The organism is Alkalihalobacillus bogoriensis ATCC BAA-922, assembly GCF_000621445.1.
GTDB classification, from domain to species: Bacteria; Bacillota; Bacilli; order Bacillales; family Bacillaceae_F; genus Bacillus_AO; species Bacillus_AO bogoriense.
On record NZ_JHYI01000013.1, the window covers coordinates 57,672 to 115,342 of the forward strand.

The 57,671-nt window shown below is 36.9% G+C and carries 63 protein-coding genes (2 of these 63 cut by a window edge); 24 read left to right on the forward strand and 39 right to left on the reverse strand.

Going from position 1 to position 57,671, the window contains the following annotated elements:
* The 9 genes from hemE to T323_RS26120 all read right to left on the reverse strand — a co-directional run.
* Positions 1–173, reverse strand: the beginning of a protein-coding gene (hemE, locus tag T323_RS0106065) for a uroporphyrinogen decarboxylase (protein ID WP_026672474.1). Its footprint begins 862 nt before the window's first position; 173 of the gene's 1,035 nt are visible here — the first part of the coding sequence; the start codon lies at positions 171–173; its stop codon lies beyond the left edge, outside the window.
* A gap of 1,179 nt (positions 174–1,352) precedes the next feature.
* Positions 1,353–3,491 (reverse strand): transglycosylase domain-containing protein, encoded by a 2,139-nt coding sequence (locus tag T323_RS0106075; RefSeq protein WP_026672476.1) that lies wholly within the window; start codon positions 3,489–3,491, stop codon positions 1,353–1,355.
* 101 nt (positions 3,492–3,592) lie between these two features.
* Entirely contained in the window at positions 3,593–4,846 is a 1,254-nt protein-coding gene (locus T323_RS26110) for an MFS transporter (protein ID WP_051556402.1), read from the reverse strand.
* A 1,291-nt stretch (positions 4,847–6,137) separates the two neighbouring features.
* Complete coding sequence (locus T323_RS0106090; protein ID WP_026672478.1) at positions 6,138–6,770, reverse strand: response regulator transcription factor; 633 nt, start codon at positions 6,768–6,770, stop codon at positions 6,138–6,140.
* Positions 6,763–7,833 carry a sensor histidine kinase gene (locus T323_RS0106095; RefSeq protein ID WP_026672479.1) on the reverse strand — a complete coding sequence of 357 codons (1,071 nt, stop codon included), beginning with the start codon at positions 7,831–7,833 and terminating at the stop codon, positions 6,763–6,765. Before T323_RS0106095 ends, T323_RS0106090 begins: the two co-directional genes overlap by 8 nt.
* Position 7,834: 1 nt before the next feature.
* The gene (gene liaF / locus T323_RS26115; protein WP_051556403.1) at positions 7,835–8,656 is read right to left on the reverse strand and encodes a cell wall-active antibiotics response protein LiaF; all 822 of its coding nucleotides are present in this window, start codon (positions 8,654–8,656) and stop codon (positions 7,835–7,837) included.
* Between the two features lie 33 nt (positions 8,657–8,689).
* The gene (locus tag T323_RS0106105) at positions 8,690–9,547 is read right to left on the reverse strand and encodes a DUF4097 family beta strand repeat-containing protein (RefSeq protein WP_026672480.1); all 858 of its coding nucleotides are present in this window, start codon (positions 9,545–9,547) and stop codon (positions 8,690–8,692) included.
* 130 nt (positions 9,548–9,677) lie between these two features.
* Positions 9,678–10,334, reverse strand: a complete 657-nt coding sequence (locus T323_RS0106110) for a PspA/IM30 family protein (protein WP_026672481.1) — start codon at positions 10,332–10,334, stop codon at positions 9,678–9,680.
* Between the two features lie 12 nt (positions 10,335–10,346).
* Positions 10,347–10,763 carry a LiaF transmembrane domain-containing protein gene (locus T323_RS26120; RefSeq protein ID WP_051556404.1) on the reverse strand — a complete coding sequence of 139 codons (417 nt, stop codon included), beginning with the start codon at positions 10,761–10,763 and terminating at the stop codon, positions 10,347–10,349.
* Positions 10,764–10,999: 236 nt separating this feature from the next.
* Here T323_RS26120 and T323_RS0106120 point away from each other — a divergent pair, with 236 nt between their 5' ends.
* Together T323_RS0106120 and T323_RS0106125 are read left to right on the forward strand one after the other, a co-directional pair.
* Positions 11,000–11,716: a cytochrome c biogenesis CcdA family protein gene (locus T323_RS0106120; protein WP_026672482.1), complete on the forward strand. Its 717-nt coding sequence runs from the start codon at positions 11,000–11,002 to the stop codon at positions 11,714–11,716.
* 90 nt (positions 11,717–11,806) lie between these two features.
* Positions 11,807–12,940, forward strand: a complete 1,134-nt coding sequence (locus T323_RS0106125; RefSeq protein ID WP_051556415.1) for a M20 family metallopeptidase — start codon at positions 11,807–11,809, stop codon at positions 12,938–12,940.
* A 291-nt stretch (positions 12,941–13,231) separates the two neighbouring features.
* Here T323_RS0106125 and thiH read toward each other — a convergent pair whose 3' ends face one another.
* The 4 genes from thiH to T323_RS0106145 all read right to left on the reverse strand — a co-directional run bounded on the left by thiH (position 13,232) and on the right by T323_RS0106145 (position 17,456).
* The gene (thiH, locus tag T323_RS0106130) at positions 13,232–14,341 is read right to left on the reverse strand and encodes a 2-iminoacetate synthase ThiH (RefSeq protein ID WP_026672484.1); all 1,110 of its coding nucleotides are present in this window, start codon (positions 14,339–14,341) and stop codon (positions 13,232–13,234) included.
* 7 nt (positions 14,342–14,348) lie between these two features.
* A complete protein-coding gene (locus T323_RS0106135) occupies positions 14,349–15,128 on the reverse strand; it encodes a thiazole synthase (protein WP_026672485.1) in 780 nt (259 codons plus the stop codon).
* A gap of 249 nt (positions 15,129–15,377) precedes the next feature.
* Entirely contained in the window at positions 15,378–16,799 is a 1,422-nt protein-coding gene (locus tag T323_RS26125; RefSeq protein ID WP_051556405.1) for a glycoside hydrolase family 18 protein, read from the reverse strand.
* 342 nt (positions 16,800–17,141) lie between these two features.
* Positions 17,142–17,456: a hypothetical protein gene (locus T323_RS0106145; RefSeq protein ID WP_026672486.1), complete on the reverse strand. Its 315-nt coding sequence runs from the start codon at positions 17,454–17,456 to the stop codon at positions 17,142–17,144.
* Positions 17,457–17,618: 162 nt separating this feature from the next.
* On the opposite strand from T323_RS0106145, the gene T323_RS0106150 reads away from it, so the two are divergent.
* Positions 17,619–18,848: an MFS transporter gene (locus T323_RS0106150; protein WP_051556406.1), complete on the forward strand. Its 1,230-nt coding sequence runs from the start codon at positions 17,619–17,621 to the stop codon at positions 18,846–18,848.
* Positions 18,849–18,888: 40 nt separating this feature from the next.
* Here T323_RS0106150 and T323_RS0106155 read toward each other — a convergent pair whose 3' ends face one another.
* The 4 genes from T323_RS0106155 to T323_RS0106170 all read right to left on the reverse strand — a co-directional run bounded on the left by T323_RS0106155 (position 18,889) and on the right by T323_RS0106170 (position 23,555).
* On the reverse strand, positions 18,889–19,635 hold the full coding sequence (locus T323_RS0106155; protein WP_308417644.1) for an EcsC family protein: 747 nt from the start codon (positions 19,633–19,635) through the stop codon (positions 18,889–18,891).
* Between the two features lie 5 nt (positions 19,636–19,640).
* Positions 19,641–20,864: an ABC transporter permease gene (locus T323_RS0106160; protein WP_026672489.1), complete on the reverse strand. Its 1,224-nt coding sequence runs from the start codon at positions 20,862–20,864 to the stop codon at positions 19,641–19,643.
* Complete coding sequence (locus tag T323_RS0106165; RefSeq protein ID WP_026672490.1) at positions 20,861–21,604, reverse strand: ABC transporter ATP-binding protein; 744 nt, start codon at positions 21,602–21,604, stop codon at positions 20,861–20,863. Before T323_RS0106165 ends, T323_RS0106160 begins: the two co-directional genes overlap by 4 nt.
* Positions 21,605–21,971: 367 nt before the next feature.
* Complete coding sequence (locus T323_RS0106170; protein WP_026672491.1) at positions 21,972–23,555, reverse strand: long-chain-fatty-acid--CoA ligase; 1,584 nt, start codon at positions 23,553–23,555, stop codon at positions 21,972–21,974.
* A gap of 172 nt (positions 23,556–23,727) precedes the next feature.
* On the opposite strand from T323_RS0106170, the gene T323_RS0106175 reads away from it, so the two are divergent.
* On the forward strand, positions 23,728–24,159 hold the full coding sequence (locus tag T323_RS0106175) for an HIT family protein (RefSeq protein ID WP_026672492.1): 432 nt from the start codon (positions 23,728–23,730) through the stop codon (positions 24,157–24,159).
* A 109-nt stretch (positions 24,160–24,268) separates the two neighbouring features.
* On the forward strand, positions 24,269–25,354 hold the full coding sequence (serC, locus tag T323_RS0106180; RefSeq protein ID WP_026672493.1) for a 3-phosphoserine/phosphohydroxythreonine transaminase: 1,086 nt from the start codon (positions 24,269–24,271) through the stop codon (positions 25,352–25,354).
* Positions 25,355–25,453: 99 nt separating this feature from the next.
* Here the strand turns inward: serC and T323_RS0106185 are convergent, their stop codons facing one another.
* Positions 25,454–25,642, reverse strand: a complete 189-nt coding sequence (locus T323_RS0106185) for a hypothetical protein (protein WP_026672494.1) — start codon at positions 25,640–25,642, stop codon at positions 25,454–25,456.
* Positions 25,643–25,737: 95 nt separating this feature from the next.
* Here T323_RS0106185 and T323_RS0106190 point away from each other — a divergent pair, with 95 nt between their 5' ends.
* The 3 genes from T323_RS0106190 (at position 25,738) to T323_RS0106200 (ending at position 27,471) form a co-directional block, all read left to right on the forward strand.
* Positions 25,738–26,079 (forward strand): YtxH domain-containing protein, encoded by a 342-nt coding sequence (locus tag T323_RS0106190; protein ID WP_026672495.1) that lies wholly within the window; start codon positions 25,738–25,740, stop codon positions 26,077–26,079.
* Between the two features lie 119 nt (positions 26,080–26,198).
* Positions 26,199–26,771 (forward strand): HTH-type transcriptional regulator Hpr, encoded by a 573-nt coding sequence (locus T323_RS0106195; RefSeq protein WP_026672496.1) that lies wholly within the window; start codon positions 26,199–26,201, stop codon positions 26,769–26,771.
* Between the two features lie 154 nt (positions 26,772–26,925).
* Complete coding sequence (locus tag T323_RS0106200) at positions 26,926–27,471, forward strand: DUF3267 domain-containing protein (protein ID WP_026672497.1); 546 nt, start codon at positions 26,926–26,928, stop codon at positions 27,469–27,471.
* Between the two features lie 27 nt (positions 27,472–27,498).
* On the opposite strand, the gene T323_RS0106205 is transcribed toward T323_RS0106200, so the two are convergent.
* Complete coding sequence (locus T323_RS0106205) at positions 27,499–28,086, reverse strand: YpmS family protein (RefSeq protein ID WP_026672498.1); 588 nt, start codon at positions 28,084–28,086, stop codon at positions 27,499–27,501.
* Positions 28,087–28,235: 149 nt separating this feature from the next.
* On the opposite strand from T323_RS0106205, the gene T323_RS0106210 reads away from it, so the two are divergent.
* Entirely contained in the window at positions 28,236–28,415 is a 180-nt protein-coding gene (locus tag T323_RS0106210; RefSeq protein WP_026672499.1) for a hypothetical protein, read from the forward strand.
* A gap of 56 nt (positions 28,416–28,471) precedes the next feature.
* Here the strand turns inward: T323_RS0106210 and T323_RS0106215 are convergent, their stop codons facing one another.
* Positions 28,472–28,564 (reverse strand): YjcZ family sporulation protein, encoded by a 93-nt coding sequence (locus T323_RS0106215; protein ID WP_026672500.1) that lies wholly within the window; start codon positions 28,562–28,564, stop codon positions 28,472–28,474.
* Between the two features lie 52 nt (positions 28,565–28,616).
* A complete protein-coding gene (locus T323_RS26130) occupies positions 28,617–28,700 on the reverse strand; it encodes a YjcZ family sporulation protein (RefSeq protein WP_035177889.1) in 84 nt (27 codons plus the stop codon).
* A 178-nt stretch (positions 28,701–28,878) separates the two neighbouring features.
* Here T323_RS26130 and T323_RS0106225 point away from each other — a divergent pair, with 178 nt between their 5' ends.
* Together T323_RS0106225 and T323_RS28310 are read left to right on the forward strand one after the other, a co-directional pair.
* A complete protein-coding gene (locus T323_RS0106225; protein ID WP_026672501.1) occupies positions 28,879–29,748 on the forward strand; it encodes a peptidylprolyl isomerase in 870 nt (289 codons plus the stop codon).
* A gap of 141 nt (positions 29,749–29,889) precedes the next feature.
* Complete coding sequence (locus T323_RS28310) at positions 29,890–29,991, forward strand: YjcZ family sporulation protein (protein WP_156942404.1); 102 nt, start codon at positions 29,890–29,892, stop codon at positions 29,989–29,991.
* A gap of 55 nt (positions 29,992–30,046) precedes the next feature.
* Here the strand turns inward: T323_RS28310 and T323_RS0106235 are convergent, their stop codons facing one another.
* The 7 genes from T323_RS0106235 to T323_RS0106265 all read right to left on the reverse strand — a co-directional run bounded on the left by T323_RS0106235 (position 30,047) and on the right by T323_RS0106265 (position 38,237).
* A complete protein-coding gene (locus T323_RS0106235; protein WP_245613694.1) occupies positions 30,047–30,328 on the reverse strand; it encodes a sporulation YhaL family protein in 282 nt (93 codons plus the stop codon).
* 107 nt (positions 30,329–30,435) lie between these two features.
* The gene (locus tag T323_RS0106240; protein ID WP_026672504.1) at positions 30,436–30,663 is read right to left on the reverse strand and encodes a YozQ family protein; all 228 of its coding nucleotides are present in this window, start codon (positions 30,661–30,663) and stop codon (positions 30,436–30,438) included.
* 147 nt (positions 30,664–30,810) lie between these two features.
* Positions 30,811–31,779 (reverse strand): 3'-5' exoribonuclease YhaM, encoded by a 969-nt coding sequence (gene yhaM / locus T323_RS0106245; RefSeq protein WP_026672505.1) that lies wholly within the window; start codon positions 31,777–31,779, stop codon positions 30,811–30,813.
* 85 nt (positions 31,780–31,864) lie between these two features.
* A complete protein-coding gene (locus tag T323_RS0106250) occupies positions 31,865–33,229 on the reverse strand; it encodes a sensor histidine kinase (RefSeq protein WP_026672506.1) in 1,365 nt (454 codons plus the stop codon).
* Positions 33,226–33,909 (reverse strand): response regulator transcription factor, encoded by a 684-nt coding sequence (locus T323_RS0106255; RefSeq protein WP_026672507.1) that lies wholly within the window; start codon positions 33,907–33,909, stop codon positions 33,226–33,228. Before T323_RS0106255 ends, T323_RS0106250 begins: the two co-directional genes overlap by 4 nt.
* A gap of 180 nt (positions 33,910–34,089) precedes the next feature.
* The gene (locus T323_RS0106260; protein ID WP_026672508.1) at positions 34,090–37,008 is read right to left on the reverse strand and encodes an ATP-binding protein; all 2,919 of its coding nucleotides are present in this window, start codon (positions 37,006–37,008) and stop codon (positions 34,090–34,092) included.
* The gene (locus T323_RS0106265; RefSeq protein WP_026672509.1) at positions 37,005–38,237 is read right to left on the reverse strand and encodes a metallophosphoesterase family protein; all 1,233 of its coding nucleotides are present in this window, start codon (positions 38,235–38,237) and stop codon (positions 37,005–37,007) included. The genes T323_RS0106260 and T323_RS0106265 overlap by 4 nt, the downstream gene beginning before the upstream one ends.
* A gap of 277 nt (positions 38,238–38,514) precedes the next feature.
* Between T323_RS0106265 and T323_RS26135 the strand changes: the two genes are divergently transcribed.
* Positions 38,515–38,910, forward strand: coding sequence for a hypothetical protein (locus T323_RS26135; RefSeq protein WP_035177893.1), 396 nt, complete (start codon positions 38,515–38,517; stop codon positions 38,908–38,910).
* A 114-nt stretch (positions 38,911–39,024) separates the two neighbouring features.
* On the opposite strand, the gene T323_RS0106275 is transcribed toward T323_RS26135, so the two are convergent.
* The 3 genes from T323_RS0106275 to T323_RS0106285 form a co-directional block, all read right to left on the reverse strand.
* Entirely contained in the window at positions 39,025–39,405 is a 381-nt protein-coding gene (locus T323_RS0106275) for a hypothetical protein (protein ID WP_026672510.1), read from the reverse strand.
* Between the two features lie 113 nt (positions 39,406–39,518).
* Complete coding sequence (gene yidC, locus T323_RS0106280) at positions 39,519–40,226, reverse strand: membrane protein insertase YidC (protein ID WP_051556417.1); 708 nt, start codon at positions 40,224–40,226, stop codon at positions 39,519–39,521.
* A 75-nt stretch (positions 40,227–40,301) separates the two neighbouring features.
* A complete protein-coding gene (locus T323_RS0106285) occupies positions 40,302–40,574 on the reverse strand; it encodes a hypothetical protein (protein WP_026672512.1) in 273 nt (90 codons plus the stop codon).
* A 157-nt stretch (positions 40,575–40,731) separates the two neighbouring features.
* Here T323_RS0106285 and T323_RS0106290 point away from each other — a divergent pair, with 157 nt between their 5' ends.
* Positions 40,732–40,914 (forward strand): YhzD family protein, encoded by a 183-nt coding sequence (locus tag T323_RS0106290; RefSeq protein WP_026672513.1) that lies wholly within the window; start codon positions 40,732–40,734, stop codon positions 40,912–40,914.
* Between the two features lie 438 nt (positions 40,915–41,352).
* On the opposite strand, the gene T323_RS0106295 is transcribed toward T323_RS0106290, so the two are convergent.
* The 3 genes from T323_RS0106295 to T323_RS0106305 form a co-directional block, all read right to left on the reverse strand.
* Positions 41,353–42,195: an HAD family hydrolase gene (locus T323_RS0106295; RefSeq protein ID WP_026672514.1), complete on the reverse strand. Its 843-nt coding sequence runs from the start codon at positions 42,193–42,195 to the stop codon at positions 41,353–41,355.
* A 114-nt stretch (positions 42,196–42,309) separates the two neighbouring features.
* Complete coding sequence (locus tag T323_RS0106300; RefSeq protein ID WP_026672515.1) at positions 42,310–42,657, reverse strand: YlbF/YmcA family competence regulator; 348 nt, start codon at positions 42,655–42,657, stop codon at positions 42,310–42,312.
* 71 nt (positions 42,658–42,728) lie between these two features.
* Complete coding sequence (locus T323_RS0106305) at positions 42,729–43,865, reverse strand: DUF445 domain-containing protein (protein ID WP_026672516.1); 1,137 nt, start codon at positions 43,863–43,865, stop codon at positions 42,729–42,731.
* Positions 43,866–44,031: 166 nt separating this feature from the next.
* On the opposite strand from T323_RS0106305, the gene T323_RS0106310 reads away from it, so the two are divergent.
* The 6 genes from T323_RS0106310 (at position 44,032) to T323_RS0106335 (ending at position 49,833) form a co-directional block, all read left to right on the forward strand.
* Positions 44,032–45,432: a YheC/YheD family endospore coat-associated protein gene (locus tag T323_RS0106310; protein ID WP_026672517.1), complete on the forward strand. Its 1,401-nt coding sequence runs from the start codon at positions 44,032–44,034 to the stop codon at positions 45,430–45,432.
* Positions 45,429–46,481 carry a YheC/YheD family protein gene (locus T323_RS0106315; RefSeq protein WP_026672518.1) on the forward strand — a complete coding sequence of 351 codons (1,053 nt, stop codon included), beginning with the start codon at positions 45,429–45,431 and terminating at the stop codon, positions 46,479–46,481. Before T323_RS0106310 ends, T323_RS0106315 begins: the two co-directional genes overlap by 4 nt.
* A gap of 6 nt (positions 46,482–46,487) precedes the next feature.
* The gene (locus T323_RS0106320) at positions 46,488–47,867 is read left to right on the forward strand and encodes a YheC/YheD family endospore coat-associated protein (RefSeq protein WP_156942405.1); all 1,380 of its coding nucleotides are present in this window, start codon (positions 46,488–46,490) and stop codon (positions 47,865–47,867) included.
* Entirely contained in the window at positions 47,864–49,051 is a 1,188-nt protein-coding gene (locus tag T323_RS0106325; RefSeq protein ID WP_026672520.1) for a YheC/YheD family endospore coat-associated protein, read from the forward strand. Before T323_RS0106320 ends, T323_RS0106325 begins: the two co-directional genes overlap by 4 nt.
* A gap of 5 nt (positions 49,052–49,056) precedes the next feature.
* Positions 49,057–49,545: a hypothetical protein gene (locus T323_RS0106330; protein WP_026672521.1), complete on the forward strand. Its 489-nt coding sequence runs from the start codon at positions 49,057–49,059 to the stop codon at positions 49,543–49,545.
* 72 nt (positions 49,546–49,617) lie between these two features.
* Entirely contained in the window at positions 49,618–49,833 is a 216-nt protein-coding gene (locus tag T323_RS0106335) for a YheE family protein (protein ID WP_026672522.1), read from the forward strand.
* 215 nt (positions 49,834–50,048) lie between these two features.
* Here the strand turns inward: T323_RS0106335 and T323_RS0106340 are convergent, their stop codons facing one another.
* Positions 50,049–50,702, reverse strand: a complete 654-nt coding sequence (locus tag T323_RS0106340; RefSeq protein WP_026672523.1) for a peroxiredoxin — start codon at positions 50,700–50,702, stop codon at positions 50,049–50,051.
* 126 nt (positions 50,703–50,828) lie between these two features.
* Between T323_RS0106340 and T323_RS0106345 the strand changes: the two genes are divergently transcribed.
* From T323_RS0106345 to T323_RS0106355, 3 genes are all read left to right on the forward strand, one after another.
* The gene (locus tag T323_RS0106345; RefSeq protein ID WP_026672524.1) at positions 50,829–51,017 is read left to right on the forward strand and encodes a hypothetical protein; all 189 of its coding nucleotides are present in this window, start codon (positions 50,829–50,831) and stop codon (positions 51,015–51,017) included.
* A gap of 122 nt (positions 51,018–51,139) precedes the next feature.
* Positions 51,140–52,042: a PucR family transcriptional regulator gene (locus T323_RS0106350; protein WP_026672525.1), complete on the forward strand. Its 903-nt coding sequence runs from the start codon at positions 51,140–51,142 to the stop codon at positions 52,040–52,042.
* A 115-nt stretch (positions 52,043–52,157) separates the two neighbouring features.
* Positions 52,158–53,255: an ABC transporter ATP-binding protein gene (locus T323_RS0106355; RefSeq protein WP_026672526.1), complete on the forward strand. Its 1,098-nt coding sequence runs from the start codon at positions 52,158–52,160 to the stop codon at positions 53,253–53,255.
* 50 nt (positions 53,256–53,305) lie between these two features.
* Here T323_RS0106355 and T323_RS0106360 read toward each other — a convergent pair whose 3' ends face one another.
* Positions 53,306–53,560, reverse strand: coding sequence for a hypothetical protein (locus T323_RS0106360; protein WP_035177902.1), 255 nt, complete (start codon positions 53,558–53,560; stop codon positions 53,306–53,308).
* A 105-nt stretch (positions 53,561–53,665) separates the two neighbouring features.
* A complete protein-coding gene (locus tag T323_RS0106365; protein WP_026672528.1) occupies positions 53,666–53,875 on the reverse strand; it encodes an alpha/beta-type small acid-soluble spore protein in 210 nt (69 codons plus the stop codon).
* 136 nt (positions 53,876–54,011) lie between these two features.
* Here T323_RS0106365 and T323_RS0106370 point away from each other — a divergent pair, with 136 nt between their 5' ends.
* Together T323_RS0106370 and T323_RS0106375 are read left to right on the forward strand one after the other, a co-directional pair.
* Positions 54,012–54,635, forward strand: coding sequence for an NAD(P)-dependent oxidoreductase (locus T323_RS0106370; RefSeq protein ID WP_026672529.1), 624 nt, complete (start codon positions 54,012–54,014; stop codon positions 54,633–54,635).
* A gap of 244 nt (positions 54,636–54,879) precedes the next feature.
* Positions 54,880–56,256: a sodium-dependent transporter gene (locus T323_RS0106375; protein WP_026672530.1), complete on the forward strand. Its 1,377-nt coding sequence runs from the start codon at positions 54,880–54,882 to the stop codon at positions 56,254–56,256.
* A gap of 52 nt (positions 56,257–56,308) precedes the next feature.
* Here T323_RS0106375 and T323_RS26140 read toward each other — a convergent pair whose 3' ends face one another.
* Both T323_RS26140 and T323_RS0106385 read right to left on the reverse strand, forming a co-directional pair.
* Positions 56,309–57,421, reverse strand: a complete 1,113-nt coding sequence (locus tag T323_RS26140) for an ATP-binding protein (RefSeq protein ID WP_035177905.1) — start codon at positions 57,419–57,421, stop codon at positions 56,309–56,311.
* 72 nt (positions 57,422–57,493) lie between these two features.
* A protein-coding gene (locus T323_RS0106385; protein ID WP_026672531.1) for a (S)-benzoin forming benzil reductase crosses the window boundary here: on the reverse strand, positions 57,494–57,671 show its final stretch. It continues 578 nt past the right edge of the window; only the last 178 of its 756 coding nucleotides appear in the window; the start codon falls outside the window, past its right edge; the stop codon is at positions 57,494–57,496.

Consider the following 57,671-nt stretch of genomic DNA (forward strand, 5'->3'; position numbering starts at 1 on the left):
ACATAAGCACAAAGCTCAGGTTGATGTGTAATTTCAAACAACGAGTATTTTTCTTTAATTTCTCTATACTCTGGTTGCGACCTTCCAGCTTGCCTCATATACCATACTGGTACATGACTTGTTTCTTCTTTTCGACAAGCTTTTAAAAAATTATCATTAAATGGTTGATTCATTATTACACCCCTTCTACGTACATTGCAATCTGTTTACTATTGTAATCGAATCGAACTAAAAAATCATTTTTCTACTCTTTCTTACTATAAATATCTCGACTACATATGTATAGCTTAGCCAATAAACTGTCATAAAATCGCTAAAATCTTAAGAACTGGAATGCTTTTTTCTTGATCTTTTAATGTAAATTGGTTCTAGTAAGAAAAACGCGGCAGCGTCTTTTCGTATCAAGCGAAGTGCGGAGCCCTACTCGCTTTTGACAGTGAACCCCAAGTGCTCTTCTTGGGGTAAAACGCGCAGGTGCGTAGCCTTCGCTCTTCTAGAATAAGCTTTCAAAGCTTCAGCGCTAGACCAACATTTTTATTCTCCCTCATTTAGTTTTTCTCATTTTTGCGGTCAGAGCAGCCGTTATTTGTGAACATGATACGGGTTTCCGTTTTTTAGCGGCCACAGGAGCGCTTATTCACGCAAAAGCCACTCTATTCCTAGCGATATATTATGATTAACGTCTCCTGTGTCCTCCAACGTTCCAAAACGCTAGCAATGTTCACAGATAACGGTTTTCATGGCCGCTTACTTCCCATAAACAATCGCTAACGGATAAACCCGCCCAAGTGTTGAAGGATTCACTTGGGGCTTTTCTTGCTTGTCTCATACTACTCCAAGTCCCTCATTCATTCTAAGAATGTATTAGAGCAATGTTATAAACAAGTCGACTATTTTAAAATTTCCTTATAGAATAAGCTCTCAAAGCTTCATTGCTATAGCAAATTTTTTTCCTTCCCCCTCTTACGAGAAAGAACCAAAAGGTATAGGGCGACATTTTAGGTCGGGAGACGCTCGTTGCTCGCCATTCAGAAGTACACTGAATGGCTTTAAGAGCGGGCAACGGCTTTCCCCCTCTTACGAGAAAGAACCAAAAGGTATAGGGCGACATTTTGGGTCGGGAGACGCTCGTTGCTCGCCATTCAGAAGTACACTGAATGGCTTTAAGAGCGGGCAACGGCTTTCCCCCTCTTACGAGAAAGAACCAAAAGGTATAGGGCGACATTTTGGGTCGGGAGACGCTCGTTGCTCGCCATTCAGAAGTACACTGAATGGCTTTAAGAGCGGGCAACGGCTTTCCCCCTCTTACGAGAAAGAACCAAAAGGTATAGGGCGACCTTTTGGTTCTTTCTCTAAAACCCGAATTTTCTCCAGGAGATGGTGATTTGGTTTGAGGGGTCACCTTCTCGTTCGGTTTGAGGGTTGTATGGGACGACGATATAGTCTGGGATCGAGAATGGGTTGATTGAGCCGATTGTTACTTCTCCAACGCCAGTAACGGTTGTGACAAGCTCTGTTTCTTCTTTTGTCACTTCATATACATTGTATTGTAGTCTCTCATCACTTGATGGGGTCCATTGGAGTTGGACACCGACAAAGCCACTTCCTCTAAATGTAAGGGCTCCTTCAAGGTCATCTATCGAAACAAAATGGATTGGGTCGTCTAAGTCTTGTAATCCATCTGGCATAGAAAAGGTATAACTTTTTCTTGTATCATCTACAGAATCAATGACATCTTTAAACAGTGCCGTCGGATAAGAACTTCCTCCTCGTAAATACGTTGTTGGAGTTGTCGCATCATACCCCATCCAAACCGCACCTACGACATTTTCTGTATATCCGACAAACCACGCATCGCGTATGCCACCATCCACTTCATCATATGTTGTCGTTCCTGTCTTTCCGGCAACGGCTTGACTTGTGCTTCCGTTTTGTCCTGTTCCTGATGTGACGACTGATTCTAGCATTTTTGTCATATACCATGCTGTTTGTTTTGAAAAGACAGATGTTTCTTCATGGACCGCTCGTCCCACTAATTCTCCATTTGCATCATATATTTCCTCGATAAAGTAAGGGTCAACGACTTTCCCTTCTTTTGCAAAAGCTCGGTATGCTTTTGTTAGTTGTAGAGGGCTGACCCCCTCTGTTAATCCTCCTAAAGCAACCGCTAAACCATCATCTTTTATACCAACACCTAATTGTTCTAAATAAGAATGGCTATGTTTCACACCAAGTTCATTAAGTAACCATACAGTTGGTGCATTTAATGAATGCGTGACAGCATCATACATCGTTACCTCACCTTGATATTCACGGTTGGCATTTCTTGGCGTATATCCATCATATTCAATTAATTCATCTTTTAATATCGAATAAGGATTCAGCTGTTCTTCGAGTGCAGGTCCAAATACAGCAAGTGGTTTAAATGCTGATCCTGGCTGTCGTTTCGCATGGACACGATTTAACCCTTTTGCTACATAATCCCGACCACCTTGTACAGCGAGAACTCCTCCACTATCGACATCCATCATCACAACCGCACTTTGCGCATCTTCATTGCCATTTGGAAAGTATTGATTTTGCCGTATCAGCTCAAACGAAGCTTCTTGTAACTGTTTGTCCATTGGTACAATAATCGAATACCCACCAGCAAACACTTCTTCATTTGACAAGTGATAGCGTTGTTCCGCCTCGTCTAACACCATATCAATATACGTTAAGAAAGCTTCATTTTTACTAACGCGATTCACATTTAACGCAACAGTTTTCCCTTGGAGTCTTACAACTTCCTCAGCGGTTAAATAGCCTCGATTATGCATGACATTTAATACAACATCACGTCGTTGCTGACTTTTTTCAATATCATTAATTGGAGATAGGGTATTTGGAGCTTTTGGTAAACCAGCTAGTAACGCCCCTTCCTCGACTGTAAGCTCACTTACATCTTTATTAAAATATAATGTCGATGCCGCTTGAATACCGTAGGCACCATGACCAAAATAAATCCGATTTAAATACATTTCTAGCAATTCATCTTTGCTATAACGACGTTCTAAATTCATCGCAATAATAACTTCCTTTGTTTTCCGTAGCCATGTTTTATCATGCGTTAAAAACGTATTTTTCGCCAGTTGTTGTGTAATCGTACTTCCGCCTTCTACTTTAGCACCTGCTAAAATATCACGGTACAACGCACGACCAATCGCGCGAAAATCAATGCCTTGATGTTCATAAAATCTCGCATCTTCTATCGCAACAAACGCATCTTGCACATGTTCTGGAATATCATGAATGGAAGCTACTTCACGATTTTCAATAAAAAGTTTCGCTAGTTCTTCCCCATCTTCACTCATAATTTTTGTCGTTGAATTCATGACAAGCATTTTATCGTCAATGACATAGTCGCCAGAAAAAAGAATGGTTAAATATAAAGTTAAGCTAAAAAACATTCCAGCAAGAATGGTTGTCCCTACTAGCAGTTTTTTCTTCATTGTCAAGGAAACCACTCCTTCTTTTTTAGTCTTAGTTTTATTATAGTATAGTTTTCTCTCCCCTACAAAATGTCACGAAAAGTTTGTAGAATTGTATCGATTTATGCACTGTTGTCTTGGAGTCTTTTTTCATTTTTATTATAAATATATAATCCCCATCCGCTTGCAATCATAAGCATCATCAACCAGGCTATTGCGTAAACACTCGGAATTCCAGCACCAAACTCGAGTAATATATAAACAATAAGAGGACCAAGAGATGCCCCCGTATCCAAAAAGATCGTGTACCATGTAATGACCCGATGTTGATTATAAGTTTTCGCAATATCTGTTGTTATCGCATCAACTAACGTTGTAAGTGCAGTCGAACAAACCATTGTCAGCACCACAATAAATACAAAAACAAAAAATGGTGTGTGAAGGGGAATGAGAATAAAGCCAAGGGACCCGAATACTAGAAAACTAATAAACAGTGGAAACCGCCCATATTTTCCGTCTGACCATTTTCCGACTTTCACAGCTAAAAATGGTTCCCACACCCAGCGTATTCCTTGCAAAACACCTGAGACAGCAGCAACACCAATACTCACACCAAACAAAAAGACTTCCTCTGTAAAATGTTCAAACATAACTAGACTGATTGTAGAAGCGAACAGTCCTTGAATGATAAACGCTAGTAGCATTCCACTCGTAATAGCCAATAAAACAGGTTTTGTAACAATTGAATTCTCAATTTGCTTCATTTCTATTACCGACTCCGCGTTTTCTCGTTGTTTTACAGGAATGTATATTAGCGTAAGAGGTATACTGACGATCATCACACTAGCAAACAATAGCGCTGTAAAAGATAAACTAGTCAAACTCACACAAATTCCTCCGACTACCATTCCTCCTAAGCTTCCTAAACGGTATAAACCATTGTACCTCCCCATTAATTCACCACGGTTTTCGTTTGTTGCCGTGTCAAGAATCAAGAAAAAACCACCAAGGCGAAAGAATGACCAAGCAAGTCCCCACACAATACGTAACAAAATCCAATACAATAATCCTTGAAATACTCCATATCCAACTGTTGTTACAATCGCTAACACAACAGAAATTAAAAAACCTGTTCGTAGTTGGATACGAGCATATATAAAACTAACGAATGGGTTTAGCGGAATGCGGACTAGACGATTTAGAGATAAAATTAGCCCAACTTCCCACATCGATTGCAATCCGACATCACGGAAGTAAATCGGTAATGCCACATATAACATCGAATCCGCTAGTAAACAAATCGCTGTTACTAAAGCGCAAACATCAATCGATTTATTATTTTTTATTATCATGTTCTGTTTTTTTTGTTTTATCATGAGTGAGCTCCTCTACATCAACATCCTTTTATTTTAAAAAATAGATGTAAAAATTCTGTTACACCATGATAAAAAAACGTTTTGATTGTTTCGGACATCTATTCCGCTGTTCTCGAAAATACTCCCTTATTTCTAATCGTATCGGACATGTGTTCCGTTATTTTCCAATTTTTCAGCGATTTTCTCCTATTTTTTGCCCACTAGCGGAACATTTGTCCGAAAATAATCTATAACTAGCCAAAAGCAAATTAAAGGAACAGATGTCCGCTAAGGTTTTTGACAAACAAAAAAACTACTCGACTCATAACGGGTTCAGTTTTGGGAGAGAAAACAACAAATAGCATTAGAAACGGCGTACGAATTAGCAATGAGTTTGTACGCTTATTTTTTATTGCCACAACAATGATTGGTTAGAATTAGCCCTGAAATTAGCAACCCTTTTATCAAGAACCCATAAACTTATGTCCTAATACCATTTCATATGCTAAATGATGTGCGGTTGCTTTATTAATAATTCAGTGCGCATTAAACTTTGTGGAAATTATGGGATTTAATGTTAAGATAAGAATAAGGACATTCCTTGGTCAACGGGGAGTTTACTTTAACAAGATAGCCACAATGAAATTGAAATAGTGGTTTGACTAACAGAGCTTTTATGGTTTTATGGGGAGTTGTTTAAATGCTAGAGGTTGTAAAGAACAATGAACTAATTTTCATAATTATATATTGTCTAATCATATTGTGGATTAACTTAAGCTTCATAAAGGATTTTAAATATTTAAAAAAAGGATTAAATGAAATTTCTTCTGAAAATGAATTAGATATTAATCCAAATTCCATATCTTTAATGTTATTTAATTTCATGTTTATTTTTTTCCGCAGATGGATGATTTATATTCTTGCAGTATTAATCACTGAGAACATATTCGTGCTGATTCTTACAGTTGTATTATTTGTAATAAGTTTATACGATAGCTTGTTTAATTACAGTTTAGAAAAGATAAAAAAATCGAACGTTGGATTTTACTTGGCGGTTTTGGACACGATATTCATTTTCATTTTTGTCATTTATCTTTTTGTTGTTTAAACTATTCTTCTTTTACTAACGGAGCGTTTATTCAAACAAGGAAAAAAAAATGAGTAAAAAACGCACAGATAAATCCTGTGCGTTTTTTGTATGCTAAATGGCGTGTTATTGCTTTGAGATTTTAATGTTAAATTTAACACGATTTATTTAAGCTGTGAACTTACGGCTTCCCTCCCAGAACCCGTTTACTCGACTCAGCAGGTTTTATTTCACCAATCCATGACGGTGTGCGTATATGGCAATTTGTGTACGATCTTCTACACATAATTTAGCTAATATGTTACTAACATGTGTTTTAACTGTTTTGATACCGATAAACAGTTCATCGGCAATTTCTTGATTTGTTTTCCCATTTCCGACTAAGCAAAGAACTTCTAGCTCCCTAGGTGTTAATTCTTCATGCGGATTTCTTACGGTCTGTTGTCTCATTCTTTGCATCATTTTGTTTGTCACTTTTGCTTCAACAATCGCCTCGCCTGCATGAGCGGAACGAATCGCTTCAGCAATTTCATTTGCCCTTGATGTTTTTAATAAATAACTAAAAGCACCTGCTTCGATGACAGGATATACTTTTTCATCATCGATAAAACTCGTTAAGACGATGACTTTCACATCAGGCAACTTGGCCGTTACTTGTTTTGTTGCTTCAATGCCATCCATTTTTTCCATGACTAAATCCATTAAAATGACATCTGGCTTTTTATCAACGGCCATTTGGACACCTTCCAAACCATTGGAAGCTTCACCGACGATATCGATATCCTCTTCTGTCGATAAATACGTACTTAAGCCCATCCGTACCATCTCGTGGTCATCGACAAGCAACACTTTAATCATGTTTTTTCTCCTCCTTGACCGCATGAACTAACGGGACTTTTGCTTCGACTTGTGTTCCTTTTCCAGGAACAGAGATGATTTCAAGCACCCCACCTATTTCGTTTACTCGCTCTTTCATCATTTGTAAGCCGTATGAAGAGCTTTTTTGGGTTGCCGTATCAAATCCAATTCCATTATCGATAATTTTTAACCGCAGCTGTCCACGCATTTCACGTAACTGTAATTCAATTCGCTCTGCTTTAGCATGTCGTAATATATTTGAAACCGCTTCTTGAACTAAACGAAACATATGGTCCTCAATTCCTTTTGGAATGTTCGATAACGGTTCTATTTTCCATTCTATTGATTGACGATGTTTATGCTTTAACTCTTGCAATAAATCTTCTATTCCTGTTTTTAAATTTTTCCCTTCAAGATGCGCAGGTCGTAAGTGTAGCAATAACGCTCTCATTTCAGATTGAGCGGTTTGCGCCATTTTTTCAATCGCTTCGATTTGTGAAAACACTTTACCTTTATTTTTCTCTAATGTATGTGGCAGGGCAGCAGTCATCATGGAAATCGCAAATAATTGTTGACTTACCGCATCATGTAAATCTCTGGCTAAACGTTGACGTTCTTCTCCAATTGCCGTTTGTTTAATCGTTTCCTGCCATTCAGCTCGTTCTGTCGATAATCGCTGCAACGAACCGATTTGTTCTTCTACTCTACTTATCATTTCATTTAATTGACTACTAATTAAACCAACTTCATCTTCACCTAAAGTCGGAAAACGATAGGAAAAATTCCCTCTCTCAATTTGAACTGTTCCATGTAAGAGAACATCTAAACGTTTTTTTAATTTATTTCCTAACACATATCCATAAATGGCACCAACGAGTATACAAATAATTGGTAGGATGATTAGCATCGGAATGCCTACAATTCTCTTATCAAACACTAACGCAAACCCTAACTCTTGCCCAAAGGTAAGAATAAAGACAAAGAAAATCCCGGTTAATATGCTAATTGATATGGAATTACGAATAAGTTGCCACTGAATACTAACTAGTTTGCTTTTTCTCATATTAGACATACCTCACGTCGATATCACCAATGAATAGAGAAAGAATGATTTTCACTCGGCGTTGTGCTTGTTTATATCCTTTTGTTGTGACTGATAAGTTTCGGTTAAAGCCACTTTGGTTGTTTTCAAAAACATCTAACTCTCCAATAGACACCATCGCTTGTACAGTGACATCTAAATCATCGGGAATGTAAATATCAATATCTCCAATCCACCCTTGAACAACAACGACCGTTTCTCCCTCAGGAATAATAGCTTTTGATAAGTCTACTTTTATATCACCAATGCCGTTTCGAATCGTCATATCTTGAAGTTCAAACCGACTTAATAAATGCAAATCACCAATCAACGTACTGCGAAATGTTGGTGACGTAAATGTTTTTTTCTTATCGCTTTCTTCTCTGTCATGATTGCTTTCTTCTCTTTGTACACGAGTTTTTTCTTTTATTGTTTCGATTTGCTCGTCAATTTCGATTTCTAGGTCTCGTTCAAAATCGGTTTCTTCAGAATGATATGGCGACTGTTGTTCTTTTTGTGGTCCAACTAACAATCGATAGCCAAAATAAATAAACACAGACGCGATCATAATCCCAGCAATATTAATTCTGAAAACATTTTCAAAAAGGGCGATAATCCCGATAACAACGAAAATTACACTTAACACTTTATGTCCTTTTGAATGAAAATAAAGTCCAAGAAAAAGAAAAATGAGGGGACCAATAAAACTTCCGATATGAATGTTAACATTGAGTGTATTTAATAACGCAATGACACCAATACCGATAATTAAAATTCCAAGAAAGCCTTTTCGTGAAAGTTGCATGTCGCCCCTCCTTTCGCTCGTCCTTTTTCACGTTTACTCAATGTTAATGTCTCCGACTGACGTTGAAACCTTAACTGTATACTTTGCATCATTTACTGTTCCTTGCACTTTTCTTGTGCTCGAACGATCTGATGTTATCGGGAATCCAATTGAAATATCACCAACAGATGAAGAAGCATCTAATTCAAACGAAGGAGAAGGAATGTTGATTTTAATATCTCCTGCACTTCCTTTAAAATCAATGTTATGGTTTTCATCCTTAAAATTTACGATTAAGTCCCCTGCAGTATTTTTGCCTGTAATTGCACCTACAAAATTATCAAGGCGAAAGTCCCCAGCACTTCCTTGTAATGTAGTTTCCACTGTTTCGAGATCTTTCATTTTTACATCGCCTGCTGTGCTTGCTGCCGTTACATAATCAATTTTTCCGCTAATATTGTCAATATCGCCTGCTGTGGTTTTAACAAATAACTCTTTTAATTCAATCGGTTCCTCTAACACAATACTACCCACTGTTGTTGTTACACTTAGTTTATCTTCATATTCCTTTGGAATGAAAATATCAACAGTTTTCATACTTCTTCCAAACGTAATCCACTGTTTTTCTTCCGATACTTTAATGATTAAAGTTGATCCTTTTTCTTTCGCTTCCACTTTGTACTCATCATCTCTGCTACTGTTGACATTGATAGTTAGACCATCTGCCTCAACTGGGGTAATCGTAATATCTGACACCGTACTTTCGACCTTAATTTCATTCATTTTTGAGACATCATAGTCTAAGATTTCTTCTGATGCTGTTGTCGTTTGACTTGAAAATGAAATACCTAATGCTGATATACCTATAATAATCCCAATGACAACAAGAATCACACCAAATATCCTTCTCATGGAGGTTGCCTCCTCATCTTTTCACTTCCACCATTTTACTATAAGTTTCTAAAACCGAATATGTTTTTCTTAAAAATTATTAAGAGAAAAAGAGAATAGGAAACAAACAGATTGTCTCCTATTTACTCTATTACGACTGTGACGAAAATTTCTCCTTTAATTGCGAATATTCACTTTCAATATCGTCAGAGTAGACAGCTGCTTTGTTATCGTCAAACATGTCATGCATGTTTTGAGTTGCTTTTGTTCTCACTTCCATTTCTAGGATTCTTTCTTCCATTCGAGCAAAGCCTTGTTGAGCTCTTTCATTACTTAACTGCGTCATTTGTGTTTGCAGCGTTTCTTTTGTTTTTACCGCATTAGCCCTTGCTACTAAAGCCATCTTTTTATCTCTCATTTCCACGAACTTTTCTTTCATCGCGACTAATTGCTCTTTTAGTTCTGCAAGTTGTTCATCGTTTTGTTCCTCAAGCTGTTTGTATTGTTCACTTTTTTCTTGATAGTATTTTTTTGATACTAGCGCTTTTTTCGCTAATTCTTCTTCCCCAGCTTTTATCGCTAATTCTGCTTGTTTTGTTCGTTTTTCAACTTGCTGTACTGCTTCTTCGTATTGTTTACGGAACCCTTCGCCAAGGACCAATTGTTTCGTAACTGCTTTTTCAGCTTTTTTAATTTCAGCTTCACTATCTCTTAAATATTGATTTAACATGACAATAGGGTTTTCTATTTGATCCAGTCCTTCATGAATTGTAGCCACCGTTAAATCGCGAATTCTTCTAAATACCATTGTAATTCCTCCTTAATTATGTTTTTCAATAAATTTTTTCCACTCATGTTCAAAAGCATCATCTGTAGCCATGCTCTCAAAACTCGGTTCCATCACTTCTTCTTTTGCTACTTTCTGATTTTGTATCCCTTTATCTTCACGCACTAACGAGTACCCGAAGTAGATAATAACCGCTGCGATAAGAATTCCTCCTATCATATGTGCTTTCCCAATTAAAAGTAGGATTCCAAAGATTAAAATGATGGTGCCCATAACTTTCGAGCCATTCGTCTTTGCGTGCTTTCTTTTTGAGAACCCCCATAATATAAACAAACCTGCAATGAGTAATCCGATTACTCCACCTAGATGAATTCCTAATGTACTTAAGAAGAGGTTTGCTCCTATTACGATTAATATTGCTCCAAATACAACTTTCCCTGTCCAGTTCATGTTATCGCCTCCTTTTTCTTAACTTACCTTTATTGTAAACATCGAGCTAACAATCGATAACGAACATGAGAATGGTTTTAGTCTCCGTCTCGAGGATGATTTAAAATCCGTTTTAAGACCTCAAATGTGATTATTTCCTGAAAAATACTCATTTGATTCGCTAAACGGACATGTTATTCGGTATAATACGCATAGAGTAACTACAAGAGAGTTCACTACGACAAGGAGGTTGTCATATGGGAGAAGTTACGATTTGGTTAGCCTTTTTAGCAGGCGTTGTTTCGTTTTTATCCCCTTGTGTTTTCCCGCTTGTTCCTGCGTACTTAGCGCAATTAACAGGTTCAACGGTTTCCAATAATCAAATCCAAGCAAACCGAGGGATTATCCTTTCAAGAAGTGTCGGGTTTATCATCGGGTTTACGATTGTCTTTTTATTACTCGGTGCTACATCGACTTTTATCGGTCAGTTTTTTGCTGAAAATCGGAAATTAGTCGAACAAGTCGGCGGTATTATTATTACGGTGTTTGGGTTACAAATGGCTGGGGTCATTTCAATTCAAACATTACTACGCGAAAAGAAAATTTCTCATTCACCGAAAAAATCTGGAAGCTTCCTTGGTTCAGTGTTATTAGGCTTTTTATTTGCAACAGGCTGGTCACCATGTATCGGGCTCGTTCTCACGGCGATACTTACTTTATCTAGCACTGCTGAAACGATGTTTCTTGGCATGTCATTGTTATTCATTTATTCAATGGGGTTAGGACTTCCATTTTTATTAGTCGCCCTCATTTGGTCGCGTTCCTTAAATAAAATGAAAAAAATCAATCGGCATCTTCCTACCATTCAAAAGGCGAGTGGGTATATAATGGTTGTATTAGGGATTTTGTTATTCACCGGTCAATTTTTTGTCATTTCAGCTTATTTATCACGGTTTATTCCTTTTGGCCTTTAAATGACATACCGCTAAATAATTTATAAAAAGAGGTGGAAGCTTTTGCTTGAACAAAAACTAGACCAACAGCTTGATGAATTTTATCCAACGATGGTGAAAATGAGACGTCATCTTCATCAACATCCAGAGTTGTCATTCCAGGAAGTAGAAACACCCGCTTACATCGCTAAATTTCATAAAGAATTAGGCAATGATGTCCGTACTGGTGTAGGTGGACGTGGCGTTGTAGCAAAAATGGTTGGTGGAAAGCCTGGAAAAACAGTCGCTCTTCGGGCAGACTTCGATGCTCTACCGATTCAAGATGAAAAAGATGTAGAATATAAATCAAAAATTGATGGCGTTATGCATGCGTGTGGTCATGATGGCCATACTTCCAGTTTACTCGGATTAGCAAAAGCTTTACGTGAAATAAAAGAAGAAATCAGTGGGACCATCGTATTCATTCATCAACATGCTGAAGAATATGCCCCTGGTGGAGCGATTGAAATGATTAAAGATGGTTGTTTAGATGGCGTCGATTATGTGTTTGGAACGCATTTGTGGGCAACAGAACCACTAGGAAAACTTCAATACCGGACAGGACCTGTTATGGCGGCTGCTGACCGTTTTCACATTGAAGTGCAAGGCCAAGGTGGTCATGGTGCCATGCCACATTTAACAAAAGATGCGATTGTGATTGGTTCACAGCTCGTTACGAATTTGCAACAACTTGTCAGCCGCCGTGTCAACCCATTACAGTCAGCTGTATTATCCATTGGGGCGTTTGAAGCAAAAAATGCGTTTAACGTTATCGCGGATACAGCGACATTAACAGGCACTGTTCGCACCTTTGACGAGGATGTCCGGGCTTTGATGGAAAAAGAGATTCAAAGAGTTGTGGACGGAACATGTATTGCTGCAGATGCAACAGCCAAAGTCGATTATGTAAGAGGATACCCAGCAGTTGTCAATCACTATGAAGAAACAGAAGCACTAGCTCAACTAGCACCTTCTGTTCCTGGTGTTGAGCTTGTTGAAGAAATGGAACCACAAATGGGTGGAGAAGACTTCGCTTATTATTTACAACATGTAAAAGGAACATTTTTCTTTACAGGCGCGCAAAATCCAAAATGGGAGTTTGCATATCCACATCATCATCCTAAATTTGACTTTGATGAAAGAGCTATGCTCATTTCAGCAAAAACATTAGGCCGGCTTGCGCTTCAATTTACTGAAAAAGGGTAATAGGTTAATTCAAGGAGTTTAATGAGACTTCTAACGGACGTATGATCCGTTAATTGATTGAAAACGAGCCTTTTGCAAATGTTTATGGACATTGGTTCCGGTATATATGATAAATGCTCTGTTCTTTTTACTTTTTTGGGCTATTAGCGGAACTGATGGCCGATAGAAATCCAAAAAGGGTTGTTTTTCATGAAATAGCGGAACAGGTGTCCGGTATAATTGAACACACGACAAAAGCATGCCTTCTCTAAAAAACGGCCCCGGAAGCATTCCGGGGCCGTTTCATTGTTGTTACACTTTCAACGGGACCCAATCTTGAAAAACCGGTTGGTATCCTTTCTGTTGTAAATCTTGTACGATTTCTTCAACTGACCTCTTGTCTGAAATTTCAAATTGTGGTGTTGCCTCTTCTTCTCGACAATGCTCTCCTACTATTGTTGACGAGTCCGCAGACATTTTCGTGACACCTAAAGGAATAAGATCCGACCGTAACTTAGCCCGCTCACGCGTCGAAAGTGTAATTCCTGTATGAGGTAAAAATAAACGTAAAGCTAACAAACTTTGAACAAGCGCTTTGTCATTTACATCATACCTCGGCTTTTGTCCTCCAAGATGCGGACGCAATCGTGGGAATGACACATTAATATCGACATCAAGATATTTTTTTTGTAAATAATTCGCATGGGCCCCTGTAAAAAAAACTTCACTTCGCCATTCTTCTAAACCAAGCAAAGCTCCAATTGTAACGGTTCTCATTCCGGCTTGGCAGCCTCGTTCTGGTGCTTGCAATCGATTTTGAAAGTGACGTTTCGGACCTTTAATATGATAATCTTTATAAGCCGTTTCATTGTATACTTCTTGATATACAGTTAATCCATCAACTCCTGCATCCACCAATTCCTTATACTCCTTTTCTTCAAGCGGATTTATCTCAATAGCAATCGAAGAAAAATATTGTTTTAAAATAAAGACCGCTTCCTTTATATAAGAAACAGGAGTATGAAGTTTCGATTCCCCAGTCAACAATAAAATATGCTTAAATCCTTTATCTGCAATAAGCTTTGCTTCTTTATCGATTTCAGAAAAAGTTAATTTTTTACGTTCAAAATCGTGTATAATACTAAAACTGCAATATGTACAATGATTTACACAATAGTCAGCCACATACAAAGGTGTATATAGGAGCATCGTTTTCCCAAAAGAATGAATCGTTTCTTCATGTGCACGAATCGCCATTTCTTCAATCCGTTGCTCAGCCGCTGGAGAAAGCAAGGTTAAAAAATCAGCCATATGTAACGTTTCTTTTTTTAATACATTGTCTACATCTGATATCGTTTGATGATACATCTTCTTACGAACGGTATCTGCATTGTTTTTTTGCAAAAAATCATAAAAGGTCAAAACAATATCACTCCTGTCCGTTTGTTAAAAAGCCTGTTAGCGGTGAAGAAGCTATCGCTTTTTCTCTTGTTGGTGCCATACCAGCTAAATATGCTTTTCTTCCTGATTGAACAGCTAACGCAAATGCTTCAGCCATTTGGACTGGATTGTTAGCTGTAGCAATTGCCGTATTAACTAAAACAGCGGCCGCCCCTAACTCCATCGCTTCCGCTGCTTGTGATGGTTTTCCAATACCAGCATCCACAATAATTGGTGTCTTGCACTCTTCGATTATAATTTTGATTAAATCTTTTGTTTGTAATCCTCGATTTGTTCCAATTGGAGCTCCCAGAGGCATAATAGCAGCGGCTCCTGCTTGTTCCAACTTTTTGGCTACCATTAAATCTGGATTCATATAAGGTAAAACAATAAATCCTTCTTCAACTAACATTTTCGTCGCTCGAATCGTTTCTTCATTATCAGGCAGTAAATATTTTTGGTCAGAAATCACTTCAATTTTAACCCAATTGCCCATCCCAGCCGCTCTCGCTAATCGAGCGATTCGAACTGCTTCCTCCGCCGTCCGTGCTCCTGATGTATTTGGCAATAACAGCATATGTTTTGGAATGTAATCGATAATATTTCCGTATTTCGCTGTTGGGTCCACTCTCCGTAATGCGACCGTGATGACTTGTGATTTTGATGAATCGACAACATCAGGAATGATTTGTTCATCTCCAAACTTCCCTGTTCCAATAAATAATCTACTTTTTAAAGACACGCCACCGATTTGAAACATGTCTGTCATATTCTTCCCTCCCTATTTTTAAAAGCAACAAAGCTAATCTTTTTAACTCTAGCATATTACTAGTGAAAAGAATGTGAAAAATATCACATATAGACCAAAAAAGTAGATTGCTAGAAAAGCAATCTACTTTCAAATTATAGTTTTTAACCACCACACGTACGATGTCCTTCAACACGAAGCGTTTCAGACATATCGCCAAGTAACAAAACAGCTGAATTCCATTTCGTCAGAACAGTGGCAAACCACTCCTTATTTTAATACAGAATGAACAGCTTCCCAAAACTCTCGGTCTTCTTGTCCCATTCTCCACATTGATACTCCTGCTAGATTATATTGTTCCACTAGCTTTGTTTTCGCTACAATACTTGCTGTGTTTTCAAACCAAACAATATGTTTGTCACCTGCTTCATCGATATATTCAAATGATGGGCTTTGAGAGCTCGCTTGCCACTTCACATCTGCATTATGCTTAGATTGAAGCGCCTTGATTTGTTTCCATGTTAGCGCTCTATGACCTGTTCCTTTTGTAACATTCCAATCATAACCATAAGCTGGCAAACCAATTAATAGTTTTTCATTAGGCATTGTTGATGTCGCATATCGAAGAACTGACTCTACCCAATCTACGCCAGCCACAGGACCTGGTTGTCCCCATGACCCATGCTGGTCATATGTCATAATTTGAATATAGTCTGCTAGATTTCCTAATGTAGGAAAGTCAAATGTTCCTGACCAAGCCCATGTTGGACAATCACAAGTTTTTGCAGGTACAGACACCATTACAGGATAACCATTTGCATGGAACACCTCAACAGCTTCTTTTACGAATTGATTAAATAAAGAACGATTTGATGCATACATATTTTCAAAGTTTAAGTTAAGGCCTTGATAGTTTTCCGTTCTCACGACGGTTAACATATTTTGAATTGTTGTTTGACGTAAAGCTTCACTTTGTAATACGTGCTGAGTTAACTCAGGGTCAAAATGATTTTGAAATGTCGCATATGAAGTGACATTCGATTGGTTTGCAAACTGAACTCCTTCTCGTGGGTAATACCCCGAAATCGTTCCATTACGATTAATATCAAACGTCGCTGTTGCAATCGTATTAATTAAATCATGATGGTCAACGAGAGACTGATAGGAATTACGGTCTGTTTCCCAGTATTTTGTATAATACCCGAGAATCATTAATGGCTTCTTCTTTTCTTCCTCTTTAACTTCTACCTCTTGCGTTGGTATAAGTAATGTTTGACCAACAAAAATCATATCCGAAGTTAATCCATTGAGTGCTTTAATTGTCTCAACTGTAGTGCCAAATTCACGAGCTAACAAAAACAACGTATCACCCGATTTTACCGTATAAGTAAACACGGCACCAAACTCAGGCTTAACCGGTTCTTCTAGAGGAGGCTCGTCCTTAATTGGTGTAGGTTCTTGAATGGGTTCAACAACTGGATCTTCTTTCTCTTCTTGAATCGGTTGTACTTCTTCTTCAACGATTGGCGTAAGATTATTGTTGTTATTACCATTTCCATTTCCGGAGTTTCCTCGTACTTCCGTGCTATTTCCTCTACCATTATTCCCTTTTGAAGCTTCAACTACTAGACTCGTAGATACGAAACTAAATAATAAAATAAAAACAAAGAAAAATATCCCCATTTTTTTCATTCAAATGTCTCCCTCTCTATGATTTTATAGTAAAACCTTTATATATAAATTATCGGTCAGAGTGGGGGGAATTTGTTCTAGTAAATTCAACCAAAAAACGTAAAGTCCCTAAGTTGATGCTTAGTAGCTTCATCGTATTGGACATCTGTTCCGCTATTTCATGAAAAACAAGCCTCTTTACATTTTCTATCGGACATACGTTCCGCTATCGGGCCAAATCAACCATAAAAACAGTCCTTTTCACAAAGGTAGCGGATCAGATGTCCGTTAGCTTTGTGAAAATGCTAGTTTTTATTAAAATAGCGGAACACATGTCCTTAACACAACACATCAGTCTCTTCACTACTCCCAGTTACCCGGTAGGAAACCTTTTGTAATTTTATGTAACACTTTTCCTAAAAGTATTTTGCAAAAAGAAATCGTTATTACAACAATAATAAAGAAAATGAAATATTTGAAGAATAGATGTGAAAATTGCCCAGCGATCCAATTTCCTGCAAAGTAAATCCCTATAAACGCGATAAAAACTGTAACAATATAAGAGAAAACGACAAAAATCATTTGGGACATTGATAACCTTTTTATAATCTTGCTATTTTTCTTCAAAATAAAAATCGCAATAACAAACCCAACTGCAAGTAAAATTGAATCTAGCATCTTCCTATCTCCTTTGCCTTCTAACATCCAAGTATCATTTCATATTCATCCGCTTTTATCGTAACACTATTTTCTAGCCCTTTAAACAAACACTAGATAAAAAATTGACTTTTGTGCTTATCGATTTTAATATTGTAAAAAAATACCTTATAAGGGGAGCTTATGAAACAATCAATTTGGAAACAAACTGACTTTTTAAAAATGTGGGGCTCTCAATCCTTCCAATCACTCGGTCATATATTACTTCTTGTTTTAATTATGACGCAAATTTATTCTATGACTGAATCAGTGTTTGGAGCAGCTGCCGTGCTAGCGTTAATGTCGGGAGCCGCATTTATAAGCGGGTTACTAGCTTCATATTTTATTAATCATTTTTCTTTAACAAGACTTCTTTTTTATATTGGCTGGGGAAGAGGAATCTCAACTGTGATACTAGGTTATCTCCTCCTTGCTGAAGGACAAAGCACTTTGTTCCTTATTCTCATCGTCTTGTTTTTCTCTTCTTTTATCGGCGCTTGGTATCAACCAGCAAGATTCGCCTTGCTTCCGCTTGTTGTTTCTAAATCACAATATATGAAAGCGAACGGAACAATCACATTAGTCCATCAATTAATCATAACAGCGGGCTGGGGAATTGGTGGGCTCATGGCTGTATTTGTTCCATTCCCAGCTATTATCGGAATAACAGCTTCTTGTTTTATACTGTCAGGAATATTAATTAAGTTAATACACCTTACTATTGATACCAAATCCGTGAAAGTCGACTCTAAGGTAGACCATGCCTGGAAAAAAATATTTCATATTCCGATTATTAGAACGATTACTTTGATGGACTTTATTGAAGGGTTGGCAAATGCGATTTGGGCTTCTGCTTTATTATTAGCTTTTACGACCGTTGTGTTAGAAAAAGGGGCTGAATGGTGGGGAGCACTCAATGCAGGCTATACTGTCGGAGCGATGATTGGAAGTTTACTTGTTATTTCCGGATTGAAACTATTAGAGCGAAAAATTGGATTAATGATCGGTTTATGCGGATTATCGATGGGGATTTTTACATTCCTTTTTGCATTATCTCCGCATGCACTACTTGCGGTTATCGTTTGTGTTCTTATGGGGCCAATGTATTCCATTAGGGATATATGCCAAGAGACTGTATTACAAGACATTATGAACCCTTCCGAACGAGCGAGTGTGATGGCCGCTCGTAATGCCATCATTGCCCCTTGGACAGGGTGTACTTTCTTAATTATGGGATATTTAGCCGATGTACTTGGTATACAAATGGTCTACTTTTTAGCTGCGGCATTATATTGTATAGCATCAGTTATTGCCCTTCTTCACCCGAGTCTTAGAGAGTATACATACAAAGTAGAGCAAGAAATACGAGCATAACAAACAACGTACACGGCAATGCCTGTACGTTGTTTTCCTTTCATCTTGCTTTCACTTCCAATATCCGGTTCCGATATCCATTCATTGCCGTTTCGCCTAAAACATCAAGAAAATGATAATTCGCCGCTGCCCCAACAATGGCTCCAAACCCTGGAATGAGCTGCAACATTTTAACTAAATCGATATGATCCCGGTACTCAAGCTGAAACTCTTTCCAATTTACATTTTCTAAATATTTCTTTTCATCTGGTAGAGTGGAAGCGTAATTTTCCCAGTCTGTTATAATGCGGTACACTTCTTTCTTCTTTTCTTCACTTGAAAACGCAAGTTGAAACAAATAAAGAATATACAAGCGTTCTCGATAATCTTTCACATCAAATCCGTAACAGTTTGCTGCTTCAAATAAAAATTTCATCTTTATTCCGAGCAGTAGTGGAAAGTCTGCCATTCCTAATAAAATCCCACCTGCCCCTGTACCTGCTCCTTCGATGGCAGCTGTTCTTTTATATGTTACGATCGCTTGTCGCACTCGGCTTTCTCTTTCTTGTAAGCTCTCATCAATTATCTTTGGTGTTTTTGTTGTATATTCAGAGCCCACAAGTGTTGCATGAACCATGTTTTTTATACTTACTGTTACGACTTCATGGATTTTCTCTGGAATATACGAGTTCATTTTTTTTTGAATGGTTTTCGCAACTTTTTGTGACATCGATTGGTTTTTTACCATTTTTCGATGCCAACGCAATAGCTCCTCTTGGACGATGTCTTCATACGTAATTTGCTCCACCTCCGTTATGTTGCCACTTTCACTTTCCGAAAGACTAAGGAATAACTATAAAAATAACTAAAAACCGCTCCTAGTATAAAAAGTATGAGAAGGTGCACAAAACTATCTCCAATTACAAATAAAAGCAAGGAAAAAATGACGGTCTTTATGAAAAGTAACGAAAACAAAAGCTTTGAAAAGGCTTGTTTCTTTTCCGACTCATCGATAGGATATAAATCGACCCATATCTTCATATCGTAGTGCTTCCAGAGCGTTGACATTTGTAGGCCAGACATATAAATAAACAATAAAAATAGAAGGACTCGTCCTATTCCTTCAGGAATGACAAACAACAACACACCCCCAACGACAAGTAATCGAATATAAAGGCCAAAATAATCATTCGCGCGTAGGAATGTTCGCGTAAACAAATAAAGAAAACTTGTTTTCTTCTTAAACGGGATGCTCCTGAGGACCCATTGCATCCATACACGACGTTGCACTTTATTTTTTAGTTTTGGTACATCTGTAAATGTATTGGCGACTCGGTAAAATAAAGTGAGCATTCTTTCTTCTTCCTCAAGCAAATGCTCCCATTTTATACTATGTTTCTTTTCAAAATGGCGATAGTAAAAAAAATAGAGAACAAACAATAACGCTACGATAACAGCGATATACATCACTTGCGCTCCTGAAAAAATCAAGAAAGTAAACGCAGCATTTACAACGATTCGAAGCATTTGATGCCAAAATCGTTCACTTTTGCTTTGCAATCGTTGCTCTTCCCAACTACACAGCACATTCCACACTTTAGCTACCATGAGCAAACCAATCACACTGTACACGGCACCTTGTTGTGTATTGACTCTTTCTGTAAATAATGGTGATAATACAATCATAACGACGATGAGTGTACAGCTTTGAAGTACAACCGAATACATAATCGATGAGCGAAAATAAGATGAAAGCTTAGCTTCAAGTGGCGTGATAAACACAATATCTCCTTGCTTTACAAAGGTTCGAACCGGACTGCGTGTGAGCATAAATGTAAAGACAATGACAAACACATAAACAGCAGGAAATTGAGGCGGTAACCAATCAAGCAACACACTATAATAATATCCGCCGATAATGAGCAATAAATATATCGTAAACAGAAACCCACTATTTCCAATTAATCGCAAATAGCGAATCGCCATATTCCAGTAGTCTTTGACGCGGACACTCCATAATGATTCTACGCTCTTCATTGTACTTCATCCTTTGTCATCTCGATGTAAATATCATCAAGTGTTGCTTGGGGTGCACCGATGGATTGTCTCATCTCGTTAAGTGTTCCTTCTAATACTATTTTTCCTCGGTGTAAAATGATAAATCGGTCACAATACCGTTCAGCCGTCGCTAAAATATGAGTTGACATTAAAACCCCGGCACCATTAGCTTTCATATTCGATAACAAATCAAGAAACGACTTAATGCCTAGTGGGTCAAGGCCAACAATCGGCTCATCGACTATGTATAACGGTGGTTCTACTAAAAAGGCACACATAATCATAACCTTTTGTCTCATTCCTTTAGAAAAATGACTAGGAAACCATTTTTTCATAGCTTCCATTTTAAATTCTTTTAATAACACTTGTGCTCTCTCTTTAAAGACATCTTCTTCTAACCCATACGCCATTGCCGTTAATTCAAGATGTTCCCATAACGTAAGCTCATCATATAAGATTGGAGTTTCCGGAATAAACGCAAACGTTTGTCGATATGTATGTTTGTCTGCTAAAAATTGTTGACCGTTTATCGTGATTTGTCCTTCTTGAGGTTCCATTAATCCTAATATATGTTTAATTGTCGTACTTTTCCCGGCACCATTCAGGCCAATTAAGCCAACAATCTCAGCTTTATTTACCGTAAAGTTCACATCATGGAGCACTTTTCGTTTCGCATGATATCCACCTGATAATCCACTAACTTCCAATATTTTCTCCATCCTATCGTTCCTTCCTCTCATCTATGTTTATTCCATTGTAACAAATTTTTACTGTTCTTCCTAAACTGACGTATCTGTATAAATCGCACCTTCCCACGTTTGTTTCGGACATCTGTTCCGTTATTTTCAACAATCTAGCTTTATTTACGATCACTTCGGACATACGTTCCGTTATTACACCAAAAATGGGCTGATTCCCCCCGAACTCAGCTATTTAACGGAACCTATGTCCGAACAGATGCCGAACACCTGCATTTTTACAACTATAACGGAACAGATGTCCGATAATGTTCTCCAAGACGTATCTGCTCCTATTCTAAAGAAAAGACTACTGCTTTACAGTAGCCTTCTCTCTCACTATTGAAACTTAATTGACGAACCGTTCACTCTCATTCCAAAATTGTTTTCGAATTTGGACTTTTTGAATTTTCCCTGAGGCTGTTTTAGGTAATTCTTCAACAAATGAAATGGATTTTGGTGCTTTAAAATGAGCTAATCTTGCTCTAGTAAATTCGATAAGCTCTTCTTCTGTAGTCTCATATCCTTCTCTTATCACAACAACAGCGTGTGGGACTTCTCCCCATTTTTCATGAGGAATAGCAATCACAGCTGCCTCTAACACAGCTTTATGTTCATATAACATACTTTCCACTTCTATCGAAGAAATATTTTCGCCGCCGCTAATGATAACATCTTTTTTTCGGTCCACAATGTCAATATATCCTTTTTCATCTACAGTCGCCATATCGCCTGTATAAAGCCAGCCATCTTTAATCGTTTCCATTGTGGCCTGTTCATTTTTCCAATACCCTTCCATCACGCCATTTGTACGCGTTATAATTTCACCAATCGCTTTCCCATCTTTTTGGATTTCAACTCCTTTTTCATCTACGACTTTCACTCTTGTTCCGATCATTTCAAATCCAGCTTTTGCCTTTAGTCGATATTGTTCTTCTTTAGAAATATCTTCGTAATGAGAGCGAACGTACGAAGCGGTAATTAAAGGCGACAGCTCTGTCATTCCGTATACTTGGATAAACTCCCATCCTAAGTTTTCTTCCACTCTCCTCACAAATGCTGGTGGCGGGGCTGAACCTGCAATGACTACACGTAACTTTTGTTCAATGTTTGGTGAGTGTTTATCATAATATTCTAATAGCATATTTAATACAGTAGGGGCCATATGAGCAATGGTCACACCATATTCGGCTAGTTTTTGAAAAATCGTTTCTGGTTCAATTTTCTTTACCATCACTTGGGTCGCACCATTTGCCGTATAATAAAAAGGAGATCCCCATCCGTTCGCATGAAACATCGGCAAAATATGGAGGAGTGTATCTTGATCACTTATTTTTAAATGGTGCATCGTACTTAATGAATGCAAATAATTAGACCGATGAGAAATCATTACTCCTTTTGGATTCCCTGTCGTTCCACTCGTGTAAAGCAAACTTGCAATTTCTGTTTCCTCTATTTCTTCACGTTCAAATGGATAAGAAGGAAAAGAAGCTAACCATGCATCATAAGAAATACAATCTTCTATCCCTGTTTTCCCATGAACAATAATCGTTTTCACCGTTTCTAGTTTGGCTCTAATCGGTTCAATTAACGAGTAAAGATCTTCATCTACAAATAAAACTTTGCTTTCACTATGATTTAAAATAAATAAATAATCTTCTGGCTTTAACCTTGTGTTTAACGGTGTCATAATTGCACCGACTTGATATACTCCATAAAAACCTTCAAACATTTCTACTGTATTTGGTGCGAGATACGCTACTTTATCCCCTTTGTTAATTGATAACGCTTTCAAACTATTCGATAATTGATTCACTCGAGCTGCCATTTGTGCATAAGTGAAACTTCTACTGTCTTCAATAATTGCTAGTCTCTCCCCATATAATCGAACAGCACGGTCAAGAAAATCGGTAACGAGTAACGGTACATGCATAATATTTCTCCTCCTCTTTCTTGTAGTTTCAATAAATACTTACTTTAAACATATTCCCTTTTTCTTTTTTCTTTCCTTCTACGTTTGACGGGATTTTCCTTCTGTCGCAACATGTATGTCTATATGCTAAAATGTAAATAATACCAAATTAGAACAAGAAAGGATGATTCCAATGCCATTTGATCCAAACTGTATTTTTTGTAAAATTGTTAAAGGAGAAATACCTGCTGCGAAAGTCTATGAAGATCAGTACGTTCTTGCTTTTCTAGATATTAGTCAAGTAACGAAAGGGCACACGCTTATCATTCCGAAAACACACATAGAGAATATTTTTGAACTCCCAGAAGATATTGCCGCTCATTTATTTTCTGTCGTGCCGAAAATAGCAAATGCAATAAAAAAAGAATTTAAGCCCCTTGGCTTAAATATTGTCAATAATAATGGCGAAGCTGCGGGACAAAGTGTTTTTCATTACCACCTCCACCTTATTCCTCGTTACGGTGAAGGAGATGGCTTTGGTGCTGTATGGAAAGATCATAGCAGTGAATATAAGCCAGAACAGCTTCATAACATCGCATCATCGATTGCAAAAGCAATAAATTAGTCAATTTTGAAAATAATCAAAAAAATAATAGATTATCGTTCTTTCTCATGATACATTATGATTAACTTTTACGAATAAAAGTAGTAGAGAACTAAAGGAGTGGAGAGCTTTGGAACGCGCTTATAATTTTAATGCAGGTCCTTCTGCATTACCTCTTGACGTGTTACAGTTGGCACAAAAAGAGTTAGTGAACTTTAAAGAAACAGGAATGTCAGTCATGGAGCTTAGTCATCGCAGTAAAGAATATGACCAAGTCCATGAAGATGCCCAGCAATTACTTAGAGAATTACTTGAAATTCCAGACAATTACGATGTGCTTTTTATGCAAGGCGGCGCTAGCCTTCAATTTGCTATGATTCCAATGAACTTTTTAGGAAAAGAACAAACGGCTAATTATGTTCTAACAGGGTCTTGGTCTGAAAAAGCAGTAAAAGAAGCGAAATTTATTGGGGAAACGAAAATTGGAGCAAGTACGAAAGAAGCTGGTTATTCAACCATTCCTTCTATTGCAAACATTGACTATTCAAATGATGATGCTTATTTGCATATTACATCGAATAATACGATATATGGAACACAGTGGAAAACATATCCTACTGGACTTTCTATTCCTCTTATTGCTGATATGTCTAGTGATATTTTAAGCCGCCCGATCCCAGTATCTGAGTTTGGTCTCATTTATGCTGGAGCACAAAAGAACTTAGGTCCTTCTGGTGTGACTGTTGTTATTATAAGAAAAGATTTACACGAACGGACACCGGATCATTTACCGACAATGCTACGGTATGATACACAATCTAAATCGAATTCTCTTTACAATACACCTCCTACTTTTGCGATTTATATGCTTAGTCAAGTGCTAGCATGGGTAAAAGAAAAAGGTGGGACAACCGCGATTGCTAAGCAAAATGAAGCAAAAGCAAAGCTCATTTATGATGCGATTGATGAAAGCTCCGGTTTTTATCGTGGACATGCTGAACAAGGAAGTCGCTCGCTTATGAATATTACGTTTAATTTACCATCTGATGAATTAAACAAGAAATTTTTACAAGAAGCAAAGGAAAAAGGATTTGTTGGATTAAACGGACACCGCTCGATTGGTGGCTGTAGAGCCTCTACGTATAATGCTGTTCCTGTTGAAGCTTGTGAAGCTCTACGGAAGTTTATGGTTGAGTTCAAACGCATCCATTCATAACAATACTCTTGGCGGTTTGTATGAGAAACATGTTACGCTCTAAAAGAAGATTAAAACACCGCTCCTTCTGAGCGGTGTTTTGTTAAAATTTTATTATCGTTACAGATAAATAAGTCCTATCGCTAAGAGCAGGAAAAGAATGCATAATAACGCTAGTTTCATTGCGTATTGTTTCCACTTTTTTTGTTCATCACGGTTTGTTGTCATGCGAGAAGTTTTGATTGTGTGGTATGACCCATAACATAATAGAATAGCTCCTGACAATAATCCAAAAATTAAACCGCTCATCCATTCCCCCTCCTTACTTATATATATGTAGGAAGGTAAATAGTATGATGAGCTATCATAAATCAATAGGCACATATAAAGAAAGGAGTAAATCAATGAATAAAAAAGCTGCTTTGCTTGGATTTTTAACAGGAGGCGTACTTGCCAGTGTCGCTACGCTATTGTATACACCACAATCTGGGACTGAATTCCAACAAAAAGCCTCAAAAAACATAAATGAGTTAAAGAAAAATTGGCAAACAACAAAAGCACAAACAATCGCCATTAAAGAAAATGTTAAAACTTCAATCCAAGAAGGTTCTGTCGTTGCAAAACAAGTTTCAAATGATATTAAAGACTCTGTACAAGAATGGAAAACAGACGTCGACCCCACTATACAAAAACTTGAGCACGATATTGAACAATTAAGACAGACATTGGAAAAAACAAATCTTTGACATTTTACTAGTAAAAAAATATTTTTGTAAAAAAGTAAAACTAGGTCTTTATTATAGCGATAAAACTTGTCATAATAGAAAGAAAATAGAAATTGAAAAAACAGTAGTGGGGGAGAGATATGGACCAAAACAATACGTATTCCATCGTACAGTCCATCATGTTCAGTCATAAAGTAGCCCAGTTAAGTAAGGCATTGTGGAAATCAGTGGAGAAGGATTGGCAAAATTGGATCAAGCCATTTGACTTGAACATCAATGAACATCATATTTTATGGCTCTCCTATAACTTAGAAGGGGCTTCGATTTCAGATATCGCACAATTTGGAGTGATGCATGTGTCAACCGCGTTTAATTTCTCCAAAAAATTAGAAGAACGTGGATATTTATCATTTTCCAAAAAGGAAGATGATAAAAGGAACACATATGTGTATTTAACAAAACAAGGTGAAGAACTATTATTAAAAACATTAGAGCAATATAACCCAAGCACATACTCGATTTATGGTGGAGCTTTACCGATTAAAGATTTGTATGGTAAATTTCCTGAATTTTCTGAGCTTATTAGTATCGTCCGTCATGTCTATGGACCAGAGTTCATTCAAACTTTTGAGCAATCAATGGAGAAGTTTGAACAAGACTTCACTGATGATAAAGGAACATTAAAATTAAAAGCGCCAGCGGGAATGAAATAACAGAATTATGAAGCTAAAAACTAAGTATCTTAAAAGGACTGAAGAAAAAAATCCTTTTAAGATACTTTTTTTGTTTAATTATCTTTTTGCCTATTGATTTCTTAGAAAAAAAAGCGTAAATTATTCAGGGGATAGAAAGAGGAGGTACCATAACATGAACTGCTGGAAGTCAATTAATATATCACGAGACTATGGATCGACTCGCCTTTCCTTAATTTCGTTTTCTTCGATAATCGGATTTTTCTTATTTTTTTATTTACTATTAAGTTCCATCATCCCTACTCCTCCCTATATGGAGTATGGGGTTCTACCGCTACTCATTGGCATTCCTGTCCTATTTATCGTTCATAAATTATTACACTGTGTTCCGATTTGGATGATTGGAAAAAAAGCGAAAATTGAATGGGCAAAAACAAATCGTATCCCTAAATTATTTTGTCATATTATTGAACCGCTACCGAGAAATGTATGTCTTATTTCAACACTATTTCCGGTGTTTATTATCACGTTCATTTGCTGTGTTGGTGCTTATTTATCACCAGCTCATCTTCACTACTTTTCAATATTAGCATCTGTAAACTTCGGATTAAGTGTGTACGATATTTTATATGCGATGCAAGTTACTCGAGCCCCAAAAGAAGCGTTCATTTCTGACCATAAAGAAGGCTTTCATATTTTAATCAAAAGCAATAGAGTCTGATGCAGTAGCATAGACTCTATTGTCCCGTCATTTTATTCGTACTTCTAATTCAATTTCATCTTGCAGCAAATCAAATTTTGTAAATGCAATAACGGCCCCATAAGGATTGTCCATTTCATTAACATTCAAATGGACTCGATTGTCAGATGGATGGATATGAACCCACTCTGGTAATTCTACATAATTTTTCGCAAGCTGAAGAATTTGTTGGCTTGGTATTTGAAAAATGCCTAACGAAAAAGAATTGACTTCCAATATTAAATCTCCATTATCATGAACTTCTGGTTTCAAATACACTTCCATCGGCACATTATTCCCTAAAAGCGAAAGGGAAGAATTAAATTGGATATGTTGCTTTTCTAACGTCACTTCGTATGGAACATTTTCTTCCGGCATTTGTTCGACCATCGTTGCTAAAAATTGGTTTAAATCATCACGAGTCGTATGAATCGTAAAAACGGCACTTCCCTCATTTGGAGAAATCGACCACTCTGTTTCTTCAATTGAAGGAAATAATCGATTAAATGCAATGACGGCAATGATGAACACCAAAATAACCAGTCCTAATAACGTAAAAAAAGCAAACTTCCATCGATTGATTTCTTGAAATTTCAAACTATCACCTCTCTAGTATTCTATTTTACAAGATTTTGAAAAATAAAAAAGTACCTAAATAGTATCTTTTTTTTTCAACTTTTGTTAAAGTTAATATTATCAATAGATAAAAACTCGTCCTAGTTACGCAGATGAATTGGAGGCCTAGTATGCTTTTCTTTTTTGGTCTATTTGCTTCTTTTATATTGTTTACCATTAATTCTATGACAAATGCGCTTTGTCTTCAAAAAGAAATTCCTGAAGAAAGACAACCAAAGGTGTTTCGTACCATTAACGTGCTTTTGACCATCTTATTAACTTCAACGTATGTAAAAATTTTATTTACGTAAACATAACAAAAAGGAAGAAGTGGAGACACTTCTTCCTTTTAATTTCACCTTATTTATTAGTATCCATATCCCCAGCTTGCTCCGATAATAACAAGCAAGATGAATAATACAACTAGTAACGCGAAACCTCCAGTGTATGCGTGGCTCATGATAGGACCTCCTTTAAATAAAGTTGAATTTTTTTTAAAGGTTAAAAAACCCTTAGTACCAAGAAGCACCGACGATGATTAATAAGATGAACAATACGACGATTAACGCAAAGCCACCGTGGTATGCGTGAGTCATCTTAACACCTCCTCTTTGCTTCGTTACTGTATCATATGCAACACTTTCTTATTCGTACTAGGCGAATCACTTAATTTTACATAGGAATCAACATGCATTTCGTTGACAGATATGTTATAGTAGACCTTGTTACCTTTATATAGGTTTTATTTGATTTTGATTGAGGAGTGGACAAGCAATGAATAAAAAGATGATTACAACATTTGCACTGACTGGAGCTTTATTGTTAGCAGGGTGTGCGGACAACAACGAAGCAGGAACTGGAACTACCCTAGTTGACATTGACGGCTATACAATTACGACGGAAGACTTTCTACAAGAATTAAAAGATAATTATGGCGAACAACATTTACGTCAATTAATTCAACAACAAGTAATTGTAGCTAAAGCAGAAACTTTAAATATAACGGATGAAGAAGTTGATGAAGAGTATAATACACTAAAAGAAGGCTTTGGTGTAACGGATGATGACGAATTATTGGAAATGCTAAAATCAACATACCAATTGCCAGTTGACAGCATTGAACAATTTAAAGAAGATTATCTCTTCCCTCAAGTTGCAATGGACCGTCTTTCTAGAGAGGGCGTAACAGAGGAAAGCATTGAAGCTCATTATGAAGAAAACAAAGACCAATATACAGAAGTGGAAGCACGCCATATTTTAGTAGAAGACATGGAAACGGCAAATGAAGTGTTAGATAAACTAAATGAGGGTGAAGATTTTGCAGACCTTGCAAAAGAATACTCAAATGACGAAGGATCCGCTGACCAAGGTGGAGATTTAGGTACATTCGGTAAAGGTGCTATGGTTCCTGAATTCGAAGGTGCTGCGTTTGCTCTAGAACCAGGCGAAATTAGTGACCCAGTAGAATCACAATTTGGATTCCACATTATTAATGTAACAGATAAAATCACTCCTTCATTAGAAGATATTCGTGAAGCGATTGAATATGAACTTGCTAAAACCCCTGAAGAAATTTTTGCTCAATTGCTTGAAGATGCAAAGATTGACATTAAAGACCCACAATTCAAAGGAATTTTAGACTAATATGAAAGCAGTAAAAGGACGGTTCCTTTTACTGCTTTTTCCTTTTTAAAAAAGTTGCCCCAAAGCCCAAACATCTTTTTTCCACCTGCATAGTGTATGTAGTAGAACATGATATTTACACAAGGAAAGGATGTTTTACCTATGACAACTCCAGCAGCAGGTTTTGGGTTTGGATCAGACTTTACTCTTATTGTCGTTTTATTTATTCTTCTTGTTATTGTTGGTGCCACTTTCTTCTATTAAGAAACAGGAAGAGGGTGTCTGCTCCGTTATTGAACTGAGCTAGACCCCTCTTTTTTTACGATAATTTTGTTTTATTTTTCTTTTTTTTCGCTTCTTCTAATCGCTCCATATACACTTGACCTTCTTGTTCAATCCATTCTTCATCGATTTTTCTATCTTCAAGTGTATATTTCACTGCCATATACCCGCTACCGATAATGCCTATAATGACGAGGTACGTCCATAGCGGACCACTAGTAAACAATACAGGCAGGGACGATCCACTCATAAAATAAATAGCAACCGCAAGAACGAGTAATCCAATCATTAGCCCTCTTTTTTTAAGTACATTTTCCATCCTGCACACCCTCTCCAATAAATTAATAACCGTTATTCTATGCATATGCTTGTCTTTTGGACATATGTATAAAAAGCCAAAGGTTTTCCCTTTGACTTTTGTTTTCGTTATTTTTCTGTAAGATTTTTTTCTTCAAACCCTCCACGTGGAAGGTCGATGTCTTTTCCACGGTACTCATCAATTTCCCCATCAATCGTTCCTTCTACATAATCGTCACTTACTTGTTCATGGGTAATGGCAAGACCTTTATCCACTTGTTTCTCGCTATTATAATCCTTTGGGTCATATGAGTTTGTTGCCACTTCTGCACTATCCTTTTTTGTGACCTTATCCATTGTTATCCCTCCTTTTATCGTTAGTGTGTTTCTTGGCGAAGAAAAATATGTAAACATGAAAAAAGCCTATATCGGACTAAGAAGCATTTTATGACTTCTATGAATAAACAACCGCCCCCTTTCTCATAAAGGAGGCGGTTGGTTTTGTTATTTATTTGGCAACGGTAATGGCTGTTCATGGAATGTTGGTTTATATAAAGAGCGATGCTCAAGCGCCATTACTCTTTCGGTAAAGTCTCCTGGCTGGACACGCTCAAGGACTCTATCCATCATATTCATTTTTGCATCAATATTGTCAATCATGTGAAGGATTTCAGCTTCTTTCACTAATGGAGGTTTTGGACTCCCCCATTCGCCTTTGCCATGATGACTTAGTACCATATGCTGAAGAATTAAAATTTCCTCACCATCGATTTCAAGCTCTTTGGCCGCTTCTGCAATCTCATTAACCATAATAGTAATATGTCCTAATAATTTCCCTTCAAGTGTATATGTTGTATCAATCGCACCTGATAATTCTTTGACTTTCCCTAAATCATGCAAAATGACACCTGCATATAATAAATCCGCATCTAGACTTGGATATAATTTTGTAATTGCTTGCGCTAAATCGAGCATACTAACAACATGGTAAGCAAGTCCTGATACAAATTCATGATGGTTTTTCGTTGCTGCAGGGACTTCTAAAAATTGTGTTTGATATTTTTTTACTAAATGTCTTGTTATACGTTGGATATTTGCATTTTCCATTTCAAATATATATTGCGTAATTTTACTCAACATATCTTCTGGATGCAGAGGAGCCGATTTCACAAAGTCTGCGATTTTCACATTATCCATCGGCGAAGTCGGGCGTATATTATTAATTTTTAGTTGATGTCTACCACGATACTCTGAAATATCGCCATGAATATGCACTATCGTTTTACTCACAAATGTAGCTTCATCTTCAGGAGAACATGCCCATAGCTTTGCTTCAATTTCTCCAGTATGGTCACTTAAGATTAATGTTAAAAACGGCTTGCCATTACTGGCCATCCCTTTTGTCACGCTTTTAATAAGAAAATAATGTTCAATTGACGATCCAACTTGATAATGAGCAATTCCTTTACTCATTTCCTCACCTGCCTTTTATCCTTGTCTTTTAAGTATAACAGAGAAAAGAAGGGCGTCTATACTAGACACCCAATTCACTGTTTCATTATGATTGTTTTTTCTTTGTTTGCTGTTCTTTCGGAATACAAACGGTAAACTTTACTCCATCGTCTGTATTTTGTGCAAATGTATAGCCAAAATGAAGTTCAGCGATTCGTTTTACAATCGCTAATCCTAACCCAAATTGACCTTTATTGCCTTTATGAAAAGGAGCAAATATCGTTGCCAATTCCGATTCTGCGATATGGTCTCCATCATTTTCTACAGAAATATGAACATCCTTGTCTTTTACTTCTGCACGAATCCAAATTCGACTTTCTGCATAACGCAACGCATTTTCAACAAAGTTTTCTAGCATCACTTGAAGCTGTTCGTAATCTCCTTTGAAACGAATATCTGCGCCTTCTATAATGAAGCGAATTTCTTCTCGTTGCATCCGAAAGCGTTCTTCAATATGAAAGGCAATTTCACCAAAGGTTATGTTTTCATGATTCGCTTTTTCATCTTTTAATGAATCAAGCTTTGTATAATAAATCATATCTTTGACACGTTGTTCCATGCGATTTGATTCTTCCATAATGACGTTCATCGTACTTTCAATATTTTCTTTTGGAAGAATTCCATCTTTCACAGATTGAGCATAGCTTTTAATGACCATAATCGGCGTCTTTAATTCATGTGAAGCATGTTGAATAAAAGTTTTTTGAGCGCGGTCATATCTCATTAAATTTTGCCGCATTTTCTCGAATTGGTCGGATAATTTTTGGAAGTCTTCATCACCTTCCCACTTAAACGGTTCCTGCCAATTTCGCTTTGCAATTTGTTCAAAATGATTTCCTAATATGATTAAAGGATGACGTAAATAATGTTTTAAATAAATAGCAGGAAGCAAACTTAATACACTCGTTAAAAGTAAAATATAAACAAGCCTTTCCCATAGCCGATTCACCATTTGATCTCGATAAGTATCCCACATATAAGAAATGGCAAACATTTCTGTATCTGTTGCTTTCACTTTTGTCACAACATAAAACAACGTTGCTCCACCATAAGTCAGTTCATACCGCCCACTCGTTTGTTCTTGGTCACGAGCATTAGCCGTCATCTCTGCTAACACTTCCTGGGGAATGTTCTCCTGTAACGTTCCAAAGTTATTAATAATATAAAGGTGAAAAACCGAGCGGATAGCCTCTCTTCTTTCAACAAAATTTAAATCTGAATCTGGTGGGTCCTCTGTAAAGTCTCTCGTCATATGGTAGCGCGCTTGCTCATACTCAATAATTCGATAAGTTTCATCTGTTAACGTTCCTTTAATCGATATTGGATAAATAATAATAATCGATAAACCAACAAGGACAATTAAAGAGATAAACGACAACCAAATTCGTTGCGTTAAATTCACACGAATCATGAAGAAAGAACCCTATACCCGTATCCATATAATGTTTCTAAGTGAATTCTTGGCATCTTTTTCCGCACACGACGAACAACATCATCAACGGCTCGCTCTGAACCGTAGTAGTTTTCACCCCATACATGTTCAATGATCGTTTCTCTTGAAAATGCTTTTCCAATTTGTCCGGTCAATAATAAAATTAAATCCATTTCTTTCGTCGTTAAATCAACAGCATCTGTATCATTTGACCTTTTATCATAGACTGTCCGTGCAACAGGATCAATACTATAATCATTTAATTCAATCTTTCTTGTTTCCGTTTGTGACGTACCATAAATACGAGCTAATAGTTTTTTGGCACGGATGACTAACTCTTGTGGTAAAAATGGTTTTGCTAAATAATCATCGCTTCCCATTTCTAACCCTAATACTCGATCTAAATCTTGGTCTCGAGCTGAAATAAAGATAACTGGTGTGTCTCCGTGCTCTTTAATTTCTTTTAATAATTGATAACCATCTGTACCAGGTAACATAATATCTAGTATCCACAAATGTGGTTTTTCACTAATTGCTTCCTGTGCTTTTGAACCATCTGTAAATGTTTTAACAGTCCAACCTTCTTTTTCTAAATACGCTTTAATAATCTCAACTAAATTTTGCTCATCTTCTACTAAATGCACGATAAATTGACTCATAGAAAAATCCTCCTACTTTCTATTCAATGGTAAAACAGGAGACACAATTTTTTTATCGAACAAACGGTGCAGAAAAAACCTATAATAACCGCTGCGGTTACTCTTTTTTCTGTATTTCTCCTTTATTCTTCTGATTATTCTAGCAAAGTTTATGAAAATAATAAAGAAATTTTGTTGACATTACAAAGTGATTACATCCTTTTTCACAAATAGCTCCTTAACATTGTCATGACAGGTAAAAAACAACACTTGTCTTTTTTGAGCTAACTCTTCAATAATCGTTACAATCGCTTGTTTTCGCTCATCATCGAAATTAACAAAGATGTCATCGAGAATAAGCGGGAACGGGTCATTGGACTCATATGTCATCGCTAAGGCAAACCGAATCGATATATATAATTGTTCTGCGGTGCCACGACTTAATTCTTCAGGTGAGAAACGAAGACCATCTTGTCGTTCTACTACTATCATCTGTTTATCCATTGGCGCAAAAATACGTTGATATCGTCCAGCTGTCATCGCAGAAAAATAGGCAGATGCCTGTTTCATGACCTCTGGTTGTCGTTCATTTTCATAGATTTCTTTTGTTTTTTCCAACATCTCTTGAGCCAGGCGATATACTGACCAGTTTTTGGCTTGTTCCAGAAGTCTGGCTTTTTTTAATTCGAGCTCTTGAACAAGTGATGCTAGCTCCCTTTCTGATTGGAGTTGTTCCATTTGTTGTGTATTTCGTATTAAACGTTCCCGTTCCTCTTTTTCTTCTTTTTCCACTTCAGCTACTAGTTCTTCAAGCTGTTGTTTCTGATTTTCATAATCCTTTTCTTGCTGTAGCAACTGAATATAATAATGGATTTCATCTTCGCTTTCCACTAACTCAGACAATTGTGATGTTATAAACTCAAGTTCATCGTTATACTTTTTTGCCTTAGCAATTTGAACTCCTTTTTTTTGAAACTCATCCTCTTTTTGCACATTTGCTTTGTGAAGAAGGGTTTCGATTTGGTTTTGAATCAATGTTTCCTTTTCTAAAAGAATGCGAATGTCTTCGTTTAGTCCATTGATGATATCGGTTGCTTGATGTTCGGCTCTTCTTTTTTCCTTTTCATTTTCAAGCTGGTCAAATAAAATGAAAACTGTTTTTGTCACATTTTCAAACTCGATCCCAACTTTGCTTGCTAGAACTTCTACCGATTTCTCTAACGATAATATGTAGGATGACAGGTCATGCAATCTCTGTTCGTCTCGTTTCAGTTGAGCCAAGACTTTTTTCCCCTCTTCGATTAATGACACGATTGCCAACAAAAGCTCACTTTTTGTTTGCACATCATAGCCATTTTCTTGGCACCAAATTTCTATTTTTTGAAGGATGACAGATTGCTCATATTCACACTCATCTAGTTGATTACATAGATGGGTATAATGTTGTTGTTCAAGCTGAAGTTTCTTTTCAAGAAATAAAAGTCGCTCTTTAACAGCGTCATCATAATTCAATACATTTTCAATATCAGCCAAGTCTTCTCGGAACGATTCTTCCTTTTTGGCTTTTGATTCTATTTGATTTTTCTTTTCGACACTTGCAACGAAGAACGCAATCGAACTACTTAAAGCAACAAAAAACAATAACCATTGCTCTTGTAAGAAGCTATAAACAGCAATTAAGCAGAAAAAGACACTTAACGGTAAAAATAATCGTTTCTTTCTCTTCCTAGCTTGCTCCAGTTGAGTAAGGACGATTTTATATGTTTCTTCATGTTCACGCTCTCTTTGTTTTGAGTTCTCGAATTCAACCCAGCTTTTTCTTTTGTTCTCTAACTCTATTCGATATCCAGTGGGAAGCTGTTCTTCTTTGCATTGACTAAATTCTTTTTCATGTTCTTCTAGTAGAAGTTGTCTTTTTTGCAGTTCTGAATCTAGGTAATATTTCCTATCTTCAAGCCTGCGCTGTTCCTTATTTAATTGGCGTAAAGAATCTTTCACTTCAATACTTGTGTCACATGCCATTACTTTTTCTTTTGTCCAATGCTGCCCTACATTCATTTGAATTTCTTCCCACTTTTGTTGTTCCTGTTCCATCGTTATCGTTAGTGCTTGCTTTTCTCTTTTCCAAATCTCGTAAAGTTTTACATCTTCTTTTACGGCTTCAATTTTATCTGCTACTTCCAAAAGTTTTTCATTTGGTTTATTCAACTGAATGGTTTCGTTTACACTTTTTCTTTTTTGTTTCAGTTCGATTTTCTTTTCTTCAATTAAACTTCTTTGGTACAAAAGTTGTTCGAACTGCTCGACACCATGTACTGGAAACTGCTCAATTTTGGGTAGTACTGCTAATTCAGCTTCAAGATACGCTCGTTTTCGAAGCAATGGAGCAAGGATAGATAGTTTTTCATATTCCTTTATTTTTGCTAGACATGTAATTCGTTTTTCCTTCACAGATTGGAGGTTCTCTTCGATTTGTTTTTCTGTCACTTGTAACAACTGATAGGATTCTAAGTCCTTCTCTTTTTCATAAATTTTTCGTTCAATCGCTTCTATTTGCCCTAATGTTTCATTAATAAGGGGCTTTTTTCCACTTGGTTTAAATAATTCTTGTTGTTTTTTTACAATTTGCTTTTCCAAGTCTGTAATCGAGACTCGACCTGCCACACTTACACCATGTAAGTATTGGGCCCATTCTTTTTTGTCTAATTGGTCTAATCCTTGTAAATCTGAGAGATTAAATGTAAAAATCCCATAAAAACTCGTCCGGTCAACTCCACCTAATAAACCTGTCAAACTTTCCTCACCAGCGGTTTGTCCATTTTCAAAATATACCGTGACGTCCCCACCTGCTTTACCCCTCACTCGCTCAATTGTTACAATTCCGTGGTGTTGAATAAAAAGCGTGATTTTCCCCCCGTACGTGGTCCCTGTTTTTGGTTCAAATCGGTTTGATTTTGTCTTTTGCGGAAACCCGTATAATACGCTGCGGATAAAAGCGAGTATCGTTGATTTTCCTGCTTCGTTTTTTCCATAAAAAAGGTGTAAGCCTTCTGAAAAATGATCAAAATTTTGATTTTGAAACTTCCCAAATCCATAGATCGTTAAAGAAAGAATGTTCATTGTTTTCCCTCCTTTACCAATTGTTCTAATACGAGTGATTGAGCTTTTCTTCTTATTTCCTCATATTCTTGCTTAGACCATCCTTCCATTCGTTTTCTTATTTTCGGATGGTACTGAAAATCGTTCAAGCTGTTTTCAATATCCTGAAAGGAAAAAGATTCACTTACTCTTGTAAAATCTCCAATAAAATCTTCTTTTTGAATCAATGTGTCGATAATCCATTCGGCTCCTGTGTTTTTTTCAAATGAAGTTATATAACAAAAGGATCGGTCGTATTCTTCATTTTCATTTACAACTGAAATAATTTCTTGCATTACATTATCAGAATAAAGCAAGGAATGTAACGGTCCATTTCCAATTATGAGAAGATGAAGGAGCATTCCTTTCCCATCGTCTCTTCTCACTTGTTCTTTCACACGGATCATTTCATCAAGAAATTCTTGTTCGGTTTCCATCGAGCTAATTGAAACGGTTATCGTATTCCATATAATATCAGCTGTTTTAACAAACGATTGATTTATGATGTTATCCGATAACTCTATGTATAGACATCCTTTTTCTCCTTGTTCGTTTCGATGTCTACCTTGAATATTTCCAGAATAGAAGATAGTAGACTTTAGTTGTTGAAATTGATGAATATGTCCTAATGCCCAATAATCAAAGTTTTTTTGTTCCAAATCTTCAATGGAAAATGGCGCATAAGCATAATGACCAGACATGCCATCTGCTTGTCCATGTAATAACCCAATATGGTAATCTGCCTTCCCTATTTTTTTATAGGATACTGCCATATTTTCGACGACTTCTCGTTTCGGGTAACTAAACCCGTACAAATGAACTTTTGTTTCATCTTTTTCATAAACAGCACACTCGATTTCGCTACCGAAAATGAATACATTAGATGGATATTGAAGTTTCACCCATTTCCCTGCTAGATGATCATGATTTCCATGAATGATATACACTTGTATATTAGCTTCTTGCAGGCGCTCAAACTGTTGTTTTAAAAAGAATTGTGCACGTACACTTCGGTGTTGCTCATCAAATACATCTCCACTTATAAGTAAAAAGTCGACTTTATGTTCGATCGCTGTTGCTACAACTGTAGAAAACGCGGTGAACGTACTTTCTTTTATTCTTTCTATTATTTTTTCTGGTAAATGTGACAGCCCTTTAAATGGACTATCTAAATGTACATCTGCTGTATGGATAAATCGAATGGAAGCCATATTCTCCCTCCTATTGCCTTTTCAAAATGCTCTCCTTGAATTATAGCAAAAAGCGAACAAATATTCCTCTTTTATATTTTGAATAAGAAAAACGTGGGAGCGTCTTTTCTTTCAAGTGAAGTACGGAGCCTTCGCTCTTCTTGAAATAGCTTTCAAAGCTTCACTGCTACACCAAAATTTTTATCTTATCTTTTTAAAAAAACTTATAGTCTCATAAATAGTTAAATTAAGTCATAAAATGACAGTAACAGCTTTGGCAAAGAAAGGAGGTCACGTGATGGTCAGACGATTATCTTTTCTTTTTTTCCTCCTATGTAGTGTTGCTTGTTCTCCCAATACTCTTAACGAAGAAGACTTTGTTTCGAAATTTGCCGCTGAAAATGAAGGTGAGTTAGCTCTTTATATTTTTTATAATAGTGATGAACTTGAAAATGAGATGTTTATAGATTTACTCATGGAAGATGTGAACACATCCCTTCCTTTTATTCATGATATCCAAAACGAGCAACCTTATATCATTGACATCACAAAAGAAAAGGAACTTATTCCTCCCGTGCATAGACCAAAAGATTCTTTACCGACCGTTGTTCTTTTTAACCACGAAAAAGTCGTGTTAGAAACCGTGAGTATAGACGTATTTCATGCATATATGGATGTGAGGAAAAGCAATTAAGATGGAATATTAGATTATTTGTTTACCAAACACTAGAAATGAAAAACCGGAGATAATAGCGAAATATATGTCCGTAATAATTGACACAAGACATATATTCCGCTCCATCCCTTTTTAAAAGACAAATGGTAATAACGATACTGCCGTTAGAGCCGCTAATGGTAATGCTAACCGGCGAAACGGTCTTGGACGATACCATCCGTACCCTGGGAAACCATAGCCTGGAAAACCATAAGGCGGGAAACCGTACGGTGGCATTCCGTATGGTGGTACACCATAGGCAGGAACACCACCAAACCTTGAATGATCATCATGTGACCGGTATTGACCTCCGTGATGGCTTATATCGCCTTCGTCTGGAACCATTAAATAAACCATTTCATCATCGACATATTCAATAATTCCTTGATGTACTTGTTGATCATTTGTTTGAATAACAACGGGTTGGTTTACGTATTGCTGACATAGTGATTTCATATTATGCATTTGATGCATAAGTGCACCTCCTCCACGATTTACACTCCCATCCTATTCGGACGATAGGCAAATGGTGCGTACGGAAATAAAAAGAGGAGATGACATAATGAAAGTCATCTCCGCTTTTTTACTTATGCATTTACTTCAACTTGACGCTGTTTCCCGTATAGGAAATAGGTTTGAATAATCATAAAGATATTTCCGATAACCCAATATAATGTGAGAGCCGATGGCATAGCTAGTCCAGCAAATAAAATCATCGCGGGCATAATGTAAAGCATGATTCTCATATTTTCAGGTAACGTATGCATCGTCATCCGACTTTGTAGAAAAGTTGTTCCTGCAGCAATAATTGGTAACAAGTAGAAAGGGTCTGGTGCCCCTAAATCGAACCAAAGAAACGAATGTTTCGCAATTTCTTCTGTCCTCATAATCGCAAAGTAAAACGCCATTAAAATCGGCATTTGAATGAAAATCGGTAAACATCCTGCTAAAGGATTTACACCATGTTTTTGATACAACGACATCATTTCTTGCTGCATCTTTTGTTGTTCTTCTGGTTTTTTCATGTCGTATTTTTGTCGTAACTCTTCCATTTCAGGTTTTAACGCTTGCATGGCCTTACTACTTTTATTTTGCTTTAACGTTAAAGGTAAGATCGCTAAACGTATAATAATCGTGACAAAAATAATCGATACACCATAATTGCCATCAAATAGCTGTGCTATAAAAATAATAAACCATGATAATGGAAAGACAAAATAATGGTTCCATATCCCTGTTGATTCTGCAGTAATTGGTTCAGCGGTTACTCCACAACCTCCTAATAAAAAAATCATGACAATGAGTAAACTAAAACCAATCCATTTTTGCTGTTGTCCCACTTTTTTTCCTCCTTGTGTGTTTGTTTTACATTAATAAACACAAGGGGAACGGTCTTCTTCATCACTATGGCTTTTATCCGTAAGGGAAGGGATTTTTCGCTGGCAAAATGTTGTCCAACGGAAAGATAACCTAGGTTCTTGAACATGTAGGTCTTGTTTCACTTCATGATGTATCCATCGTTCATATTTATAACAATACGAATGATACATGACATTCCGTTGAAATATTGCGATAACATAAACAAATGACATTCCTATAAATAGCCACATAATCGGAATATCAAGCGTTAATTCTGTTAACAATCCATCCCCTCCCTTCCTTAGTATGATTTGAAGTTTACCATATAAAATAGGGTTAGTCTATTTTTCAGATCATGATTTTTTTCTTGCTTCTCTCGTGTATTCAACTTACAATATGAATAGTCATTCATTTTTTATAACAAAACGGGGGAGATATAAAATGAAGCAATATTTTTTAACTGCGTATGATCCATCCGGAGAGACATTATTAGAGGAAACATTCGAAGCGGCATCAGATGAAGAGGCAAAAGCAAAAGGTGAAAAACGATTAGAAGAAGAAAACTTAAGTTCTCGCACTCATCGTCTTACTTGCGCTGGAAAGTTACTGTTGTTTCATCGTTAATGGAAATACGAAGATTTTCGACTAATGTAACGACACACTTTGCGGTCAGAGAAGCCGTTATTTGTGAACATGATACAGGTTTCCGTTTTTTAGCGGCCACAGGAGCTCTTATTTGCGCAAAAGCCACTCTATTCCTAGCGAGATATTATGATTAACTGCTCCTGTGTCCACCAACTTTCCAAAACGCTAGCAATGTTCACAGATAACGGTTTTCATGACCGCTTCATTACCATAAACAACATAAAGAAAAACGCGGGAGCGTCTTTTCGTTTCAAGCGAAGTGCGGAGCCCTGCCCGCTTTTGACAGTGAACCCCAAGTGCTCTTCTTGGGGTGAAACGCGCAGGTGCGCAGCCTTCGAAGCTTCGCTTCTATACCATATTTTTTAAACTTTCCTATCTTTAAAAAAAAGATGATGCAATCGCACCATCTTTTTTACATTATATATTGACTTTTAATTGTTTACGGAACACTTCTTTTACCATATAGGCTACACCATGCATGTTATTCGATCGTGTAATCCAATCAGCCGCATCTTTCACTTGTTGTGGCGCATTTCCCATCGCTACTCCAAGACCTGCTTGAGTGATCATATCAATGTCGTTCACTCCTGCACCAATGACAACCGTTTCTTCTAATGAAATTCCTAAATGATGCCCTAACACTTGAATCCCTCGTGTTTTTGAAATTCCAAATGAAACAATATCAAGGCGACCGTCCTGTGTCATTGTCACTTCAATGCCAGGGACTTCTTTTTTCAATTCTTCAAGAGCAGAAATCGCTTCTGTTTTCTCAAAAAATTGCGCTTGAATTTTCGGTGGTGCAACAGGATTTTCGGATAAATAGTTGCAAATAGAATCCACAAATGTTACTGGATAATAAAGTGGGTCTTGAATACCGATCGTCATTTTGGCAATCAACTGTCCTTTTTGACGGACTTTATTTCCAATCGAAAAATTCTCGTGTAACAATCTCACATGACATTTGTAGTTTTCCAAAATCTCAGCAATATGAAATGTTTTGTCTTCATGTAATTTTTTCGTAAAAAGTGGCTCCTCTACATCAGAAGCAATAAATGCGCCATCATGAGTAACTAAGAAATTGTCTACTTTAAGCGCCTTGGCCACTTTTGCTGCAGCTGGAAATGGACGCTCAGTCGCTAATGTTACATAGACCCCTTTGTCTTTCACATACTCAATCGCATCTTTTGTCTGTCGACTAAGACGCGAATTCGATCGTAATAGGGTTCCATCAATAGATAATGCTAACATACGATAAGTCACAATGATCCCCCTTTTCATAGTCATACGTAATCAACAACAAGCCAACCACGTGATTGTTTTATAGTTAAGACTATGAAGAAGGGGATGCAATTAGAACAGTAAGTATAATTTGTCTTATTCTGGTTTTCCGTATAAATCTTCTAATGGCTCTGTAATAATTCGGCTTACATCACCAACAATCACACTTAACTTTTGTTCAGCTTCCATTAATTGAGAAATTAATTCATGTTGCTGTACAAGCTCAAACTGCTGTTGTGCTTGAATCGCTTCTTCTTCTGTAATTTGAATACCTTGCATTTGCTTTTGTTGAAGCTCCATTTGTAAATTACGGAAGTTTTCTAACATACGGTTTGATACTTCATCTTGTTTCACTTGGTCATAAAGAGCTTTTAACTGTTGAAATTCCTCGCTGTCACGAAGTGTATTTCCTAAATCACGTGCTTTGTCATATAAATTCGCCATCGAAAGGCCTCCTTAAAATTAGTCTTCCCGACTATACCATGTTATCGATTGAATTTCACGCTATATGACCATTAACTTAAAAAAAGAACAATAATTCCTTGAACAATTCCAATAAGCCCACCTAATAAAGCTCCTAAGTACGTAATCATTTTAAATTCTCTTTTTGAAATCGACAACACTAGCTCTTCTAGCCTTGCAACAGCAAACGTTTCTACTTGTGTTTTCACTACATCTTCTAAATGTAGTTTTTTCAGTAACATTTCAATTCGGTCTGTTATCAGTTTAGCAAAAACTAGAACTGCTTTCGGAATCATCTGAACGATTGTATCCTCATATGCAGGGGCCCACTCTTTCACTGGTTTATTGAGCCAGTTATACACAGGGATGTTTGTGACCAGTATATTTTGAACGATTGGTACTATATCATCGTCCGTTATAAACTCGTAAAAAGAATTCATTTTCTTTGCTTTTAACTTCGACCATTCTCTTCCTAACAACGTCACAATTAAATCTCTTGCCCCTTTGTCTTGCAGAAATTTTATAATTTCAGGTTGAACTTTATCAACGAGACGGTCTTGTCCTAAAAACATCGAAATCATATTCCCTAATGTTCCTTTACCAACAAGAAACCGATCGATCATGATACTCAGTCGTTCTTTGCCCTCTTGACTTTGAAAATACTCTGCTCCTTTTTGTGTAATCATATCTGCGATTACAGGGAGTTTCTCTTCTATTTTTTCTTGCCATCGTACTGGTAACACTTCCGAAAGCTCTTTATCAGAAAGCTGTTCTTTTAATTCCGTCCATTTTTCAGTTAGCATACGCTCTGTCTTTGACTCAGCTAAATTCCGTAATTCATCCACTCCTAAATAATCTGATGCAAATTGTTCAAGAGTTCCATCAGCATGTAATAACCGTTTTATTTCTTCTTCTGCCCAAGCTGTCATTTCTGTTCGAAACATTGAATCCGTTAGTTTTTTCTGAATCCCCTCTGCTGTCAATAGATGGGTAACGACCATTTTCCCTAACTGTTCTGCTAACTCACCACGTCGCTTTGGAATTAATCCTGGTGTAAAAGGAACCCGAAACCGTCCTATATAAATCGGGCGGTAAGGACGAAAAAGCATCTTTATTGCTAACGAGTTCGTAACCCCCCCGATCACAGCACCAATTGTCATCATCATGATTAATAGTAGAAACGTATTCATAAAAAGGCCTCCTCAAACTGCCATTCACATATTGAAACTGATTCACATAGTATGCTCTATCAGCACTTGCCTAATTTAACAAGTACGTGATTATTCTAAACAACTTTACCTCATTTGAAAAGAAAAAGACGAAATTACAGTTTGCAGAAGAAACGGGGAAGCAAAAATGACTCGAATTCAACTCATAACGTGTCATATGAATGATGAGCTTTCGAACAATCAAGTTCTTCTTTCTGCTGAGCTAATGAAGCATTGGGATATTCCGTATTATCAGACGCTCACATTAGTTTGTGGGATGAACGAAGTCGAAGTCGATTGTGTACCTCATACTTTTGAAGAGGAAGATTTAAAATTAGAGGCTTCTTCGTGCTTATTTGAAGAAATCGGGATGCCTAACCATTGTCGAATACGAATATCTTATCATGCGAAAGAACAAGTCATGTTATTAGGCCCCGTAATGGCTGTTTTAGTGCAACCATCATTAAATGAAGAAAACCCATTTGGTAACATGACTCAGTTTTGCGAAGAAATGGCTCAATTTGCAGAAAAAAATCATTTTCTATTTTACGTATTTCATGTTCAACAACCAAATGAAAAACAACTTCAAACTGGTTTTTTGTATGAATGTGGGGAATGGTCATCTCATTCACTTCCAATACCGGATGTCGTCTATAATCGCATCGGTTCAAGGAGCAAGGAGCGCAGCGAGGACACCCAAAACTCGTTCCAGTTTTTTACAGATAATCAAATTCCTTATTTTAATACGAGATTTCTTTCCAAATGGGAAAGCCATGAATTATTACTACCATTTGAAGAGATTCAGCCTTTCTTACCTGACACAAGGCGATTTTCCATCCAAGAGCTAGAAGAAATGTTACTTACGTATCCAGTCGTCTTTGTAAAACCCATTCATGGTAGTCAAGGAAAAGGCATTTATAAAATTAGTAAAGAAGGTGAAGTCTTTTCCGTCACATATTCATCCAAAAATGAAAAACGAGAGTTTCAAACGATGCTACAGTTATTTGTTTGGATTCAAAAAAAAATCAAAAAACGTCCTTATCTAATTCAGCAAGGCATTCAGTTTGTATCGATTGGCGGGAACGCTGTTGATTTCAGAGTACTATGTATTCAAAATTTAGAAAACATCTGGAAGTCGATTTCCACTGTTGGCAGAGTATCTACTGACCAAAGATTTGTCGCCAATGTTTCACAAGGTGCTGAGATGATGCCTGTTCATCGCTTGCTCAAGCAGCTTTTTCCTGGAGAGGAAGTGAGTCATATAAAAAAATTAATGGATGAACTGGCTACAGAATGTGCTCATTATTTAAGTGAAGAAGCCGAGGGCTTGTTTGGAGAATTCGGGATTGATATTGGTCTAGATAAAAATCAATTTCCATGGATAATTGAAATCAATACAAAACCTTCAAAACAATACGTAACTGAGCAAGAAGAAGCAACAATCCGCCCTTCAGCAAAGTCCATTGTACGCTTTGCCTATTCTTTATCTTCTTTTCCGAAGCTTCGTAAAACAAAAGTGAGTGAGACGAAAGGTGAAGGGGAAGAATGATTCATTTAGGCATTCTACTCACACATTTAAAGCAAGAAGAAGAACTCGTTTTATCGATAGCAAAAAAAGCTGCTGATTATGACATTCATGTCTTTCGGTTCTCACCATTTCATATGGTAGAAGAGAATCAAATCTATGGAGAACAGTGGATAAATAACTGCTGGGTCAAAGTAAAAATTAATCGTTTAGATTTTATCTATGACCGATGCTTTTATCCAACGCAAACGTTTTATGAAAAATATGCAACACGGGTGTTATCGTTTAAAAAAAAGGTTCCTTTTATTGGGTATGGGTTACCTAATAAGTGGGTCGTTTATAAAGCCTTACAAAAAAATGCTTCTATCATCCCATATCTGCCTTCCACTTATCTCGTTGAAGATTGGGACATTATGAAAAACACCATAACTAAAGAGCGTTCTGTTATTATCAAACCAATTGCAGGGGCACAAGGAAAAGGGATTATCATCCTTACAAAAAAAGACGACCGATACTTCTTGAAAACAACCGAACAGCCATCCTCCCTTCAAACGATGAGTGAAGAAGAAGGAAGGAAGCTTTGTCTTGATTTGAAAAACCAGTTTATTTTCCAACCATTATTACCTTTAATTAGAAATGGTTCACCATTGGATTTACGAATCTACTTACACAAAAATAAAGACGGTCAATGGGTTGAAGCAGCCAAAGCGTTTCGTAAAGGTGTACAAAATCATTTTGTTGCGAATCTTTCTCAAGGGGCAACCATCGTTCCCTTTCAAAATATGAAAACGATGTGGTCAAAAGAAAACTGGCAACACCTCAATGCGGCTCTTGCAAATATAATCAAGACGGTTCCATTGCAATTAGAATCCTATTTTCTCCCTCTGTTTGACCTTGGAATTGATGTTGGAATCGATCATAACGGAAAAGCTTGGATTCTAGAAGTAAATTCAAAACCAGGTCGAAAAATATTATTTCGTGATTTAGAAAGAAAAGAGAGCTATATTTCTACTCTCTTATCCTATATTCAGTATTTATCTCATTCGAATGAATTTGTTCAACATAAGGAGTGAAGCGTAATGGAAATGAAGCCATTATATATTCGTAAAAAACAGGAATCTACAAAGACATTTTATGTTCCCGAGCAAATGTTTCGAAAATGGGTATCCACCCAACAGTTTCCAAGTGAACTTTCTTTTGGGTCGCAAGCATTTCCTTGTCGTGTTGCCCCACACCCAGAATTAAAAGATGAATTTTTACTTTCAAGTGATCTGTGGGAGATGTTTCATATTCCACATGAACAGCTCGTATATGTGATTGAAAATCAATCGACGCTTTATTTAGGTCCGTTAGTTGGGATTTTCACAGCAGGATTTGTGAACTCTCCTTTACGTCCTTTAGGAGAACGTTCGATGTTTTTTGCGAAATTGCTTCTCGCTGAGCGACAAGTTGGTTCCTATTATTTTGTTTTTGGTCATCACCATATTAACTGGGAGCAAGCAACGATTGATGGTTTCTTCTACACAGAGGAAGGATGGAAACAAGTGACCGTTCCATTCCCAAATGTCATCTATGATAGACTACCAAATCGAAAAACAGAAAACTTAGAGACATTTAAAGAAATCAAAGATAATTTTCAAAAAAACTATTTAATTCCGTGGTTTAACCCTGGATTTTTTGATAAATGGGAGGTTCATCAAAAGCTTGTTGTTCATCCTGAAACAAAACCGTTTATGCCTGAAAGCATTTTAAATCCTACAACAGCAGAAATTGAAGCATTACTCAAACATCATTCGCACGTCTATTGTAAGCCAACGAACGGTAGCCTTGGCCTTGGGATTCATCAAATCATTAAGCTAGAAGATGAACCATACTATTATTGTCGTTTTAGAGATGGCGATACAAACCGATTACGTCGATATTCTAGTTTAGAGCGGCTTGTGAAAAAACAATTTCCAGATGGCTTTGACCGATTCATCGTGCAACAAGGGATTCATTTATTAAAGTACAAAAACAACCCAGTCGATTTCCGTATTCATACTAATAAAGACCAATTCGGGAAGTGGCAAGTGAGTGCACTCGCTGCCAAAATAGCAGGTATCGGGAGTGTCACGACTCATATTAAAAGCGGTGGAGAAATAAAAAGCATTTCAGAAGCTCTTCAAGAAACCCATATTACAAAAAAGCAACTAGAGCAATTAAAAAGCGCTGCCCTCACGTTAAGTGAAAAGTTAGATTCATCTATAGATGGATTTATTGGAGAAATCGGCTTTGACTTAGGGTTAGATCAAGACGGTCATATTTGGATGTTTGAAGCAAACTCTAAGCCTGGTCGAACGATTTTCAAACACAAGAAGATGCGTTATGATGATTTACTCTCGAGACAACTTCCCCTTTCGTATGCTGTTTACCTTGCTAATGAATCGATCACAAAACCAGACCGTCTGTTTCAACAATGAAATTGTATTATGAACAAAAAAAGCGCTCTTTTGGACTACTCGAAACAAATGAGCTTCTTACCTGGGGGAACAATCAACTCCCCCTACCTTCCTTAAACAGGGAAGATGCATTATTTTCTGTTCAAATGAAAAAACAGCAAAAACGAATTGGACCGATTGTTGGATTTTTAACGAGTGCGCACAAAACAAAATCCTTTGTTGGGAATCGAGACACATTTATCCGGATTCACAAACAACTCCAGCAAACGGGTGGACTTATCATCGTTTTTACACCGTTCGGAATACAACATGATCAGATTGATGGCTATGTGTACAACAGTAACGAAGAAAAATGGGTAAGGGCTACGACTCCGCTTCCAAACATGATTTATAACCGAGTGGCCACCGTGAAACAAGAACAGCATGAACAGATGAGAAAAACGTTTCAATGGATTAAAGAGAAGCAAATTCCGATGTTTAATCCTCATTTTTTTAATAAATGGGAAACATATCGCCTTTTTGCAAACAATCCGAATATAAAGCAACATGTCCCACAGACAATAAAAATAACAGATAAAGCTAGGTTTGAACATTTTATACAAACCAATCAAACTACTTATCTAAAGCCAATCTATGGTAATAAAGGTTCCGGAATTATGCTGCTTCAATTAAATCTTGATGAAACGATTACATTACGAACAAATCAGTTTCAAAGAAAACTAAAATCTTTACAACAGACGTGGGAGAAACTATCGCCATTATTTAAAAAAAATGATTTTATTTTACAACAAGCGATTTCCTTGCCGACTTACCAAAATCGGCCTTATGATTTTCGCGTTCATGTACAATTCCATTCCAATCAATGGCATCTTACAGGAATCGGAATCCGCTGTGCCGGGACAGAAAGTATTACGACCCACGTCCCTCAAGGTGGTCAAATTCTTTCTTTGTCTCAAATCGATTCAACACTTGATAAAGCACAAGTTGCACTAATCGCTAAACAGGTCGCCGGTGTCCTCCAACATGAATATGGTAATATCGGTGAATTTTCAATGGACATTGGTCAGGATAAACAGGGACATTACTGGATATTTGAGGTTAATGCTAAACCGATGATTTTTGATGAACCAAAAATACAGCAAAAAGGACTTCAAAATTTAATTACGCTTTTTTATGAACAAAGTCTTTTTTTACAAGAGGAGTGAATGAGATGAGAATCGTGACAGTAACTCCGGACAATTGGGAAAAGTACGGTCGAGTTCTACTTCAATTTGTAAAGCGATATGAAAGAAAAGCAAAGAAGCCAAACTGCTATCGTTGGATGTATCACTTACGAAAACATCATTTAGTTCAACGCGGAAATTCCATCAAACTTGCTTTTTGGGACGGGAAACTAATCGCGGTTTTTGCGGTCGTTGAATACGGTACAAAAGAATCGGTGTTGCTCATTGCACCAAATTATAAAGAAACATCTATCGGTTCCATTCTCCTTGAAAACATGAAATCGGATTTAAATGTTTGTTATTATAAAATCCCTTGTGATGCGACTACCTTTATAAAAGCAGCAATCGATGCTGGTTTTGTTGCCTTCCGATACGCCAAAGAACAAGGCCAGACGATGTTATGGTTCGGGGGTGGACACTGGCATAGCAGTGATATTGTCGACGACGAAGAATTCATCTGTGAAAACGGCGGGTAGCACCGCCGTTTTCTAGCATTCTTATTCTTGTTATTGTATGATACATACAAACAAAGGATATGGAGGTCTGTTATGCTTTCTCACTTTCAATGGAAAGAACTAAGAAACAATCTAGTTCGTCAAGAATGGGAAATTTCATTTTTTTTTGAAGGGACATACTATCGCGGCACGTACTTTAAAGACGGCTCAATAGAATGGCACACCCTCCCAAAAACAGATGATGACCGCAGAAAATTAGAGCTGCAAGTTCATGATTTAATGTTGTACCATGTGTATGAAGATCACTAAAAAACATGCTGTTGTCGTAACGGACATGTATTCCGATATTCGTTTCAAGCGAAGTATCGAGCCCTGCCCATTTTTAACAGTGAACCCAAAGTGCTCATCTTGGGCAGCCTTCGCTCTTTTCTAAGCTTCACTGCTATACCAAAATTTTTCTTTCTCTCCTTTTTAAAAAAACGTCAGCGCAAACGAGGAAAAACCTTTTTGCGCTGACGTCTTTTTTATTCCTTTATGTTTTGATAACAAAACCACCAATCTAAACATTCGTAGTCACCTGTATTTTCAAGTCGTTTTTGGACTTTTTCAACTGAACTTGGTGGAGAAAGGAGCCCCTTTTTACCGATTAATTCATTATCAGGCCAGTTTGCTGGCATCGATAATTTATGTTCATCTGCTGTTTGTAGTGCAAAGAGCGCACGCAATATTTCCTCTGTATTTCGGCCCACTTCAGGTGGGTAATGAAGCTGCAACCTAACTCTCCCTTTTGGGTCAACAAGAAAAACTGCTCTTACGGAAGTTGTTTTTGTTGATTCTAATATTCCTAATTGCTTGGATATCTCCCCTAAAGGATCTGCAATAATCGGAAACGTAATCGTAACCCCCATGTTGTCCCGAATCCATTCTATCCATTTCATATGAGAAAACACAGAATCGATCGATAAGCCAATTAATTCACAATTCATTTGCTCAAACTGATGTTGATGGAGCGCATATGAAACAAATTCCGTTGTACAAACAGGAGTAAAGTCAGCAGGATGACTAAAAAACAAAATCCATTTTCCTTTATAGTGATCCGGCAGCATCATTTTACCTTGTGTCGTTTGCACATGAATAGATGGAAACTCACTTCCGATTGTTACGTTTGAACTGTTCATCTGAATTCCTCCTCACCCAACTTTCAGACGTTCTATTGTATTCTTCATCCGACAAAAGTGTGAACGACTCGAGTTTTGCATAAAAAAGGGAGAAAAAGAAACAGTAATAATAAAGGAGTGATGAACATGGCAAAAGGAAGAAAAGATGTCCCTAATGAAGGAAGAGATCGTAAATTTGTAGATATCGAAAGAATGATTGACGATGGCCTCGGTGGCGGAACCGTGAATATGGAAGAAGATTCGGGGTTAATTGAAGAAGCAAGGCCATTAGAAGATGAAGAACCACCTCATCATGTTGACGGTGAAAATGCCTAATTAAAAAAACTACAATAAGTGTATAGGATGTCTCAACAGTCTTCTAAGACGAGTTGAGACATCTTCTTTGTTTTCTGATAATATGAGTACAAGAAATTGTTTGTCGAAAGGATACATGATGTATGATTAACAAACTTATAGCGAAATACGGGGACGCTGTTATTACAGCGTCTACTCCAAAGCAAGATTCAAATATTATCTGGTACACCACAGAACAAGATGACATTATAGGTTTTCATAAAAATAAAATTCCAGAAGGTGAATTACAACTTCTTAGCTTATTTTTAACTCCTTTCTCTCCTGGAAAATCATTTTTATCTCCGCTCGAAAAAGAATGGACTTCTTTTTTGTTTGATCGAACATCTACAACGGATACTCCGCCACACCCGAATTTGCCTTTTCGGTTCATTCATTTTAAATCAAACGATGGAATAGGAGACCAAGAAGCCTTTCAAGCTGCGTTAACGACCATTCATTCAGCAAATCAAATCATCATATGGGAAGATCCTTCTCAAGGGGTTATTATTGAAAAGCTTGAAGAACATGAAGATGAAATTGATTATTCAGAGCTTTGTGCCGCATTAATTTCCGACTTTTATTTAAACTTATCTTTTTTTATTGGTGAAATTCAAACAGATGCAAACTTAATCCAAGATAACTTTCTTTGGGAACGAAAATGCTTTCAAACTGTGAGAAAGTATTTACCTAAACAATCTGTATTCACTTCTTTTGAAGCTACACCTTTTTTACTTTTGCAACATGTACCAGAAAATCAATTACAGCAATTTTCCACTCATGTTCTCAAAGATGTGAAAGAAGATAAAGAGCTTTTAACAAGTATTCAAACGTATTTCGCTTGTAATTTAAATACAACATTAGCAGCCAAGCAGCTCTTTATGCACCGAAACAGTTTGCAGTATCGTGTTGATAAGTTTATCGAAAAGACAAATTATGATATTAAACAATTCCAAGAAGCGACGATTGTTTATCTTGCCCTACTTGTTCATCAAAGTTATCAAAAATAATGGTTACGGTGCACAAATTGGATAAGCTTTTTTGTGCACCGTGACACTAGTCTACTAAAATGAAAAGGGTTACAATAAGACCATAAATTGATTGAATAACAAGGAGGCAATTACAATGGCTGAAATTAAATTAAACCATATTTATAAAATTTATGATGGTGATGTAACCGCTGTATCTGACTTTAATCTTGACATCAGTGACAAAGAGTTTATTGTTTTCGTTGGTCCATCAGGTTGTGGAAAATCAACAACGCTTCGTATGATCGCAGGACTTGAAGACATTACAAAAGGTGACTTATATATCGGTGACAAACGTATGAATGATGTTGCTCCTAAAGACCGTGACATTGCGATGGTATTCCAAAACTATGCCCTTTATCCACATATGAATGTTTATGACAATATGGCATTTGGTTTAAAGCTTCGTAAGTTCAAAAAAGATGAAATTGACAGACGTGTTCGTGAAGCTGCAAAAATTCTTGGTCTAGAAGAAATGTTAGACCGTAAACCAAAAGCAATGTCTGGTGGTCAGCGTCAGCGTGTTGCGTTAGGACGTGCGATTGTACGTGACCCACAAGTATTCTTAATGGATGAGCCGCTTTCTAACTTAGATGCAAAGCTTCGTGTTCAAATGCGTGCTGAAATTACAAAACTACACCAACGTCTTCAATCAACAACGATTTATGTAACGCATGACCAAACAGAAGCGATGACGATGGCAACACGCATTGTTATTATGAAAGATGGCTTTATTCAACAAGTTGGTTCTCCAAAAGAAGTATATGACTTCCCTGAAAATGTATTTGTTGGTGGTTTCATTGGTTCCCCTGCTATGAACTTCTTAACAGGCACAATTGAAGGAGATACATTTAAAATTAGTAACCGTAACATTAAAATTCCAGAAGGTAAAATCAAAATCCTTCGTGAACAAGGTTTCGTAGGAAAAGAAATTATTTTAGGAATTCGTCCAGAAGATATTCATGATGAATTGGTATTCATCGAGTCTTCACCAGATACAAAGCTTAGCGCCAAAATTGACGTTGCTGAACTTTTAGGGGCAGAAACAATGTTATACACAACTCTTGAAGGGCAAGACATTATTGCTCGTGTTGATTCTCGTACCGATGTGAAAAACGGTGATACAATCGACCTTGCATTAGATATGAACAAATGTCATTTCTTTGACCCTGAAACTGAAAAACGTATTCGTTAATATATTAATAAGAAGAGCAGCTTGTTTAACCAAGCTGCTCTTCTTATTAATTATTTTCTCCACTCTTTTACAATATGCATTACGTCTTTCCCACATTCACTACAAACAAAAATATGAGGACACTCATGATTTTGTTTGTCGTTTTGAATCCCATCGATTTGTTTTAACCCTTCAATTTCAATATATGGGCTATAATCGTCAAATAAATCCATGACTTTCCCTCGGTCTTCCATATTCGATTGACATTGAGGACATGTAATGTCAACCATTTTTAATCCATTACATAACGGACATACGTACTCCATCAAAGTCTCTCCCCCGTCGTTTTATTTACAGTATGTCCTGTTCTATCCGAAAACATGAAAAGAAGAGGTGGAAATCCACCTCTTCTTCAGCCATATCTATTTTAATTATTGTTGATATCCGCCCATTTGTTGTTCAGCCATTTGAACTAGGCGCTTTGTGATTTCTCCACCTACAGAACCATTCGCACGAGAAGTTGCGTCTGGTCCAAGTTGTACTCCAAATTCTTGAGCGATCTCATACTTCATTTGGTCAAGCGCTTGCTGTACTCCAGGTACTAGAAGTTGGTTTGAGTTGTTGCTGTTGTTTGTTGGCATGTGATCACCTCCCTTTGTAAGCATAGTTTGTGAAATAATTAGATTCTTATTCAAACAATTCATTAGAAATAAGTGGCAAAAAAAGTTTGTTTATGATAATGTAAAAAACAGTCTCTGTAATGAAAGGAACGTAACAATGAACATTTTAATCTTCGGTTCTACAGGCCGAGTTGGTCAACAGCTCCTCACATTAGGTATTCAAGCTGGGTACCATGTCACCGCATTTTTACGAAATGAAACAAAACTTCTCTCGTCTACTCCTTCCCCTTTACGTATTTTTCAAGGAAATGTATTACATGAAACCGACGTCATGGAAGCTTGCAAAGGAATAGATGTTATCTTTAGTTCTCTTGGGACGGATCGCTCTGACACATTGTCAAAATCAATGCCTTCTATAATAAAAGCAATGGAACACCATCAGATTTCACGATTTATCTCCATTGGCACGGCTGGTATTTTAAACAGTCGCACTGAAGAAGGGAAATATCGATTTCAAACAAGTGAATCAAAAAGAAAAAGTACAAAAGCGGCAAATGACCACTTAAAAGCTTTTCAAGCCCTACAAAAGACTTGCTTAGAGTGGACAATCGTGTGTCCTACATATTTACCAGATGGCATTTACACAGGAAAATATCGTGTTGAAAAAAATGTATTACCTATCGGTGGAAAAGAAATATCGGTTCCAGATACAGCTGAATTTGCCTTTTCCCAACTTAATGATGCCCGCTTTATCCGATCTCGCGTTGGAATTTCTTATTAATAACCTTAATATTGTACACAAGTTTTTTATTCTGAATTAATGGAGTCATTAGCTTATTTTTGTAGAATGTATTTTTACTGAAGATATAAAATAGCATGACGTTTCTCCGCGTTAAACCACGAAAGGAAATAAAAAATATTTTTATAATTGTTTCTTTTTTCAGAAAATAGTATACAAATCTTTAAACTTTTGTGGTATATTAAATCAGACAATTATATATTCTTTTTTTAAAGGGGGAAAAAATGTGAGTCAATCATCTAATCAACCTAGAGAACAGTGGGCTTCACGAGTTGGGTTTATTTTAGCAGCAATGGGATCTGCAGTAGGTTTAGGAAACGTTTGGCGCTTCTCTTATGTAGCAGGGGAAAATGGTGGTGCAGCATTTTTAGTTATTTACATTGCCATGATTTTACTCATTGGTTTACCAATTGTAATGGCTGAGTTCACTATCGGACGTAAAGGTCAAAGTGATGCGGTAGGTTCTTTTGAAAAGCTTTCACCAGGAAATGAAAGGTTAGCTCCAGGGGAACCTTGGAAAATTGCCGGGATTATGGGTGTGGCTTCAGCATTCATGATTTTATCATTTTACGGCGTTATTGCTGGATGGATTTTATACTATCTTTTAAATTATCTTACTGGTAACTTATGGTCAGCTCCAACTGATGGTTACGGTGCATTCTTTGGAGAATTTATTTCTGGTTCATTCCAACCAATTGTTTGGCAGTTTATCTTTATGGCTCTAACAATCGGAATCGTATTTGTTGGAGTTAAAAAAGGAATTGAACGTGCAAACAAAATTTTAATGCCTTTATTAGGGATTTTAATTATTGTTCTTTCTGTTTATGGTTTAACATTAGGTGGAGCAAGTGAAGGTTTAGCTTTCCTTTTCTCTCCTGACTGGTCTGCCTTAGCAAATCCTAACATATATCTTGCAGCATTAGGTCAAGCGTTTTTCTCTTTAAGTTTAGGGATGGGTGCATTAATAACATATGGTAGTTATTTGTCTTCAAAAGAAAGCTTACCAGGTGCTGCTGCAAGTGTAGCAACATTAGATACATTATTTGCGATTATTGCTGGTTTAATGATTTTCCCTGCTGTATTTGCATTCGGAATTGATCCAGCTGCAGGTCCAGGGTTAGTGTTCGTTGTTATGCCTGATGTATTCGATAGCTTTGCTTTAGGTGGCATATTCGGTATTTTGTTCTTCTTCTTATTAGCTGCTGCTGCATTAACATCAGCTGTATCGCTATTAGAAGTTGCCGTCGCTTATTTCATTCGCAAATTCAACTGGTCTCGTAAGCAAGCTTCACTTATCGTTGGGGGAATCATTTTCTTATTCGGTATCCCTTCTGCATTAAGCCAAGGTGTCCTTGCTGGTGTAGGGTTTGGTGACCTTGACTTTATTGATTCTGTTGACTTTATTGCGTCAAATATCTTCTTACCACTTGGTGGATTAATTATCGCGTTATTTATGGGTTGGGGCTTTAAGAAAGCAGACGCACTTAAAGATTCTGACTTTGGTAACACTGTACTAGGCAACCTTTGGTTATTCCTTCTTCGTTACGTTGCACCAATTGGAATTATCTTCGTATTCTTAAGCTCAATTGGAGTTTTTGGATAAGAAAAACAAACAAAAAAACAGTTTCCTAGCTCTTAGCTAGGAAGCTGTTTTTTTATTGCTGTTGATATGTTGTTGTAAACACCGTTTGTTCATCATTCGACTCGCATGTTATCGTACCCTGATGCTTTTCTATAATCCGTTTACTGACGTAAAGACCAATTCCCGTCCCCATTTTTTTTGTAGTGAAAAAGGGCTCAAATATCGTTTTCATTACAGAGGGTGCAATAGCAGGACCATTGTTTTTTACAGAAATAACGATATCCTCTTCTTTATATTTTACAGTAATTACTATTGTTCGGTTTGATTTTATTAAATAAAGTGCATCAATAGAATTCATAATTAAATTGATATAAACTTGACGGATTTCTTCTCGATAACCTTGTAAATACACTGAATTATCAATTTCGGTTTCTACAATAACATCACCATCAACAATGCTTGGATACAAAAACTCAATAATTTCAGTAAACAGCTTTTTCACTTGAAATAATTCTTTTTTCTGCACGGATGAAGCTTCTCTTTTTGAGGCGAGTAAAAATTGAGTAATTCTAAAATTTAATTGATCCAACTCATGTGTAATAATATCTAAATAACGAGGATCATATTGATCTTCCTTTAATAATTTCACAAATCCCATTACTGCCGTGAGTGGGTTTCTAAATTCATGAACGAAACTCGACGACATTTTTCCTAGTAGAGAAAGTCGGTCTTTATGTGATTGTTCAACGATCGTCTCTCTTTCCCCTATGTTCATTAATTTCCTCTCTGAAGAAAAAGCCATTGCTTTATAGATAAACTTATCAATACACGAATTAACCGATTGCATTAAACTTTGAAACTCGCTAATGGATACATCTAATTGTTCAAAAGACTCTAAGATGACACTTCGACAAAGGTTAGAACCATAAACAAAGCTCTCCTCTTTTATATCAGCATCAGCAATTTTTTCAGCGGTCTCCTTTGCATAACGTTGAATCAATTGTTCAGAAGGGTTTTTAATAAAAGAAAGCACAAGTGCATAGACAGCATTTGCACTTTCAAAAAGAAACAGAGGGGTATCTTCCATCGTCTCTGTTATTTTATTTTCCCACGCTGCTAACAAATCATTTTTGTTTGTTTCTAAATAGTAATTCAGTTTTTCACGTGCACCAAGTTCAAGCCTCACACATTCTCACTCCTTTAGCTTTATATGTAGCTTTTTTACATTATGGATTGAGTTAGACTATGCGAATTTTGGTTATTGAAAATCATTGACAGAAAGCAATACTCCTTGTTCAATAGAAGGATCACTTAATACTTTTTTAATAATGGAAGCCACTTGAAGAGGTGTTTGTAATCGTCCAGATTGTTTATAATCAATAAACGTTTCAATTTGTGCAAAATCATCTTTACTAGAAGAACGAATGTCCGATTGC

Excerpts from the sequence above, each read along its gene's own strand:
- T323_RS0106325 (WP_026672520.1), top strand. The coding sequence starts at position 47,864 with ATGAAATTGTATTATGAACAAAAAAAGCGCTCTTTTGGACTACTCGAA.
- T323_RS0106225 (WP_026672501.1), top strand. The coding sequence starts at position 28,879 with ATGAATAAAAAGATGATTACAACATTTGCACTGACTGGAGCTTTATTG.
- liaF (WP_051556403.1), bottom strand. The coding sequence starts at position 8,656 with ATGCAACTTTCACGAAAAGGCTTTCTTGGAATTTTAATTATCGGTATT.
- T323_RS0106125 (WP_051556415.1), top strand. The coding sequence starts at position 11,807 with ATGGTGAAAATGAGACGTCATCTTCATCAACATCCAGAGTTGTCATTC.
- T323_RS26110 (WP_051556402.1), bottom strand. The coding sequence starts at position 4,846 with ATGATAAAACAAAAAAAACAGAACATGATAATAAAAAATAATAAATCG.
- T323_RS0106190 (WP_026672495.1), top strand. The coding sequence starts at position 25,738 with ATGAATAAAAAAGCTGCTTTGCTTGGATTTTTAACAGGAGGCGTACTT.
- T323_RS0106275 (WP_026672510.1), bottom strand. The coding sequence starts at position 39,405 with ATGCATCAAATGCATAATATGAAATCACTATGTCAGCAATACGTAAAC.
- T323_RS0106365 (WP_026672528.1), bottom strand. The coding sequence starts at position 53,875 with ATGCCAACAAACAACAGCAACAACTCAAACCAACTTCTAGTACCTGGA.
- T323_RS0106215 (WP_026672500.1), bottom strand. The coding sequence starts at position 28,564 with ATGAGCCACGCATACACTGGAGGTTTCGCGTTACTAGTTGTATTATTC.
- T323_RS0106300 (WP_026672515.1), bottom strand. The coding sequence starts at position 42,657 with ATGGCGAATTTATATGACAAAGCACGTGATTTAGGAAATACACTTCGT.
- T323_RS0106195 (WP_026672496.1), top strand. The coding sequence starts at position 26,199 with ATGGACCAAAACAATACGTATTCCATCGTACAGTCCATCATGTTCAGT.
- T323_RS0106260 (WP_026672508.1), bottom strand. The coding sequence starts at position 37,008 with ATGAACATTCTTTCTTTAACGATCTATGGATTTGGGAAGTTTCAAAAT.
- T323_RS0106250 (WP_026672506.1), bottom strand. The coding sequence starts at position 33,229 with ATGATTCGTGTGAATTTAACGCAACGAATTTGGTTGTCGTTTATCTCT.
- yhaM (WP_026672505.1), bottom strand. The coding sequence starts at position 31,779 with ATGAGTAAAGGAATTGCTCATTATCAAGTTGGATCGTCAATTGAACAT.
- T323_RS0106350 (WP_026672525.1), top strand. The coding sequence starts at position 51,140 with ATGATTAACAAACTTATAGCGAAATACGGGGACGCTGTTATTACAGCG.
- T323_RS0106150 (WP_051556406.1), top strand. The coding sequence starts at position 17,619 with ATGAAACAATCAATTTGGAAACAAACTGACTTTTTAAAAATGTGGGGC.
- T323_RS0106160 (WP_026672489.1), bottom strand. The coding sequence starts at position 20,864 with ATGAAGAGCGTAGAATCATTATGGAGTGTCCGCGTCAAAGACTACTGG.
- T323_RS0106315 (WP_026672518.1), top strand. The coding sequence starts at position 45,429 with ATGATTCATTTAGGCATTCTACTCACACATTTAAAGCAAGAAGAAGAA.
- T323_RS0106370 (WP_026672529.1), top strand. The coding sequence starts at position 54,012 with ATGAACATTTTAATCTTCGGTTCTACAGGCCGAGTTGGTCAACAGCTC.
- T323_RS0106110 (WP_026672481.1), bottom strand. The coding sequence starts at position 10,334 with ATGGTATTTAGAAGAATTCGCGATTTAACGGTGGCTACAATTCATGAA.
- T323_RS0106305 (WP_026672516.1), bottom strand. The coding sequence starts at position 43,865 with ATGAATACGTTTCTACTATTAATCATGATGATGACAATTGGTGCTGTG.
- T323_RS0106320 (WP_156942405.1), top strand. The coding sequence starts at position 46,488 with ATGGAAATGAAGCCATTATATATTCGTAAAAAACAGGAATCTACAAAG.
- T323_RS0106355 (WP_026672526.1), top strand. The coding sequence starts at position 52,158 with ATGGCTGAAATTAAATTAAACCATATTTATAAAATTTATGATGGTGAT.
- T323_RS26120 (WP_051556404.1), bottom strand. The coding sequence starts at position 10,763 with ATGAACTGGACAGGGAAAGTTGTATTTGGAGCAATATTAATCGTAATA.
- T323_RS0106175 (WP_026672492.1), top strand. The coding sequence starts at position 23,728 with ATGCCATTTGATCCAAACTGTATTTTTTGTAAAATTGTTAAAGGAGAA.
- T323_RS0106360 (WP_035177902.1), bottom strand. The coding sequence starts at position 53,560 with ATGGAGTACGTATGTCCGTTATGTAATGGATTAAAAATGGTTGACATT.
- yidC (WP_051556417.1), bottom strand. The coding sequence starts at position 40,226 with ATGATTTTTTTATTAGGAGGTTGTGGAGTAACCGCTGAACCAATTACT.
- T323_RS26125 (WP_051556405.1), bottom strand. The coding sequence starts at position 16,799 with ATGAAAAAAATGGGGATATTTTTCTTTGTTTTTATTTTATTATTTAGT.
- T323_RS0106165 (WP_026672490.1), bottom strand. The coding sequence starts at position 21,604 with ATGGAGAAAATATTGGAAGTTAGTGGATTATCAGGTGGATATCATGCG.
- T323_RS0106120 (WP_026672482.1), top strand. The coding sequence starts at position 11,000 with ATGGGAGAAGTTACGATTTGGTTAGCCTTTTTAGCAGGCGTTGTTTCG.
- T323_RS0106170 (WP_026672491.1), bottom strand. The coding sequence starts at position 23,555 with ATGCATGTACCGTTACTCGTTACCGATTTTCTTGACCGTGCTGTTCGA.
- T323_RS0106310 (WP_026672517.1), top strand. The coding sequence starts at position 44,032 with ATGACTCGAATTCAACTCATAACGTGTCATATGAATGATGAGCTTTCG.
- T323_RS0106210 (WP_026672499.1), top strand. The coding sequence starts at position 28,236 with ATGCTTTTCTTTTTTGGTCTATTTGCTTCTTTTATATTGTTTACCATT.
- T323_RS0106330 (WP_026672521.1), top strand. The coding sequence starts at position 49,057 with ATGAGAATCGTGACAGTAACTCCGGACAATTGGGAAAAGTACGGTCGA.
- T323_RS0106335 (WP_026672522.1), top strand. The coding sequence starts at position 49,618 with ATGCTTTCTCACTTTCAATGGAAAGAACTAAGAAACAATCTAGTTCGT.
- T323_RS0106240 (WP_026672504.1), bottom strand. The coding sequence starts at position 30,663 with ATGGATAAGGTCACAAAAAAGGATAGTGCAGAAGTGGCAACAAACTCA.
- T323_RS0106135 (WP_026672485.1), bottom strand. The coding sequence starts at position 15,128 with ATGACAGACATGTTTCAAATCGGTGGCGTGTCTTTAAAAAGTAGATTA.
- T323_RS0106265 (WP_026672509.1), bottom strand. The coding sequence starts at position 38,237 with ATGGCTTCCATTCGATTTATCCATACAGCAGATGTACATTTAGATAGT.
- T323_RS26130 (WP_035177889.1), bottom strand. The coding sequence starts at position 28,700 with ATGACTCACGCATACCACGGTGGCTTTGCGTTAATCGTCGTATTGTTC.
- T323_RS0106090 (WP_026672478.1), bottom strand. The coding sequence starts at position 6,770 with ATGATTAAAGTGTTGCTTGTCGATGACCACGAGATGGTACGGATGGGC.
- T323_RS0106255 (WP_026672507.1), bottom strand. The coding sequence starts at position 33,909 with ATGAGTCAATTTATCGTGCATTTAGTAGAAGATGAGCAAAATTTAGTT.
- T323_RS0106185 (WP_026672494.1), bottom strand. The coding sequence starts at position 25,642 with ATGAGCGGTTTAATTTTTGGATTATTGTCAGGAGCTATTCTATTATGT.
- T323_RS28310 (WP_156942404.1), top strand. The coding sequence starts at position 29,890 with ATGACAACTCCAGCAGCAGGTTTTGGGTTTGGATCAGACTTTACTCTT.
- T323_RS0106290 (WP_026672513.1), top strand. The coding sequence starts at position 40,732 with ATGAAGCAATATTTTTTAACTGCGTATGATCCATCCGGAGAGACATTA.
- T323_RS26135 (WP_035177893.1), top strand. The coding sequence starts at position 38,515 with ATGGTCAGACGATTATCTTTTCTTTTTTTCCTCCTATGTAGTGTTGCT.
- T323_RS0106095 (WP_026672479.1), bottom strand. The coding sequence starts at position 7,833 with ATGAGAAAAAGCAAACTAGTTAGTATTCAGTGGCAACTTATTCGTAAT.
- T323_RS0106075 (WP_026672476.1), bottom strand. The coding sequence starts at position 3,491 with ATGAAGAAAAAACTGCTAGTAGGGACAACCATTCTTGCTGGAATGTTT.
- T323_RS0106340 (WP_026672523.1), bottom strand. The coding sequence starts at position 50,702 with ATGAACAGTTCAAACGTAACAATCGGAAGTGAGTTTCCATCTATTCAT.
- T323_RS0106235 (WP_245613694.1), bottom strand. The coding sequence starts at position 30,328 with ATGGAAAATGTACTTAAAAAAAGAGGGCTAATGATTGGATTACTCGTT.
- T323_RS0106105 (WP_026672480.1), bottom strand. The coding sequence starts at position 9,547 with ATGAGAAGGATATTTGGTGTGATTCTTGTTGTCATTGGGATTATTATA.
- T323_RS0106200 (WP_026672497.1), top strand. The coding sequence starts at position 26,926 with ATGAACTGCTGGAAGTCAATTAATATATCACGAGACTATGGATCGACT.
- T323_RS0106145 (WP_026672486.1), bottom strand. The coding sequence starts at position 17,456 with ATGCTAGATTCAATTTTACTTGCAGTTGGGTTTGTTATTGCGATTTTT.
- T323_RS0106345 (WP_026672524.1), top strand. The coding sequence starts at position 50,829 with ATGGCAAAAGGAAGAAAAGATGTCCCTAATGAAGGAAGAGATCGTAAA.